Source organism: Sphingobium sp. RS1 (assembly GCF_056156825.1).
In genome coordinates this window covers 3,301,040-3,358,237 of sequence record NZ_JBLZXE010000002.1, presented here as the reverse complement: position 1 = coordinate 3,358,237, position 57,198 = coordinate 3,301,040, and the positions used below count along the sequence as shown (strand labels likewise).

Genomic DNA, 57,198 nt, shown 5'->3' with positions numbered 1-57,198 from the left:
CATTGCTGGCGCCATCTGCGCCTGCGCCGCACTCGCCTATGCCGAACTCTCCACCATGATGCCGGCGGCCGGCAGCGCCTACAGCTACTCCTATGTCGTGCTGGGCGAAGGGATCGCCTGGATCGTGGGCTGGTCGCTGATCCTGGAATATAGCCTTGTCGTATCGACCGTGGCGGTCGGCTGGTCGGGCTATGCCGCGCCGCTGCTGACGCCTTTGGGCTTCCCCGAATGGCTGACCAAAGGGCCGGAACTGGGCGGCGTGATGAACCTGCCGGCCATCTTCATCATCGCCGTGGTCGCGGGCCTGCTGATGTTCGGCACGCGCGAAAGCGCCCGGCTCAACACCATCCTCGTCCTCATCAAGATCGTGACGCTCAGCCTATTCGTCGCCTATGCCCTGCCCGCTTTCGACGCAGCGAACCTCGAACCCTTCATGCCCTTCGGCTTCGCCAAGCATATGGGTCCGGATGGCGTAGAACGCGGCGTGATGGCTGCCGCCGCGATCATTTTCTTCGCCTTTTACGGCTTCGACGCCATTTCGACGGCCGCAGAGGAAGCCAAGAACCCGGACCGCGACCTCGCCATCGGCATCGTCGGATCGCTGATCGTCTGCACACTCATCTACGTCCTCGTCGCCGCCGCCGCGATCGGCGCCCTGCCCTTCACCCGCTTTGCCGACTCACCCGAACCGCTGGCCCTCATCCTGCGCGAAATGGGTCAGGGCGGCATCGCCCGCATCGTCGCCATCGCCGCCGTGATCGCCCTGCCGACCGTGCTGCTCGGCTTTCTCTACGGCCAGAGCCGCATCTTCCTGGTCATGGCGCGCGATGGCTTCCTGCCGCAATCACTGGCCCGCATTTCAAAGCGCGGCACCCCCGCCCGCATCACGCTGGTCACGGCGGCGCTGGTGTCGATCATCGCCGGCGTCCTGCCGATCGATGAAATCGCCGCGCTGGCCAATGCCGGCACGCTGATCGCCTTCACCGCCGTTGGCCTCTGCCTCCTCGTCCTGCGCAAGCGCGCGCCCGACCTCAAGCGCCCCTTCCGCACCCCGGCCGCATGGGTCGTCGGTATCGGCGCCGTCGCAGGCTGCGCCTATCTGTTCCTCAGCCTGCCGATGAAGACCATCGTTGCGTGTGCAATCTGGAATGCGATTGGGTTGGGGGTGTACTTCTTCTATGGGCAGAGGCGGGCAACTTCAGGAACGATCGCATGACCCTTTCTGCTGCACTTCTGCTGGCCTCCACACTCTCCATGCCAGTACCGTCAAACTCACCAAGCTATTGGGTGACGCACAACGACTATCCCAAAGGCGCAAAGGACAGGCGAGAAGCCGGGACTGCAGATTTTCAGATCGTCATATCACCCAAGGGCCGCGTCAGCCAATGCAGCATCATCCAATCAACCGGATCAGCTGAGCTGGATCAGATGACCTGCAACCTCTTATACGCGCGCGCGACCTTCGAGCCTGCGACCGACGAAAATCACAATCCGACGAGTGGAACATATAGAGGCAGAATTAACTGGAACCTTCCCGGCCAAAAGCGGCACCCTTCACCACCAGCCGATCGTCCGCCTGACATCGAATTGGCGGTAACACGATTGCCCAAGGGCGCGCGCGAGGCACGAATAGGCATATTCGCAAGAATCGACCACCAAGGGCAGGTCGTCTATTGCGAACCGCTGGATGACAGCCTCGACGCGGTCAAACTGGCAACCGTCGCCTGCACCCAAGCAAAGATGCTGGTTCCTGCGCCGATCCGCGACACCGACGGCAATCCGATCCCCATGGTTCGAACCTTCGGCGTGCGATTCCAGGCCAGCAGTCAATAAGCTCAGACTCGCCTTTTCCCTCCACCCCCACTACATGCGCGGCCATGGGACGTTTTTCGAAGATGCATGGCCTGGGCAATGATTTCGTGGTGATCGACGCGCGCGATGGCGCGGTCGACATGACGGAGGCGCGCGCCCGCGCCATTGCCGACCGCCATGCCGGGATCGGCTGCGACCAGTTGATCCTGATCGGGCAGAGCGACGACGCCGATGTGTCGATGCAGATTTTCAATGCCGACGGCAGCGAAGTGGAAGCCTGCGGCAACGCCACCCGCTGCGTCCCCCTGTTCGTCGGTCGCGACGTACTGATCCGCACCAAGGCGGGCCTGCTCGATGCGAAGGGCGTCGATGGCGGCGCCAGCGTCGACATGGGCGCGCCCCGCTTCGACTGGGATGCAATCCCGCTCGCCTACCCCATGGACACGCTGGCCATGGGCGCCAGCTGGGAAGAGCTGCCCGCCCCCGCCGCCGTCAATGTCGGCAACCCGCATGTCATCTTCTTCGTGGATGATCTGGACGCCGTCGATTTCGATCGCCTCGGCCCGCTGATCGAGCATGATCCGCTGTTCCCGGCCCGCGTGAACGTCAATTTCGCGCAGGTCGTCGGCGACAATCATCTCCGCCTCGTCGTGTGGGAACGCGGCGCCGGCCTCACCCGCGCCTGCGGCACCGGCGCCTGTGCTACCGCCGTCGCCGCCATCCGTCGCAAGCTGATGGCCGGTCCCGTCACCGTCAGCCTGCCCGGCGGCGATCTCGTCATCGACTGGGCGCCCGGCGGCACCATCCAGATGACCGGCCCCGCCACCCATGTCTTCGATGGCGAGGCCGACTGGTCCCGTTTCTGACCGCCATGGCCGGTCCCGACATCATCACCATGGGCTGTCGCCTCAACATCGCGGAGAGCGAGGCGATCCGTGATATGGCGGCCGGGCAGGACGACCTGATCGTCGTAAACAGCTGCGCCGTGACCGCCGAAGCCGTGCGCCAGACCCGGCAGGCGATCCGCCGGGCAAAACGCGAACGCCCCGACGCCCGCATCCTCGTCACCGGCTGTGCCGCCCAGACCGAACCCCAGACCTTCGCCGCCATGGCCGAAGTCGACGGCGTGATCGGCAATCGGGAAAAGATGGAGGCGGCAACCTACGAACCTCCGTTCGCTTCGAGAGAAGTCGAGAAGCAGCTAGCGCATCCTGATCGTTTCTCGACTTCGCTCGAAACGAACGGCTCTTTTGCTCCGCACCCCGATATCCGCGTCTCCGACATCATGGCCGTGCGCGATACCGCGCCGCATATGGCGTCCGCTTTCGCCGACCATGCCCGCGCCTTCCTGGAGGTGCAGAATGGCTGCGACCATCGCTGCACCTTCTGCATCATCCCCTATGGCCGGGGAAACAGCCGTTCCGTCCCCGCCGGCGCGGTCGTGGACAAGGCGAAGCAGCTGGTCGATGCGGGCTATAAGGAAATCGTGCTGACCGGCGTGGACGTCACCAGCTACGGCCCCGACCTGCCCGGCAGCCCCTCCCTCGGCCTGCTGATCGAACGCATCCTGAAGGGCGTGCCCGACCTCCCCCGCCTGCGGCTCTCCTCCATCGACAGCGTGGAAATTGACGAGCGCCTGTTCGACCTGATCGCCCACGAACCGCGCATGATGCCCCACCTGCATCTGTCGCTACAGGCCGGCGACGACATGATCCTCAAGCGGATGAAGCGCCGCCACGGACGCGCCGATGCCATTGCCATCGTGCAACGCGTCAAGGCCGCCCGCCCCGACATCAGCATCGGCGCCGACATCATTGCCGGCTTCCCGACCGAAGACGACGCGATGTTCGAAAACAGCCTCGCCCTTATCGACGAATGCGACATCGTCCACGGCCATATCTTCCCTTACTCGCCCCGCACCGGCACGCCCGCAGCCCGGATGCCGCAGGTCGAACGCGCCACGATCAAGGCCCGCGCCGCCCGCCTGCGCGATGCCTGCGCCACCCGCCGCAGCGACTGGCTGCGCAGCCTGATCGGCACGGCGCAATCGGTGCTGGTCGAACGCAGCGGTCTGACCGGCCATGCCGAAAATTTCGCGCCGATCCGCTTCGCATCGGCACAGCCCCCTTCCTCCATCGTCCGCGCAACCATCACGGGCCTTGAGAATGGCGCTCTGATCGCGCAAGAGGCAGCATAATGACTGATACCGGCACCAGCTGGCGCGACCGCCTCTTCGGCGGACTGAAGCGCACGTCCGACAGGCTCGGCGACAATCTCACCGGCCTTTTCTCCAAGGCCGCGCTCGACGCTCAGACCCTCGACGAGATCGAGGAAGCGCTGATCGTCTCCGACCTTGGCCCCGCTATGGCCGCGCGCGTGCGCGATCGTCTGGCCGAAGGGCGCTATAACAAGGAACTGACCGAGGAATATCTGCGCGAGATCATCGCGGAGGAAATCGAGAAGACCCTCGCCCCGGTCGCCCGCCCGCTGGAGATCGAAGCCTTTCCGCGCCCACAGGTCATCCTGGTGATCGGCGTCAACGGCTCCGGCAAGACCACCACCATCGCCAAGCTCGCCAATAATTTCCTGGAACAGGATTATGGCGTGATGCTGGCGGCCGGTGACACCTTCCGTGCGGCGGCCATCGGCCAGTTGAAGGTCTGGGCCGAGCGCCTCGGCATCCCCATCGTCGCGGGCAAGGAAGGCGGCGATGCCGCCGGCATCGTGTTCGACGCGGTCAAGCAGGCGACGGAGACGGGCATCGACGTGCTGATCGTGGACACCGCGGGCCGTCTTCAGAACAAGACCGAACTGATGGACGAACTGGCCAAGGTGCGCCGGGTGTTGGGCCGATTGAACCCGGCCGCCCCGCACGACGTTGTGCTGGTGCTGGATGCCACCACGGGACAGAATGCGTTGAACCAGATCGAAGTCTTCAAGGAAACCGCGCAGGTCACGGGCCTCGTCATGACCAAGCTCGATGGCACGGCGCGCGGTGGCGTGCTGGTCGCGGCGGCCGAGAAGTTCCGCCTGCCCATCCATGCCATCGGCGTGGGTGAAAAGATCGAGGATCTGCGCCCCTTCGATCCGGGCGACATGGCCCGCGCCATTGCAGGGACGGCCTATGCCCGCTGACAGCAAGCCCGCCGCCAAGCCGGCGCATAACGGCACCCTCAGCCTCGCGCTCGATTTCGGGCCGCTGCTGGTCTTCTTCCTGACCTACAAGGGGGCGGGCTGGCTCTGGGGCGCCGGCAATCCGATCACGGCGATGACCTTTGGCACCGCCGCCTTCATGATCTCGATCGTGGTCGCCGTCATCGTCTCGAAGGTGAAACTGGGCCGCGTGTCGCCGATGCTCTGGCTGTCGGCGCTGCTGATCCTCTTTTTCGGCGGCCTCACCATCTATTTCCACGACCAGAGCTTCATCCAGTTGAAGCCGACCATCATCTACGCCTTCTTCGCGCTGATGCTGTTCGCCGGATTGCTGCGCGGCCAGCCTTTGCTCAAATATCTGTTACAGGCCGCCTATGACGGGCTGACGCATGAAGGCTGGCTGAAATTGTCCCGCAACTGGGCCTTCTTCTTCGTTGCCATGGCGGTCGCCAATGAAGCGATGCGCCGGACGATGACCTTCGACACCTGGCTGGCGGTCAAGGTCTGGGGCGTGACCATCGTGTCGGTCGTCTTCGCCGCTGCCAACATCCCGATGCTGATGCGCCACGGCCTGACGCTGGGCGATGGCTTGAACAGCGACGAGGTGGGCGAAACCACCCCGCCGCAGGGCTAGGACGCGGGGCTAAATCTTCCTGCGCCGCATTGCCTGTCTGGCAGCGTAGTCTCCTGTCCTACAGAGTCGATCTTCATTATCCTGCGATCGGCTCTTGCGATTGTAGACAAAAGCGCGCCGTAAAGGCTTCTCCGCGAACACTGCCGGCGGAACGCCTGTCAGGCCCGGGGCGGATCGCCCGCGAGAAGCTGGCCCCCGTGATGACGGAAGCGCTGAAAGGCTATGCCGCTCTGCATGGTCCGATCCTGTTCGACCCACCCGATACTGTCAAGAAACCGCTTTGCCCGCCCTTTACGGTCAGCTTTCGACACGATTTTCTGAGATCGTTTCGCAATAGGCACATATCTGTTTTCTTGGGCGTTGGGTGCGCATATGGGAAGGCGACGGAGGCGTCCACGCCCCGCCTGGACCATAGAATCAAACGGTCGCGCCAGCCCGTGCGGCCGTCCCATAACGAACCCGAGGAGTTCCGCGATGGCCTTTGTTCTGCCCGACCTGCCCTATGCCAAGGATGCCTTCGGCGACATCCTGTCGGTCGAAACCTTCGATTTCCACCATGGCAAGCATCACAATGCCTATGTCGTGAAGGCCAATGAACTGGTCGCCGCCGACGCCTCGTTGCAGGGCAAGTCGCTGGTGGAACTGATCAAGTCGTCCAAGGGCGGCCTGTTCAACCAGGTCGGCCAGATTTGGAACCACACTTTCTACTGGAACTCGCTGTCTCCGGTGAAGACCGCCCCGACCGGCGAACTGCTCGCCAAGATCGAGGAAGCCTTCGGTTCGGTCGACGCGCTGATCGAAAAGCTCAAGGCAGAGGCCGTCGGCCACTTCGCCAGCGGCTGGGCCGCGCTGATCCTGAAGGACGGCAAACTGGAAGTGACCAGCTATCATGACGCCGACACCCCGGTCGCGCATGAAGGCCATGCCCCGCTGCTCATCCTCGATGTGTGGGAACATGCTTACTATATCGACTATCGCAACCTGCGCCCGGCCTATGCCGAAAAGCTGCTGAAGGAAGCGATCAACTGGGACTTCGCCGCCCTGAACCTGGACGGCGAAGGCGCCAGCCGCGCCGACCAGCCGGCCTGATACAGGAAAGGGCCGGTCGCCATCGCGACCGGCCCTTGCTCCCTGCCCCGGCGCAGGGAAAAACGCGCGATCAGGCTGCGGCCAGTTGCGTGACGAACTGGTCCGCCGCCCGCTGCAATATCTGCGCCGTCTGCGACAGGCTCGACGCCGCACTGGACACCCGCCCCGACAGGCTCTCCGTGTCGCGCGCCACATCCGCCACATCGCCCATCTGCCGCGTCATGCTGGCGGCATCCTGCGCAGTCCCACGTGCGGATTCACCGATCGCACTGGTCGCATCGCGCTGATCAGCCACCGCCCGCTGGATTTCATCCGCCGCGCCCGCCAGTTGCGCCACCACGCCCGCGACTTCGGACAGAGCTTCGCGCGCCACACCCGCCCCTTCCCGAGCCGACCAAGCAAGCGCATGGATTTCACCGGTCGCGTTTGCTGCCTGCCCGGCCAGTTGCTTAACCTCTCCTGCCACCACTGCAAAGCCCCGGCCCACCTCCCCGGCACGCGCCGCCTCGATCGTGGCGTTCAGCGCGAGCAGGTTCGTCCGGGCTGCAATATCCGTGATCGAATTGGCGAAACTGGTGATGGATGTGGTGCGGCCTTCCAACTCATGCACGGCCTGATGCCCCGTGCCTGACACGCGCTGCGCCTCGCCGCCCAGCACCGCTTGCTGGTGCGACGCCGAAGCGATCGCCGCGATCGATTCCGACAGTTGTTCGATACGCTGCGCCAGCATGGCGGCATTGGCAGAGGATTGCTCGGCAATCGCCACCGTGTCCTTCGTCCCTGCGCTGGCCCGTCGCGCCAGTTGGTTGAGCTGACGCGCAGAATCGTCCAGTTCCTGCGCCGCGGCACCAACCGATCCGACGATTTCCGAAACCGACTGGCGGAAATCCTGCACCAGCGCCAGGGTCGCCGACCGCCGATCCGCTGCCATGCTGGCCTTTTCAGCCTCCTGCTGCGCACGCAATTGTGCCGCACGCGCATCTATCTCCCGGCTGGCGACCATGGCCGCTTCGGCCGCATCGCGCCCCTTTTCCGCTTCCTGCGCCAATTCGCCCGCCTGCACCACATGACCGTCCAAGGCCAACAGCATCGTCCGCAAACGGATCGTCAGATAACAGAGCACCGCCGCCTGCAACACCACCGCCACGGCATGCATTGCCACCCGGCCGACATTGGCCTGATCCGGAAACACCCATGCAGGCAGGGCCAGACTGAGGATGAGATGATGAATCGCCGTCAACGACGCCGCTAGCAGGATCGGTCGCCAGTCATAGAGCAGCGCCAGACCCGCGAGCGCCACGAAGAAGAACATATGGCCATCCATCTGCCATGCATGACCGGACAGGAGATAGAGCCCGATGGCCGGCTGCACCGCTGCCAGCGTGCCCATCGCCAACCGCACCTCCAGATCCCCGCGCTGGCGCATCACACCGATAGTGGGCAGCAGGTTGACGAGCGCGGACAGCAATAGCGCGCGTGCGCCATGCTGCACGCCCAGGAACAGGCCGCCCAGCCCGATCGCCACCGTCCACCACCAATTGACGCACAGCAAGATGCGTAGCCCCTGCAATCGCAACCGATCGAGGCTGGTCATGGCGCTCATCAGGCGGACGCTCCACAGCCGCCCATCTGCGCCGACAGGGCGATCACACCCTGACGCAGCAACGCAAGCACCAGTTGGTCCCGATCGCCTTCGACCAGAAGCGACCCCGGCCACGGCCCCTTGGCCACCAGCCGTGCCCCCCGGGCAACGGCAATCGGCGCGACAGTTGCTTCCGCTTCATGGGTCAAGGGTAACAGCAGCATCCGTCCGCTGGCAGGCGGAACGGCATAAAGGCCGAGCAGCCCGAAAAGAACCAAGGCGCATTGCGCAGTCAGGGGCAGACCCCGCCGAAAGGATGCAAATACAGGCATTGCCTCCGATTAGGCGGCATTGGTAAGAATAATATTAAGGATCTTTGGGGCCAACTATGCCCAGCGCCTCGGCCAGTTCGTCCAGATCGGCGCCCGACCGGACCAGCAGCCAGTCCCGGCTGGCGGCACCATCAACCACCGTCACCGCGTCCCTGGGGCATACGCCCAGACAATTGACTTCCACAATCCCTGCTGCGGCCTTGCGCCCCTTATTGAGGGACAAATGCTTGCGCAGCGCCTTGGCCAGCCGCTCGTTACCGCTCGGCCCGAAACCACCGTCCAGTTTTTTTGAACATTTGCGGCAGACTAGCACCACATTGGACCAGTTGGATCGAACCTGATCCTTCAATCCGCCGCGCCCCGCGGTTTCCACGTCCGCCGCTCCTCGGCCGCACGCAACACTTCATAGGCCGCCTGGATCGCCTGAAATCGGACCGCCGCATCGCTGTCGCCCGGCTTCACATCTGGATGATATTCCTTGGCGAGTCGACGCCAGCTCTTCTTCACAGCGTCGAACCCGGCGTCATCTTCCAGTTCTAGTGCCTTGAGCGCATGCAACTCGTCACGCGAGCGGCTGCCATCGCCCGGTCCGCCCCAGCCATGATAAGCGCTGGACTGATAGCCGCCGGCATCGCGCCGCTCGGCCTTTTCCCGCGACCCCCGTTCTTCATCGTCCAGGCCCTGAAAATAGTCCCAGTTACGGTTATACTCGCCGGCATGTTCGGGGCAGAAATACCAGCGCTCGGGGCTATTGGGCGACTTGGGCGCCGGGCAATCGCCCGGCTGGTCACAGCCATAACGGTCGCACATGCGCACGCGCTGCGCCTCACGCGCTGCCCCATAGGCACGCCAGCGGGGAAAGCCCCAGTCATTCGATCGGCTATTTCTTGCCATTGTCCCGAATTAGGGAAGGTGCGGGCGGAAAGCCAGCCCAGCCACCAATTTTGCGGCGTAAAATACCAGAGGGCCTATAAGCCGGGTTCTGTCCCCTCCTTGCGGAGATAGGCGACCATTCCTCTAGGGAACGGATTGCTCCGTTCCTCAAGCAACCAACCCGGGCGATCTCGGTCGAAACAGACCTAGCAGTCGAAACTGCGCGCCGCCCCTATTCGGTCTTGCTCCCGGTGGGGTTTACCGTGCCGCCTTGCGTTACCGCAGACGCGGTGCGCTCTTACCGCACCCTTTCAATTTCGCGTGGTCGAAACCCCAATGTCCTAAGACAAAACGCGACCTGCTTTCTGTTGCACTGTCCCTTGGATCACTCCAGCCGGCCGTTAGCCGGCACCGTCATTTCGTGGAGCCCGGACTTTCCTCGCCGTGGAAGTTACCCGCCACGCCGCGGCCGCCCGGCCCTCTGGCGGGACGGGCCTTAGACCGATTTTCCTGCCCCGTCATCCCGCTTATTCATCTCCGCGGGGTTTGGGCAGCAGCAGGGCAAGCAAAATGGCCCGACACTCGCCGCAGATCACGCCATCAATCAGTTCGGGCCGAAAGCGCCGCTGGAAAGCGACCACCGCCGCCTTGGGATCGGCAATGTCATAGCCGAACCGTTCCAACGCCAGCATGAAGCCACTGTCGGTCCAGTGCGGGTCCATCAGATTCTTGGTCGGGCGCGGCAATGCCAGCCGCAACCGCGCAAGTTGCCCCCAAGGAAAAAGCTCGCCCGGATCCTGCTTGCGAGCCGGCGCAATATCGCTGTGCCCCACGATGTTGCCGCGCGTGATCTTGTGTCGCTGGACGATTGCGTGAACCAGCGGGATCAGCGATCCCATCTGCGTTTCCGGGAAAGGGCGATAGCCCCACTCATGGCCGGGATTGACGATCTCGATCCCGATGCTGGCAGAGTTGACGTCATCCACGCCGCGCCAGTGCGACCGGCCCGCATGCCAAGCGCGCCTAGCCTCATCGACCATGCGGATGATCTGACCGTCCTCGGTCACGACATAATGGGCCGACACTTTCGATTCCGGATTGGAGAGCCAATTGATCGCACTCGCAGCGTCGGGCATGCCAGTATAATGCAGCACCAGCATCGTGATGGGCAGACTGCGGTCGTCGTAATTGGGCGACGGCGTGTCGATCATGGGCATGTCGGTCATCGGAAAAGGCCAGTCACTTGCAGCGGCTCGATCATCGCACCCTTCCGGCCTGCCCCTTTGGCGGCCTGCGCATGACCATGGCCGAGACAGGCGCAGCAATCAAGCAGGGTTAATGCGGATGCAGGCTCTTCAGCCGACGCGACGGACCGGCCTGCCGACGCAATCGGGCACCAGCGCCTTGGGCGCATAGCCACCACGAAAATCGGGATGCGGCAGAAAGTCGTCGCCCTGCCCAATCACCGTCTCCCCAGCACCCAGCAACAACACCGATCCGGCATGGCTATGCCGGGCCAGCAGGCGCAGCACTTCAACCCGGCGCTCTGGCGTGAAGTAAAGCAATACGTTGCGGCAAAGCAGGAGATCATATTCGCCCGATGGCGCGCGAGGATCGAACAGATTATCGCGTCGGAAATCGATCATCCGTCGCAGTTCGGGATTGGCCCGCCAATCCTCGCCATGCGGTTCGAACCATTTGATGAGGTCGCCCACCGCCAGCCCGCGCTGCACGTCCATCTGCGAAAAGATACCAGCCCGTGCCTGCTCGATCGCCGCAGTGGAAATATCGGTCGCCAATATCTCGATCCGCCATCCCTGCCAGCGCTCGACATCGTTACGCATCCGGATCGCCAGCGAATAGGCTTCCTGCCCGGTCGAACACCCCGCGCTCCATATGCGCAGCGTCCGATCCTCCTGCCGCTCCTGCTGGATTCGCGGCAGGATCTGGCGATGAATCATGTCGAAGATCTGGAGATCGCGAAAGAAGCTGCTTTCATTGTTGAGCAGCGCGTTGACCACGTCCTCGTCCAGCTTGGGATCACGCTTGCGCAGCAATTGCGCGGCCAGATCGTCGATCGTCTGCAAACCATGCGCGCGCAGGATCGGACGCAACGCGGTTTCCATCCGCCAGGCACGGCCTTCCGACAGCACCTGACCCGTGCGAGCTTCCAGCAGCCCGGACAGGATGCGCGCAGCGCCCTGAAAAGTGGGGGAACCTGCGGGAGACAATGGCATCAGGCGATGACCTTCCCACGGCGGGCCACGAAATTCATGATGGCCAGCGGTTCCATCACCGCGCAAGTCAGCCCCGCACCGGCAACCGATCCCGGCATGCCCCATACGACGCTGCTCGCCTCGTCCTGAGCCACGATCCAGCCGCCTGCCGCCACAATGTCACGGGCGCCCAGCGTGCCATCGCGCCCCATGCCGGTCAGGACGATGCCGGCCGCACCAGCGCCATAGACGTCAGCCATGCTGGCAAACATCGGGTCCACGCCCGGTAGGTTGCCGGCCGGCGTCCGCTCGGGATTGAGCAGGATCACCACCCGACCATGCAGGCTGCGACGCAACTGGATATTGGCATCACCCGGCGCGACATAGACCGTGTCAGGCATCAGCATGTCGCCGGTCTCCGCGACCTTCACCTTCAGGCTTGTCATGCGCGACAACTGCTGTGCGAAATAGACGGTGAAGCTGGCAGGCAGATGCTGGGTCAGCAGTACCGGCACTCCCAGAGGCGCCGCCAGCCCCTGAAACAGTTGGCCCAGTGCGTGAATCCCCCCGGTCGATGCGCCGATACCGATACAGGCGAGCGGTGCGCCGGTCGAATCCATGGCAATCGGCGCCGCCACACGCGGTAGTGGCGGCACTATCGGCCGATCACCAAACAGGCGGTTCAAGCGATCAATCAGCGCTTGCGGAAATTGCTCGCCGAAACTGCCGCTGCCTGGTTTCGACAATATGTCGCTGGCACCCAGCGCCAGAGCTTCAACCGCAGCGGCGCTGCCTTCCTCACATTTGCCGGACAGGATTGCGACCTTCACCGAAGGATTGGCGCGCAATATCTCCGGCAGCGCAGCCAGACCGCTTTGGCCTGGCAGTTCGATATCCAGCAAGATCAGATCGACCACATGATCGGCCAGATAGCCCAGCGCATGTTCGGCACTGTTCGTCTTGTAGACGACGCTATAGCCAGGATCGGCATTCAGAATGCGCTCGATCACCGTCCGCACGACGACCGAGTCGTCCACAACCAGCGTGCGCACGACAGGTCGTGCGTCCCCCTGGTTGGTCATTATCGGCATCATCGCGGTCATCACGGGGCTTTCTGTGCGGAAGGATCAAAGGAAAATCTGCGGCACTCCTGGATCAACGGACAGAAAGACCGCTAGATCACCCCGACGATCGCCAGCTTGCTTTCGAGCGTTTCGCGATCAAACGGCTTCATCACATATTCGTCCGCCCCTGCCTCGACGGCGGCCTTGATATGGCTGATGCCATTTTCGGTCGTGCAGAAGATGATCTTGGGCCGCGCCGCCATCTTCGCGCTGGACAGCGCCTGCAGGAATTCCATCCCGCTCATCACGGGCATGTTCCAGTCGAGCAACACCACATCGGGCGGCGAAACCTCGCATTGAGTTAGGGCATCCTGCCCGTCCACCGCCTCACTGACCGTCAGGTCGAGCGATTCGAGTATATGGCGGGCCACCTTGCGGATGACCTTCGAGTCGTCGACGACCAGGCAATTCTTCATGAAGCGTCCCTTAGATTTTTGCATCCCGTTGCGTCGGGCTTAACCAGCAAAGGCGAGGATTTGGTAAACAAGTGCGTATGTATCAGGCGGCTTGAGCTAGCGCCCCGCCCTCAATGAAGGCGGCGAGCGACACGAGCAGCCAAGGATGGCCCTCATGCTCGACCAGCGCGCGGGTATAGGGCGCCCAAGCCGGTTCGAGTTGGCCACGCAGCGGCAGCGCCCCTTCCGGAACGCGACAAATATCCGTTACGCCATCGACCATCAGGCCATAGCTATGGCCACTGATGTTCGCGATAATCGCCAGACCGCGTTGCTCGACCGGCGTGGCCCGGTCGCGAATCAACGCAGCCACATCGATGATGGTCAGCACCCGGCTGCGCAGGGCGGACAGGCCGGCGATATGCGCACCCATGCCGGGCACGGGCGACACGTCGGTCAGGCGGACGACAGCCTCCACCTCTCCGGTTTCGACCGCGATTCGCGTGCCCGCCAAAGTCGCGAAAAGATAGAGCTGATCCATGCGCCTCTTCCTTATCCCCGCCGACCGGCAATCGCCGCCATCAGCGCATCCTGATCATAACGATAGATGCTGCCATCCTGCGGTCCCGTCGGACGGGGTGAAGCGCGCAGATGGACGACGCGGCATCCCATGATTTCTGCAGCCTGCGCCGCATCCACCTCTGTACACAGCACGACATCCTCGGGATCGACCATGCTGTCGCCCGGCAGGCCCAGCAGCACTTCATGCCCCGCCTGTCGTAGCAGCGGCGCTAGTATCTCGCGCGTCCAGCCATCATCGCTGTCCGCCAGCAGACAGCGTCCACGGACCCTCTCGACCAGCGCTTCTGCGGGCAGCGCGGCAAACAGTGCGAAGGGGTTGATGACCTCCAAATGCTCGCCCTCGATCACCGCGACGCCACTCAACAGGCCGTGCATAGCCACCATGTCGGGCACGACCGGCATCTGGACGATATCCAGCACCGCCGCGACCGGATAGCAGGCTTCCCGCCGATCATCGCGGAGGCGCAACGCGGATACCTTGTCCCGGTCGAACTGCGACAGGCCATTGGCCACCGGTACCAGACGACCGTCCAGCCGCACGAATGCGCGGGCGCCCGACCGGCCGAACAAGTTCGCATCGATATCCTCGACCCGCTCGATCAACGACAGTTTCAGCAGCCGCCGCTCGCCCGACAACTCCTCGAACCGCAGCGCGGCGACCATTTCGACGCCGGTTTGTGCGTCCGACTCTTCTTCCAGCTGCCGCGCCGCCCGATCGTCGATGATATTGGGCAGCCGCGCCGCATTGGCCAGGCCCGCCGCATCCAGCAACAGCATCGGCTTGCCATTGTCGGGCAGCGTCATGCCGGCATAGACGCCGCTCGCCATTACCAGCGGCGAAGCGGGGCGGATCACCAGTTCTTCATGATTGTCGACCGCCGACACACCCATGGCAAAGGGGACGCCGGTCGCCGAACGCACCACCATGATGGCACGCGGTCCCTGCTGCGCCGGCTTTGTCATGCCCAGCACATCCTCAAGATCGACCATCGAATGACGCACGGCGCGGATCGTCGCGATCTTCGCACCGCCTACTTCGCTGACCTGCAACGTCTCATTATTGTCGTGCAATATCTCGACCACCGCCGCGCGCGGAATGGCGAAATGCTGGCCACCGGCGCGAACGATCAGACCGGGAATGATGGTCAGGGTCAATGGCACGCGCAGCGTGATGCACAGCCCCTGCCCCGGCTGATTTTCCAGCGCGATAACGCCGCCGATCCGCTCCACATTAGCGCGGACCACATCCATGCCGACACCGCGACCGGAAATGGCCGTCACCTTGCTAGCTGTCGACAAGCCGGCGTGGAAGATGAGATCCAGCCTATCCTGCTCGGACAGGCGCGCGGCGGCATCGGGCGTCAGGCGTCCGGCGGCGATCGCCTTGTCCACCAGCCGAGACGTATCGATACCAGCCCCATCGTCGGCGATGGCGATGACGATCTGGTTGCCCGACTGACGTGCCTCCAGCCGGAGTCGCCCGACTTCAGGCTTGCCGGCGGCACGCCGTTTTTCCGGCGTCTCGATGCCATGGTCGATGCTGTTGCGCACAATATGGGTGAGCGGGTCAACGACCATCTCCACCATTTCGCGGTCCATTTCGACGTCGCCGCCTTCAAGGCTGAGGTCGATCCGCTTACCCAGTTCCCGGCCCAGATCGCGCACCATGCGCGGGATCGCGGCGAACAGGCGGTCGACACGCTGCATCCGGGTCTTGGAAATCACATCGCGCATGTCGGCAACACAGGTCGACAGCCGCTCGAATACATTGTCCAGTTCGGGGTCGGCCGACCGCTCGCGCAGCTTGCGCGACAATTCGTTGCGCGCCAGCACCATGTCCGACACGCCGTTCATCAACTGATCAATCAGGCTGAGCGGCAGGCGAATGGTACGCGGCCCCGATTGCGCCCCGCCCGATCGCGCCACGGCGACGGGCGCGGCCTCGACCACGACCTGTTCAGGCTCGTCGTTCCGAGCGCTCAATGCACCGATCAGGAAATCGTCATTCTCGCTCGGCAGCGCAGCACCAATCGCCACCGCCTCGGTCAGTTCGCCGATCCTGTCCATGATGCCCAGCACGGCGCTGACGGTCGCGGGATCGGGACGGCGGTTGCCGGCGCGAATTTCCGACAGCACATCCTCGGCCGCATGGCTCAGCCGCTCGAAGCGCGGCAGGTTCAGGAAGCCGCAACTACCCTTTACCGTGTGGAAGAAGCGAAAGATCGCGTCCAGCCGGTCCCGGTCCGATGGGTCGGCCTCCCAGGCGACGACTTCGCCTGCAAGAGCCTCCAGCGTCTCCTGGGTCTCGGATATGAATTCCTGTAGTAGCTCGTCCATTCCCTCAAGGCCCCAAAGGCTGCGCGCATCGGCACCATTGCGGCGACGTAGTTAAAGGGCCGTTAAAGCTGCGTTGAACAGCGGAACGGCACAAAGAAAAAGGGCGCCGCGAAAAACCGCGACGCCCTGAAAGCCTGGCTATGGCGCCGGCGCTTACTGATGCTTCTCAACAGCGTCGCCGGCCTTTTCGCCTGCTTCGCGCGTCGCATCAGCCTTGTTTTCCAGCGCATCGGCAGCGTTTTCAGCCGCATTTTCAGCGTTGCCGGACAGGTTGTCGGCCATCGCTTCCATATTGTCGGCCTGATTGTCGAGCGCATCCGCCTGATTCTCGTATGCGTTCTCGACCTTGTTTTCCTTGGCGGAATCGCATGCGGACAGTGCGACAAGGCTGGCAAGGCCCAGAACTGCGACGAAAGTTTTCACGGCGTTATCTCCTGTTGCGCCCCCTCAGGGCATACGTCATTCGGCACCGGGTCGTGGCGGCATGCCGCCGCCTCAAACCCCGACGCCGATCAACCGGCCGTACGCCTGATGGTTCCCGTCTCAGGCTCGTTTCGTCGCATAAACGATTATTTTTTGAGCGAATCCCGGATTTCGCGCAGCAGCACGATGTCCTCCGGCGTGGGCGCAGGCGCGGCCGGTGCGGGTTCCGGCTTGGCGGTCAGCTTGTTCATCACCTTGACCAGCAGGAAGATGATGAAGGCCAGGATGATGAAGTTCACCAGCACGGTCAGGAACTGGCCCCAGCCGAACATGGCAACGCCGGCCGCCTTCAGGTCGGCATAGCTGGTGGGATTGCCCTTGAAGTCGGCAGGCAGGTCGCCCAGCCTCAGGAAATAGCCGGAAAAGTCCGCGCCGCCGAAGATGTAGCCGACGACCGGCATGATCAGGTCATCGGTCAGCGACTTGGTGATGGTGGCGAAGGCACCGCCGATGATGACACCGACCGCCAGATCCATCACATTGCCGCGATTGATGAACGTCTTGAATTCGGAAACCAGCCCCATGGTGTAAGCCCCTTATACCATTTGCGATGATGATTGACTGCATGGCCCGTTGCGCCGCCCGGGGCAACGTCCTATTTCAACAGCGAAACAAAGCCGAGGATGTTCCATGTCGCTGATGCGTCGTTTTTCCACAGTGCTTCTGCCGATCGTCGGCGCGCTCACCCTGTCCGCCTGCGGCATCAACAGCGTGCCGGCTGCGGAGGAAGAAGCGAAGGCCAAATGGGCCGATGTGCAGGCACAATATCAGCGCCGCGCCAATCTGGTCGGCAACCTCGTCGCCACGGTGAAGGCGGCGGGCAAGCAGGAACAGGACACGCTGGTCAAGGTGACCGAGGCCCGCGCCAAGGCGACCTCTGTTCAGGTCAATGCAGAAGACCTGTCCGACCCCGCCAAGGTCGCGCAGTTCCAGGCTGCGCAGGCGCAACTGAGCCAGGGGCTTGGCCGCTTGCTCGCCTCGGTCGAGGCCTATCCGGACCTCAAGACCAACGAGAATTACCTGAACTTGCAATCGCAGCTTGAGGGCACGGAAAACCGTATCGCCGTCGCGATCCGCGACTATAATGGCGCAGTACAGGCCTATAATATCCGCATCCGCACCTTCCCCGACGCGATCGGCGCGAAGATCATCCATGGCGCCAAGCCGATGACCCCGTTCCAGGCGACCACGCCGGGCGCGGAAGAAGCGCCAAAGGTCGACTTCGGCAACTGACGCGGTGCCCGTCGCCACCCTTACGCCGACGGGGCGCGCGCCTGCCCCGTTCGGCCTGAGCCTGTCTAGGGCCTGTTCTTTCCCGTCCGGAAAGCGCCGGCCCGACCGGTTGATCCTGTCCCTGCTGTTCTTGCTCCTCGCCATGCTTGCCCTGATGCCGTCGGCCTGGGCACAGACATTTCCGGCGTTCGATGACAAGGGCGTGGTCGATGCCGCAAACATCCTCGACCCGACGCAGGAGCAGGCGCTCAGTGCCAAGCTGATTGCGCAGAAGAAGGCCAGCGGACGATCGCTGGTGGTGGCGACCATCCCTGATCTCCAGGGCTATGACATATCCGATTATGGCTATCGGCTCGGTCGAGACTGGAAGATCGGCGACAAGGACAGTAGCGGCGCGCTGCTGATCATCGCGCCTGCCGAACGCAAGATCAGGATCGAGGTCGGCTATGGACTGGAAGGCGTGCTGACCGACGCTATTTCCTCCCAGATCATCCGCAATGTCATCAGCCCGCGGTTCAAGGCGGGGGATATGGCGGGCGGCATCGGTGCCGGCGTAGATGAAATCACCGCCCTGCTCGCCCTGCCCCCCGATGAAGCGAAACAACGCGCCGCGGCTGCAGAGGCGGCCGCCCGCAAACAAGATGATAACGGCGGCGGCATCATCGCTTTCTGGATCATCCTGTTCATCGTCTTCTTCGTCGCTCTTCCCCTCCTGTCACGCGCCAAGGGTGGTAAACGCTATCGGCGTGGCGGCGGCAGCGGGCCGATCATCATCTGGGGACCGGGCGCTGGCTCGGACTGGGGCGGCTCCGGCTGGGGATCGGGTGGCGGCAGTTCCAGTTGGGGCGGCGGCCACAGCGGTGGTGGTTTTTCTGGCGGTGGAAGTTTCGGCGGCGGCGGCGCATCGGGGGATTGGTGATGCAGCTTCATCTTTCGCAATCCGACCATGAGCTTGTCTCCAGCGCCGTGGCTGAGGCTGAAGCGCATACGTCCGGCGAGATCGTCACCATCGTCGCACGGCGATCCGACAGCTATCATGATGTCGGCCTCAGCTGGGCAGCAGCAGCGGTGTTCATCGCCCTTGCGCTGATGGCCGCCTTCCCGGCGCATCTGCGCACATTCCTGTCGATGCTGCTGCTTGACTGGGAGCATGAACTGGCCGACTGGAAGCTGCTGATGGGGCTGCTCGGCCTCCTCATCCTCAAATTTCTGGTCGTGCGCTATCTGCTCGCGATCATGCCGCTGCGCATGCTGGTGACGCCGCGCGCTACCAAGGCGCGCCGGGTCAGGCGCCGTGCCATCCTGCTGTTTCGCACCGCGGCGGAAGCGCGCACCCGCGGGCGCACCGGCGTTCTCATCTACCTCTCACTAGACGAGCATCGCGCCGAGATCGTGGCGGACCGCGCCATCAACGCGAAGGTCAAGCCGGAAGCCTGGGGCGAGGCGATGGCCGCGCTGATCGATGCGATCCGCGCTGGCCGCGCCGGCGAAGGGCTGGCAGAGGCCGTGCGGCAAGTCGGGCTGGTGCTGGCTGCCCACTTCCCGCGCGCCGACGACGATATCAACGAACTCCCCGACAGGCTGATCGAATTATGACTGACCCCGACCGGACCGCCCCTGAAGAAGTCATGTGGGCCGGCCGCTTCATCACCGCCAAGAGGCGGGGTAAATGGGAGTATGTCGGCCGCGCACGCGGCATCCATGCGGCCGTCATTCTGGCGATCGATGAGGCGGATGATGGTCGTCATGTCCTGCTGGTCGATCAATATCGCGTACCGCTCGGCCGTCGCTGCATCGAACTGCCAGCCGGCCTTGTGGGTGATGAGGAAGAGGGCGAGGATACCAGCCTCGCCGCCGCCCGCGAACTGGAAGAGGAAACCGGATATCGTCCCGATCATCTGGAATCGCTTGGCCAGTTCTACAGCTCGCCCGGCATGGTCTCGGAAAGCTTCACCCTGTTCCGTGCGCACGGACTGGTAAAAACCGGCGAAGGCGGCGGCGTCGCGGATGAAGACATCCATGTCCATCGCGTGCCGCTCGCCACGCTGCACGAACAGATGGCCGACTGGCGCGCGCAAGGCTATGCCATGGACGTCAAGCTGCTCCTGCTGCTGGGCGCAGGCATGGTGGCGTAACGGCTGGCAGTGGCAATGCGCGCTTGCCCCCTCAAAGGCGGCGCTGAGCGCGATTGACGAGTCCCCATCGTCCGGACTTGGGCGACAAGGTGACAAAAGCACCGCAAAATGCGTGCAAGATTGTCACCTTATGTCGCTTTTGCAGTGCCCGCGCGGTGCGTTGGCAGCGGCGCTTCTATCGACATGCTCATGAGTCGATCGCCGGACAATTGAGATCGATCCTGTAGGACGGGCCATTGCTCCGCCGCGCTGGGATCGTCTGGCAGCGAGTTGCCCGCAAATTTGTCCGTGTCCCCTGAGCAGCGTTTCATATCACCCGATACCAGGTAGCGACCCGATCCAGCGCCAGCGTCAGTACCAGCTTGCCGGCGCGGCTGGGCCAGCCCAAGGCTTTCTCTGCCGCGACCAGCCCCTCCCCCGCGCATGCGACCCGCCATAATATGTCGGCCAGCCCCGGCCCAGCCGCCTTGATCGCACCGTCGAACCGTTCCCGCGCCGCCAGTTGCATCAGCGTAGGATCGCCCTGCCGCCCCGCCATGCGCCCGGTACGTGGCGCCCCGTCCCAACGCATCGTGACGCGCGCGCCCAACCCCGCCTGCTCCCAATCGCGGCGCAACAGATCACCGGCTACATAATGCCGCTCGTTCAGATGCCCCCGCGCGTGCAGCCAGGCGATCGGCGATTCGCCAATATGCACCATGACCGCCTGTGTCCGGCCATCCGGCCCTTCGATCATCTGTTCGATATGGGTAGTGGCCATAGATATCTCCCTGCTGCCAGCGATCGTAGCGCAGGGACTTGCCATGCAGGATAGTTTGTAGGAAAGAGAAAACCAAATAGGTTCTTGAACAGGACATGGGATGATTACGCGCATTCGCGAGGTTCGCAAGGCGAAGGGGCTGACGCTGGAGCAGGTCGGCGCGCTGTGCGATCCACCTACCACGGCGCAGACGATCGGGCGACTGGAAACCGGCACGCGTACCGTATCGGTCAAATGGCTCAATCGCATCGCCCTCGCGCTCGGCGTGACGACGGCCGAACTGGTTGCTTTGCCGGGGCAGGCCGCCGTACCGATCGCGGCCCTGCTCGGGCCAGACGGCGCCCGCGCGCCCACGCGGCCACTGGCCTTCCCGCCGCCGATAGCATCGGACGGGATGGTCGGCATCCATGTCAATGCCAGCATCGGCGATTATCGCAATGGCGATGCCATCTGGTGCAAGCGCATAACGCCGGAAGAATTTGGCGGTACGCTCAATCGCGACCTCCTTCTGCCCCGCCCAGCCGGCCGCTTCCTGTTCGGGCGGCTCATCGGCCGCGAAGGCGACCGGCTGCAACTGCTGCCGCTGGGGTCCGGCGCACGCCAACTGGTACTGACCGATCCGCCATGGGCCGCTGTGGCGGTGCAACTCGTCCGACGCCTCTAGCCAAGCCCGCGCGGGGCTGCTTAACCATCCGCTAAAGACTATACAGCGAAAAGAGAGGCCATGGCGCTTAACGTCCTCATGCTATCGACCCTCTTTCCCGACATCAGCCGACCCAATTTCGGCGTGTTCGTGGAACGGCAGGCGCGCGAACTGGCCAGCCGCCCCGAAGCCGATGTCACCGTGCTTGCGCCGGTTGGCCTGCCGCCATGGCCACTGTCGTTGGCGGCACGCTATGCCCCGCTACGCGCGCTGCCACGCAAGGAACGCTGGCGCGAATTGACCGTCTATCGGCCGACCTTCCCTATCATCCCCAAATTCGGCGGGCCGACCAATGTCGGCGCCATGACCCGCGCGATCCTGCCACTGGTCCGGCGGCTGCATGCGGAAAAGCCGTTCGACGTGATCGACGCCAGTTTCTTCTTCCCCGATGGTCCGGTGGCCCAGCGACTGTCGAAGGCCCTTGGCATTCCCTATTCGGTCAAGGCGCGCGGCGCCGACATCCATTATTGGGGCACACAGCGCAGCACCCGCAAGATGGTATTACAGGCGGCCGAGAGCGCATCCGGCCTGCTCGCCGTGTCCGAAGCCATGCGCCGGTCGATGGGCCGCATGGGCATCGATATGGACAAGGTTAGGGTTCATTACACTGGCGTCGATCTCGACACGTTCGAGGCGGGCGACCGCGACGCGGCCAAGGCGGCGCTGGATTTCAGCGGCCCGGTATTGCTGTGCGTCGGCGCCCTCATCCCGCGCAAGGGGCAGGATCTGCTGGTCAAGGCGCTGCCGCAATTGCCCGATGTCACCCTGCTGCTGGCGGGGCAAGGCGCCTTTCGCCGCACTTTGGAAAATCTTGCGCAGGAACTAGGCGTCGAACGGCGCGTCGGCTTTCTCGGCTCAGTACCGCATCATAAGCTGCCCCGCATCTACACCGCCGCCGACGTCATGGTTTTACCCTCCGAATCGGAAGGGCTGGCCAATGCCTGGGTGGAATCGCTCGCCTGCGGCACCCCGATCGTCATCACCGACGTCGGCGGCGCGCGCGAACTGCTCGACCGTCCGGAAGCCGGCCGGATCGTGGCGCGCGAGCCTGATGCGATTGCGGAAGCGGTGCGGGCGATCCTCGACGCGCCACCCGCCCGATCGACCGTGCGGGAGGCGGCATTGCGTTTCACCTGGGCCGCCAATGGCGATACGCTGCTCGCCCATCTTCAGGCGATCGCCGGAAAATCCTGATCCAGCGGCCAGAGCAGGCGCGGACGCCCTTCGGCGGTGGGGAAATGCCCGCCATCGAACGGCACGTCACCCCAGCGCCACGGCGTCAACTCATCATAGGCTGGGTTGGAGATGGGCGCGTGGCGCTTGAGGTTGAGTAGCCGGCTCCCGTCGTTGCGATAGGCGGTCAGCCGCACATGCTCGCGATAGATGTCGGCCGGCCGCTCATAATGGAAAGCGTCTCCCCACCCCATATTTTGTGCGATCTTGGTAAAGATCCACCAATCCGGCCTCGCTTCACCCGGTAGCGACAGCAGCCTGCGCTGCCGGCTGATGAGCCGATCGCTCGCGGTCAACGTCCCGTCCTTTTCGATCCAGACCGGCGATGGAAACAACATGTCGAAATCTTCCACGCCCACCGGCGACGGCGTGTTGCAGATCGCAAATGGCACGGCGGCCCGCGCCGCGCGCAACCAGGGCGCCGCCTGCGCATCAGGACCGACACTCCACAGCGCCTTGATGCGTCCGTCCCGCATCGCTTCCAGCAGCGCTTCGCCTTCAAGGCCCGCCCCCTCGGCCAGTTGACGCGCGCCCCAGAAACGGCCGATGTCGGCACGGGCATCCGGCGTGAAGACACGATGCGCCGCCAGATTGTCGGCCAGACACCCGACCTCGCGCGCGCCCATGGCATTCGCACCGCCGGTCAGCAGAAAAGGGGTAGAGCCTGGCCGGGCGATACGCCCGGTCGCCACATGCAGATTGCAGGCAGCCGCCACCGTCCGATGACCGGCATGATCGCCGACCAGCGTCACCAGACCATCGGTCGCCGCGACCGCATCGTAAAAGGCCCGGATCGTCGCGGGCGGCAGGCCGGAAAGGCGCGCGATCGACCAGAGGTCATGTCCTTCCGCCATGGCCGCCCAGACCGATTCATCCGCGGTCCAATGAGGATCGAGTACCCCCGCATTGCGGCAATGGAGCAGCGCGCCGGTCAGCAACCGATCAAGACTGCCCGGAATGACGGACAGGCGCAGGTCTGCGTCGATCTCCGCACCATCCTCGCCTTCCGTCAGCAGTAGAAGGCGAAGCCCCTGCTCTTCCCGCGCCGCCTGGACTCTCTCCAGCAGCACAGGATGATCGCGCCCCGTCTGCGCACCAACTAGCAGCACCGCCTGCGCCTGATCGATATCCTCGATGGCGGCGGGCATGACATCTTCACCGAAGGCAGCCCGCTGAATCGCCGCCAGATTTGCCGTGCCCGCGCCATGCATATGGATATGGCCCGACCCCAAAAAGCCCTTCATCAGCTTGTTGGCGACATAATAATCTTCGGTCAGCAGCCCACCCGATACGTGAAGCGCGATACTGCCCGGTCCATGGCGCGCCATAATTCCGGCCAGCTTCCGAGCGGCATAGGCGATGGCGCGGTCCCAGCCGACTGGCCGTCTACCCACCAAAGGATGCAGCAACCGGCCATCAAGCGCAGAAAATTGCCCCAGCCCCCGACCATGGGCGCATAGCCGACCCACGTTGGCAGGGTGCACGCGATCACCCTCGATCAGGAGATTCCGATCGTCCCGAACGATAGCGCGGATGCCGCAGCCCACACTGCATTGGCCGCACTGACTGCGAATGATCGTCATCTCAACAGGGAACGCAGGAGAGGATGAAAAGCGCGATCATCCCGCTCGCCTAGCGGATCGCTCCACTGAACAAAAGCATGCGTGGATCAACGTCCTTCTGTTGCGCCTGACACGCGCAGGATGCAGATAAAGATGATGACCCGCCTGATCCTGCGCCTCGCCCTTTTTCTGTCCCTGCTTATAGCGTCCGCTGCCCAGGCTGCGCCGGACAATCGCGGCCCCCTCGTCCTTGCCGCAGCCAGCATGCAGGAGGCTATGACCGCAGCAGCCGACAGTTGGGCGGCACGCGGCCACCCCCGGCCGATACTGTCCTTCGCCGGTTCGTCCGCGCTGGCGCGTCAAATCAAGGCTGGCGCTCCCGCCGACCTGTTCCTGTCCGCCGACGAGGAATGGATGACAGATGTGGAGCAGGCAGGCCTGTTGGTAAGGGGGACAAGGGCCGACATGGCAGGCAATCGCCTCGTCCTCATCACGCCCGTCGCCAGGCCGGTCGCGCTGCGCATCGGCAGAGGCATGCCGATCGCCCGTGTCCTGGGTGATGCCCGGATCGCCATGGCCGATCCCGACAGCGTGCCGGCTGGCAAATATGGCAAGGCGGCCTTGACTGCGCTGGGCGTCTGGCCATCCGTCGCCGGCAAGGTCGCCCGCGCCGACAATGTCCGCGCGGCCCTGTCTTTCGTCGAACGCGGCGAAACCCCCCTGGGCATCGTCTACGCGACGGACGCACGCGCATCCAAGGCGGTCCGGGTGGTCGACACCTTCCCCGCCGGCAGCCATCTGCCGATCCGCTATCCGCTGGCGCGGCTCACGGCCAGTCGCCATCGCGACGCGGAAGCCTTCCGTCGATATCTGCTGTCGGGGGCGGGCAAGGCGATCCTCGCCCGCTACGGCTTCACCGCGCCTTAGGCTCAGGACTTATTAAATCGCTCGTAGTGATGGCGAAAGGTTGATTCAACGGGCCGTCGGCGAAAGTGCCCCTTCGCACCGGGCCGTTGAATGGTTGCCAAGGGTCGAGGATTGGCGTTCTCAGAAACGCTACAGCATCTGATCCGGCATCACTTTCATCCTCCCGGGCTGTACGCTAGACACGGCACATTGTCGCCAGCCCAATCAATTTCAGTCGTCGTGGGCACTCGCCTGCTTGCCTGCGCATCGGCGTTTTTGCCGTTCGGATTGTAGGTTATCCATGCCATGCTGTTGTCGAACAAGGCGATGCGGCCATTGTCGCGCTGCGCTTTGGCGGCATCGACTTCTTTCTGTTCGATCCTGGATCCACGGATCATGCGCAACGAACCGTCATATATGTCGAAGGCGCGATAATAGGTCCGACCGAACATCCGGTTGTTGATATCATCCTTGTGCGACCATTGCTCCGCCTTCGTCGCGGATGGCAGGCGGACCGTGGTGACGTAGCAGCTAAAATCCGGCTTGTTGTAAAATGGCAGTGCCTGATCCTGCTCTGTCGCGCGTATCCGCTTTTCTGGCGGGTTGAAGCCACCACCCGGCAGTGCCAGCGACCTTATTCCATCGCCATCATCATCCCAGTCGACCGCACCAGTACCGACGATGGTCAATATGCTGGCCTGCGCCTTCGCGTCATAGCGCCACTGAACATCTTCGATGGTCTGCCATGTGTCTCCAATAGCATTTTGACGAAACGCGCTAAGCAGTTGCGCGGGCGTTGCCGCAGAGAACTGCACTTCCTGCTGCAAGCCTTCGATCCCGCGCTTGATCGTCCTATTGGTAATGCGTGCAGGCTTGTCGAAGCCAGCGCGGGCATCGATTTCGAACAGTGTAATCTCATTTGGTCGAGAAGCAGGCGCCCAGCCAAGCTGCTCAAGACCGCTTCCCTGTACGGTCAGAGGAAGAACCCATTGATAGGGGATGACTGGCTCCTCTGTAGGCGAGACAACGGCAGGCATTGTGCCATCAAGCCAATAGCTCTTTCCATCGATGCGCGCCCGCACCAGCACGTGGTCGAACATGCGTGGGCTGGGCAGCCGCAGATCGAGGCCATCATCAGCGCCGCTGTTGTTGACCAGAACCGCCTCGGCTTCGACGCCCAACTCACGCAACAATGCCAGCAGCAGAGCAGTCTTGGCCTTGCAATCGCCGTAGCGACGCTGCCATGTCTCGTCGGCTCCTGCCGGCGTCAGATTTCCGCCATTGAGCCCGACATAAATGTAGCGGACATCCTGCTGCACCATTTTCAGGGCAGCGGCAGCGCGGTCGAGCGGTTTCGCATGTGCCGCAGCGATCCGGGCGGCCTCCTGCCCGAGCGGGGAGTTGGCGCTCAGACTGGACGCATTGGTAAATAATGGCGCGAAAAGGCGCGACATGCCCTGCCAGTCGCTGAAACTGCTATATTCAACGACCCGCTGCCATTGATAGCGAGGGGGCGCATCTTTTGGAGGCGTCAGGACGCCGGGATTATCGAACCGATAATCGATTGCATTCGCGCCCTGCTCCGCCACCGTCGTCATGTCACTGGTCATCTTGACCGTAGGCTTGTTTCTTTCTTCCCAACTCAACCGAAGATGATATCGGCCAGGCGCCGGATCGGGGGCTAGGAGAAGCAGGCCGGCATCATCCTTCCCCAAGGTGGGATCGCTGACGCGGAGTGTTGCCCCGAACTCGATTTCGTCACCCACCCTCAGATCGGGCACACGCAAAACGGCCGTCAGATTGCCGTCCAACCTCGCCGCTTCCAACTGGTCTTCTCGACGCAATATCTCGAACGAAGCCGTCTTCAATATGTCGATGACCTGGCCTTCGCGATGAATCTTTATCGTGTGGACGACAGGTGAGCCAGCCGCCGGGTTCCATGCCAACGACAGGTTGCCAAGCTGAAGCGCGTTGGGATGCAGTATCTTGATGCGATAGCCGTTATAGAGCAGTTGCCCCTTGTCATCGAGATGAACCTCCGTGTCCTGACGGCGGATGAAGACCGCACCCGCAGCATCGGTGGGAACAGGCATGGGCTCCGACTGGACAGCCCATTTGGGCACAGGCCCGGTTTGGATTTTGCTGCCAGCTGCATAAGCGGTGGATCCGGCAAGCAGGCTCGCCAGGCAAACAGAAATCTTGAAACGCACAACACCCCCCGAGAATCGCACCATAATGTCTGCAGCTTTTGAATAAGCAAGCGTTTGATGTAGCGTTGAATATCGCGCACTTCTCCGGGTGCCCCGCAGAGAAAGGACGATTCAGTTTCGAGCGCTCACCATCGACCGCTTCAACTCGAAGCGCGCGAGATATTTTCGCAAGCGATCTGCATCGTTCGAGCTGCTCCGACGGGCGGGCGATGCACTGAACAGCATCCGTCCTGCCTCAGAGAGTGACCGGCTGGCCCGGCATATCCGGATCGTTTCGGCAAGCTGGACACGGTCGAACAGGTCGAGTTCGTCGATGCGGTCCGCATCGCGGCCTCTTTAGCAGGTGCCAGCAAGGTGCCCGCCTCCTTTCGCTCTTGGAGGTCCGCCGCACGTCGCCGCGCATCATCGAGCCCGACCACCGGGAACTTGCCGATCGTAATCGTCACCGGCTTCGGTGTCCGCAATTGGACGACCCACGTTTTACTGCACGCTGACACTTTTAGGACAAGGGCATTGGCCTTCGAATCCAGCAGCCGGTCCGGTTTCCCGTCTTCGCCGCTATATCTGTAGGCCAGAAGAGCTTTATGATTCCATACTTGCGGCATTGTATTCCCATCATTCGCTGATGGGAGCCCGCTTACGAAACGCCATGAGCGGCTTTCATTATTCACGTGCATCGCGTGCGGCCGTTGCCTCGGATTTCTCCAAGTAGCCGCCATGGTATGCCAGAATGTATGCCACGCTCAAAGTTTCTCGCCATCGGCTCCGTAGAGCGGCGGGAAGCTATTGATTTTCTTTGATTTTCTGGTGCCGCTTACGTGACTCGAACACGTGACCCCATCATTACGAATGATGTGCTCTACCAACTGAGCTAAAGCGGCGTCGGGGCGGGCAGATAACAGCGGTTGGGCGATTGGACAAGCGGGCATTTTACTCCATCATGCCCTTTTTTCACCCCACGCCATTCTTACACCGCCACGGCCGGTTACCCGGCCCTGTTTACGCCAAATTTACCATCCCGTGCGAGTGTCGAGTCCCGGATGAATTTTTTCAGCGCAAGGTAGGACGATCGAATGGACACTCTGCGGGGGCATGACGCCGCCAATGACGAGGACGATTTCGACTATGCCGGCGACGCACAGATCGAAGCGCCGCCCGCCGCCATCTCCGATGAACGGCGCATGCAGGTGCGCGCCTATAATTATTGGGCGTCGCTGCTGGGCGACCGCGCCCTGCCCTCTATCGAGGACCTAGTTCCCGACCAGCTGGAGGATTTCGGCCCGCACGCCGTGTTGCTCGACTTCAGCGTCGGCCTGGAAAATCCCGCCATCGTCTATCTCGGCACCGCCCTTCGCGCCGAATGCGAGATAGAGGGGACGATCGACTATATCAACGACGTGCCGGCCCGATCGCTGCTGTCGCGTCTGACCGACCATTATCTCCAGATCATCGCCAATGCCGCGCCGATCGGCTTCGAAGCCGAGTTCATCAACCAGCGCGGCGCTGAGATCATGTATCGCGGCATATTGATGCCCTTCTCTTCCGACGACGAGACGATCGATTTCGTGTTCGGCGTCATCAACTGGAAGGAACTGGCCAGCCGCAGTCTGTCCGACGCGCTGGAACTGGAGGTGGACGAAGCGATGCGCAGCGCCCCCGCCGCGCGCGACGCCGCGCCAATCTGGGCGGACGGACCCGCCGCCGACCAGCAGAGCAACAGCCTCGCCTTCGGTATCGATGAAGATGAAGAGGAGGAGGACGCGCTCGACCTCGCCGGCATGGAATGCCCGACCGAGGATGCGCCGCTCGCCGACTGGCTGGCCATTGCCCGCGATGGCGCCGCCCGTGTGCGGATCAGCGAAGCGCGCAGCCACGCCGCCCTCTATCGCGCTGTCAGCCTGTCCTATGATTTCGCGCAGGTCGCGCGCGTCCGCCCGGACGATTATGCCGAATTGCTGCACGATTATGGCATCAAGGCACAGGCCCGAAGCCCGATGACCGCCGTCATCAAGCTGGTCTTCGGCGCCACTTACGACAAGACGCGCATCACCGAATATGCGACCGCGCTGGACCATGCGATGAATGCGGGCCTGAGCGTCGGATCGCTGTCGGCCTATCTGTCCGACTATGTCGGCGGCCTCAAGGCGCTGGTTCGCGACGAACGGGCGCAGCGCCGGTCGCAGGCGCCAGCCAAGCCGGATCGCCGTCAGGTCGCACGCGATGCAGTGAAGATGGCAGCTGCGCTCGATCCCATCGCGGTTGCTACCGACGCGGATGGCCTAGCGGTGGTCATTGCCCGGCGCGAGGCTGATGGAACGCTGGCGATCGTCGCTGCCCTGCCCGGTGACAGTGATCTGAACCAGCGAGTGATTAACGCCGCTGCACGCTGACAGGCCCGTCCGCTTCGACTTCCACGGCAGGTCCGGCCGTGATCCGCCGCACAGACGCCAGAAAATAGGTCCGGACCCCGCGCATCGATGCTCGACATGCTGCGCGGGCTGGACGATAGTCGCCTCTATTCGACGGCCCCGCACCTTGCGCGCGGGCCATGCTGCGCTGCACATATTATTTCAAGAATCAGAAATTTTATTTCTCGCCAAGGGTTGAGCCGCCCCTTGGCCGGGCGCATATAGGCGCTCCTAAAGCCGAGGAGTCGCATGGCGGCGATCCAGCGCCTCCTCCGTTATGAACCAGGCGGGACGAACCCGCGGCAAGAGGTGTGCGAATGACGGCGCTGGCGGAAGCGAAAAACAAGGAAGTCGACAAGAATATTCGCGAGGCGCTGGAGGGCGCACTCAGCCGGGGTGCTCTGCCCGGTGAAAGCGAAGGGTTTGACGAGGCCGCGCTGGCTGGCGCCGCCGCTTTCCTGGGCCGCACCGCCAATGGCCGCAAGCCCGGCCATGAAGCGATCGCGATGGAAACGCTGGGCGAAGGCGCCAATGGCCGCTTCATGCGACTGGCCGTCATCAATGACGACATGCCCTTCCTGGTCGATTCGATCGCCAATGCGCTGGCGGCGGCCGACATCACCATCCATCGCCTGTTCCATCCGGTCCTGTTCGTGACGCGCGATGGAGACGGCGCGCTGTCCGGCGTGTTCGAAGAGGATGCGTCCGGTGCCCGCCGCGAGTCCATGATCTATATCGAAACCGACCGTGCCGATTCCAAGGCGCGCCGGGCGCTGGAAAAGGCGTTGCAGGAAACGCTGGCCGACGTCCGCGCCGCCGTTGCCGACTGGCCCAAAATGCAGTCGGCCATGGCCGCCGATGCCGACGCTGTGCCGGACGAGGAAGGCGCCGCCCTGCTGCGCTGGTTCCTCGCCCGCCATTTCACCCAGACCGGCCACGAAATCGTCAGCCGCGACGGCAGCAGCAGCGCCCCGCTCGGCATCTGCACCCGGCATGACAAGCCGCTGATCGCGCCCGCCTCGCTGGAGGCCGCCTTCACTTGGTTCGAGGAAGGCAAGCGCACGCCGCTCATCATCAAATCCAGCCGCATTTCGCGCGTGCATCGTCTTGTATTGCTCGACCTCATCATCATCCCTGTGCGGGAGGGCAAGACGGTCAAGGCCCTGTCGATCCACGCCGGCATGTGGACCAGTTCCGGCCTGTCGGCGACGCCGGACAAGGTGCCGTTGCTGCGATCGGCGCTGTCCACGCTGATGGACAAATTCGGCTTCGATCCGCTGGGCCATGCCGGTAAGACTCTGGCCCATGCGCTGACCGCGCTGCCGCACGACATCACCATCGGCTTCGATCGCGAGACGCTGGAGCGGCTGGCACTGACCTTCATGTCGCTGACCGATCGGCCGCGTCCCAAGCTGGCGCTCGCCACCAGCGCGCTGGCGCGTCACCTCTATGCCTTCGTCTGGCTGCCGCGGGACGAACTGTCCACCGCCCGCCGCGTCAGCATTCAGGACATGCTGGCGCTCAAGAGCCATGGCACCGTACTCAGCTGGTCGATCGCATTGGAAGAAGGCGGCCTGGCACTGCTGCGCATTACGCTAGACCTGCGCGATGGGGGCATCGTGCCCGATGATGTCGCGCTCGACCGCATGCTCAAGCAGATGGTGCGCGGCTGGATCCCGGCGGTCGAGGAGGCCTTGGCCGTTACTGAGGAGCCGGGCCGTGCGGCTGCGATGGCGCAGCGCTATGGCGGTGGCTTTCCGCTCGCCTATCGCAATGGGGCCGGCCCGGAAGAGGCCGCGATCGACATCCGCCTGATCCACGGCCTGTCGGGGGACGGCGACAAGTCGATTCGCATCTATCGCAACCCCGAAGACAGCGCCGAACGGCTGCGGCTGAAACTCTACAGCCATGTCACCGTTGCCCTGTCCGAAGTCGTCCCCGCCTTTGAGAATTTCGGTTTCCGCGTGATCGAAGAAATGACCACCGCCATCAGCGGCAGCGCCACCGAAGGCGGTACGCTGGGCCACGTCCAGCGCTTCGTGCTGGAACTGCCGGCCGGCGACGATGCGCAGGCGGTCGTGGACCGGGCCGAGGTCGTGACCGAAGCGATCGCGCAAGTGCTGGAAGGCGTGGCCGAGAATGACCGGCTGAACGAACTGATCGTCACCGCCGGTCTTGCGCCGCGCTCGGTCGTGCTGTTCCGCGCGCTCTATCGCTATCTGCGGCAGGCCGGCGTCGCCTATGGCATGGCGACCTTTGCCGATACGCTGCGCAAGGCGCAGGGCATCGCGACCAACCTCATCACCTTGTTCGACGCGCTGCATAACCCTGCCGCGCAGGACGGCGCGGACGACCGTATCGCGCAGGCACAGGCCGATATCGACGCTGGGCTGGAGCGCGTGACCGCGATTGACGAGGATCGTATCCTGCGCCTGCTGCGCGCCGTCATCACCGCAACGTTGCGCACCAATTTCTATGCCCCCGCCGCGCAGGAGGCGATTGCCTTCAAGCTGGACAGCGCGCTGGTGCCGGGCCTGCCGGCGCCGCTGCCATGGCGGGAAATCTGGGTGTACAGCCCCCGCGTCGAGGGCATCCACCTGCGCGCCGGGCCGGTTGCGCGTGGCGGCCTGCGCTGGTCCGACCGCCGCGACGATTTCCGCACCGAAATATTGGGCCTGATGAAGGCGCAGCGCGTGAAGAACGCCGTTATCGTGCCGACCGGCGCGAAGGGCGGCTTCTATCCCAAGCAACTGCCCAATCCGCAGGCCGATCGCGACGCATGGCTGGCCGAAGGCACCGAAAGCTATCGCATCTTCATCCGGTCCTTGCTGTCGATCACCGACAATATCGTGAAGAACAAGGTGAAGCATCCGGCCGACGTCGTCGTGCATGACGGAGACGATCCCTATTTCGTCGTCGCCGCCGACAAGGGTACAGCCACCTTCTCCGACGTTGCCAATGCCATCGCGCTGGAACGCGGCTTCTGGCTGGGCGATGCCTTCGCCAGCGGCGGCTCCAACGGCTACGACCACAAGGCGATGGGCATCACCGCGCGCGGCGCATGGATTTCGGTCCAGCGCCACTTCGCCGAAATGGGCGTCGACGTGCAGAGTGAGCCGATCAGCGTCGTGGGTTGCGGTGACATGTCGGGCGACGTGTTCGGCAACGGCATGCTGCTGTCGAAGGCGATCAAGCTGGTCGCCGCCTTCGACCATCGCCATATTTTCTTCGATCCCGCGCCCGATCCTGCCAAGAGCTGGGAAGAGCGCAACCGGATGTTCGCCCTGCCCCGTTCCAGTTGGGAGGATTATGACAAGGCGCTCATTTCCAAGGGCGGCGGCGTCTTCTCGCGCGCCCTGAAGCGCATCCCGCTGACCCCGGAAATGCAGGCGATCCTGGACGTGACGGACAAGGAAATGGAGCCAGCCGCGCTCATCTCCGCGATCCTGAAGGCCCCGGCTGACCTGCTCTGGTTCGGCGGCATCGGCACCTATGTGAAGGCCGCCGCGCAAAGCCATGGCGATGTCGGCGATCCGGCCAATGATCGTCTGCGCGTCAATGCCGAGCAGCTGCGCGTCAAGGTGATCGGCGAAGGCGCGAACTTGGGTACGACGCAAGCGGGCCGTATCGCCTTCTCGCTGCATGGCGGGCGCATCAACACCGACTTCATCGACAACAGCGCCGGCGTCGACTGCTCGGATAATGAGGTCAACATCAAGATCGCGCTGAACAAGGAAATGGCGGAAGGCCGCCTGCCCTTCGACAAGCGCAACACGCTGCTAGAAAGCATGACGGATGCGGTCGGCGAAATCGTGCTGGAGGATAACCGGCTTCAAGCGCTGGGCCTGTCCATCGCCGAAGCCGGCGGCGCCGCAGACCTTGCCTCCTATGTCCGCCTGATCGAGACGTTTGAGGAAACCGGACGCCTCGACCGGCAGGTGGAGGGGCTGGCCGCCAACGACCAGCTGCTGCGCCGTGGACAGGATGGTCAGGGCCTCACCCGTCCCGAACTGGCCGTCTTGCTCTCGACCGCCAAGCTCGCCTTGCAGGATGCGATCGAACATGGCGACCTCGCCACCGACGACAGCATGACTGCCGAACTGATGGCCGCCTTCCCGGAAGCCATGCAGAAGAAGGAAGCGGACGCGATCGCCGGCCATGCGCTCAAGAAAGAGATCATCGCCACCAAGGTCGCCAACCGCATCGTCAACCGCCTGGGCCTCATCCATCCGTTCGAACTGGCTGAAGAAGAAGGCTGCTCGCTCGCCGACCTGGCCAGCGCTTTCCTGATCGCCGAGCGCCTCTATGATATCCGCACGCTCTGGGCGGATATCGACGCGGCGGACATGTCGGAAGGTGCGCGGCTTGCGCTGTTCAGCGATATTGCCAGCGGCATGCGCGCCCAGATCGCCGATATCCTGCGCGCCCTGCCCGCCGGTACGCTCCCGGCGCAGGGGCATGAGAAGCTGGCCGCCGGCGTGGGCCTGCTGGCCAATCAGGTCGACGATCTGCTGACCAGCGAGGCGCAACGCCGCACTGCTGCCGTCACCGACCGTCTGCTCGGCCTGGGGGCGCCGGAGACGCTGGCCGTGCGCACGGCAGGGCTGTTCAAGCTGGACGGCGCGGTCGGCATTGCCTCGCTCGCCGCCCGCATGGGGGTGGAGGAAGTCGCGCTGACCCGCGCCTTCACCCATCTGGGCGAAGCGGTCGGCATCGACTGGGTCCAGTCCGCCGCCGCGCGGATGGAACCGACCGACCCGTGGGAACGGCTGCTGATTTCCGGCGTCGCCCGCGACATGCAGCAGGTCCGCCTCGACTTCCTCGCCCAGGGGAAGGGCAAGGATGTCGCCACGCATGTCGAAAACTGGTTGCAGGCCAAGGGCGCCCGCGTCCGTCAGTTCCGCACGCTGGTCCAGCGTGCCAAGGCGGCTGCGACGCCCAATGTCGCGATGCTGGCGGAGATTGCAGGACAGGCACGCGGACTGCTGGGCCGCTGATCCACTCCACAACGTAAAAAGGGGCGCCATCCCATACGGATGGCGCCCCTTTTTTGTTCACTCCGAAAACCGTTCGCTTCGAGCGACGTCGAGAAGCGGCTACAACAGCGCTTACTGTTTCTCGACCATATTCGAAACGAACGGATGAAGTGTTTTACGACTGCGGCGGCGTATCAGTCGCCGGCTTATCTTCGACATCGTCGCCATAGGGATCGGGCACCACCAGCTTGGGCGCGTCCTTCTTGCCCGGCGTGCGGATATCCTCCCCATAGATGGGCACGAATTTCTCGTCGGACACCCGGCCGTGCAGCGCCTCGATCTCCGCCTTGCGCTGGCGTAGATACATGGTCTTGTAGACGGTATAGGGGTCGTCTTCATTGCGGATCGCCTGGATCGTCTCGTCGAACGCGGCGCGCTCGCCCAACTGGTTCAGGATCGTCGCGGGAATGACATAGGTGGGCTTGTTGAAGGGCTTGCCCACGGCAAAGGGCAGGATCATCTTGTCCACCGTATCGCCGACGATATCGCGCAGCGTGGTCGGCCCGACGATGGGCAGATACATATACGGCCCCGGTCCGATGCCATAATAGCCCAGCGTGTTGGCGAGGCCATTGTTGCGATGGGGCAGGTTGAATGGCTTGCGCTTGGCAACGTCGAACAGGCCGACAAAGCCGAGCGTCGAATTGACGCCGAAGCGTCCCGCCGTCTCGAACGCCTTGCCCGGCTTGAACTGGAGCAGATAGGCGGCCGCGACGACCGGCTCCTGCAAGTTTGAGAAGAAGTTGCGCAGCCCCTTGCGCACTGGGCGTGGCAGGCCCTTGTTATAGGCCTTGGCGACCGGCTCCAGCACGGCCTTGTCGACCGACTGCACAGCCTCGAAACTCTTGGCGTTCAACTGCTCCAGCGGGTCGCCCTTGGGCGCGCCCTTGTCGCCGGTGACGACGATATCCTGCGCGGCATCATCCTGCGGCGCTGCGGGCGGCGTGGTAGCGGGCGCCGGAACCTGCGGCGTGGGCGGCGTGGACGGCGTTGCATCCTGCATCGCCACGACCTCTGCGGCAGCGACCAATTGCGGCGCGGCGCTCTGCGCCTGCGCACCCATCATCATCATTCCCGCAGCAACGGCCGGCACCAGCATATTATATTCCTAGCAGCGGCCCCGCGCTCTCCCCGCACAGCCCTTCATGATCCATGACGTCCCGGACATATTTAATCCGTGTTACATCAGGCATACAGCGCGGCTAGAGGTGGTGGCCCGGATCGTCAATAGCAAGGCCGGGCCGTCGATCCGCATGGCGGGGCCGCTCGTCGCAGCCGCTTACATTTTGATACAAAAATCCATGCGCGACTCGTTTGCAACTGCGAGTCGTTCTCGTTATGCGATGACCTCATCTTTCGCAGGACAAGTCTCCTTTCCAATGCACGGAACCGCCCGCATCCAGAAGCCGAAAAATAAGAGCGCCAAGGCCTTCTGGATGAAGCAGCTCCATACCTGGCACTGGGTCAGTTCAGCAATCAGCCTGATCGGCCTGCTGCTTTTCGCCTTCACCGGCATCACGCTCAATCACGCTGCTGATGTGGAGGGATCGCCCCGGACGATCGAGAAAAGTGCGACCCTGCCCGCCGATCTGCTGAAACAAGTGGCGGCCGACGACGCCCCCGATGCCAAGAGGCCCCTGCCCGCTCCGGTCGCCAACTGGCTGGACAAGGCGGTGGGACAGACAGGCGCGGGTGAAGCCGAATGGTCTGCCGACGAAATCTACCTTGCCCTGCCCCGTCCCGGCGGCGACGGCTGGGTGTCGATCGACCGGCATGACGGCACCGTCACCAGCGAAAGCACCAGCCGCGGCGCAATCAGCTATCTCAATGACCTGCACAAGGGCCGCAACGCCGGCGGGGTATGGAAATGGTTCATCGATATCTTCTCGATCGCCTGCTTCATCTTTGCGCTGACCGGCCTCGTCCTGCTGCAAATCCACGCCAAGAAGCGGCCGACCACATGGCCGCTGGTCGCCGCCGGCCTCGCCATTCCGGCGATCCTCGCCATCATCTTCATCCATTAACGGGGGACCATAATGCAGATCAGTCATCGCCTGTTGCTGACCGGTACGGCGGCGCTTGGCGCGGCAGGCACGGCCGCGGTGCCCGCCACCGCGCAGACGCTGAACCTCAACGTCAATATCCCGCGCCTGTCGGTCGCCGAATATCATCGCCCCTATGTCGCCATCTGGATCGAGAAGCAGGGCGCGACGCCGCGCAGCCTGTCGGTCTGGTATGATTATGACATGAAGAATGGCGAAGGCACCAAATGGCTGCGCGATGTGCGCCAGTGGTGGCGCGCCTCCGGTCGAACGCTGACCTTCCCCGCCGATGGCGTGACCGGCGCGACCCGCGCGCCCGGCGACCAGAAGATCGCCTTCACCGCCGGCAAGGGACCGCTCGGCGCGCTTGGCCCGGGCAATTACACACTGATTGTTGAAGCGGCGCGCGAAGTCGGCGGCCGTGAAGTGCTCCGCCTCCCCTTCGCCTGGCCGCCCAAGCCCGGCACCGTGGTCAAGGCGCAGGGCAGCAGCGAACTGGGTGCCATCACCCTCACTTTCGGCAAATAAGGGGACGTTTTTCCATGAAGGCCAAATATCTGATCGCCGGCGCACTCGCCGCCCTGATGCTGCCCGCTTCGGCGCAGGCGCATCGCCAGTGGATGCTGCCATCCTCCACCACCCTGTCCGGCAATGACAGCTGGGTGACGGTCGACGCCGCCATTTCCAACGACGTCTTCTATTTCGAACATTTCCCAATGGGCACGGACAATATCGCCGTGACCGAACCGGACGGCACCAGCGGCAAGATCGAGAATGCCGCCAAGGGTCGCTACCGCTCGACCTTCGACGTCCACCTGACCAAGCCCGGCACCTATCGCATCGCCAATGTCTCGACCGGCGTGATGGGCAGCTACATGCTGAACGGCAAGCAGGAACGGCTGCCGCGCGGCACGACCAAGGACAAGCTGGCCAGCGTCATTCCCGCTGGTGCGACCGATGTGCAGACGGCCGAAATGTCGAACCGCAACGAAATTTTCGTGACGCTGGGCGCGCCCACCACGACCATCTTCAAGCCGACCGGCGTAGGCCTGGAGATGGTGCCCGTCACCCACCCCAATGACCTCGTCTCGGGCGAAGCGGCGACCTTCCAGTTCCTGCTGGACGGCAAACCCGCCGCCGACCTGAAGGTCACGGTCATTCCCGGCGGCATCCGCTATCGCGATGCGCTGGGCCAGATGGACCTGACCACGGGCAAGGATGGCAAGGTCGCGATCACCTGGCCGCAGCCGGGCATGTACTGGCTGAACGCCAGCATCGGTGGCGGTCGTGAAGGCGGCCCCGGCGGTCCGGGTGGTGAAGGTGGCGCTGGCGGCCCCGGTGCCGGCGCTCCGCCCGCGCCGCGCCCGCAGGCGCCCGCAGGCCCGCCGCCGCGCCGCGCCGCCTATGTCAGCACGTTGGAAGTGCTGGCCCCCTGACCCAGCCCGCCCATCATGGCGTGCGTATTGCGATAGCGCCCGACCTGTCGCCCGAGAGCTTTCTCGGGCGACAGCGTCAGGGCGCTATCGTCGCTTATGGCGGTCCGACCATGGGCACCAGCTGGTCGGCGCAGATCGTCGATCCACCCGCCGGTTGCGACGCCGCGATCGAGGCGGTGCTGGCCCGCATCATCGACCAGATGAGCAATTGGGAAGCGGATAGCGCGATCAGCCGCTTCAACCGCATGCCGGTCGGTGAATGGATGCCCCTGCCGCCGGAGATGCTGACGGTGCTGCGCGCGGGGCTGGACATGGCCCGCCTGTCCGACGGCGCCTTCGATCCGGCGATCGGCCGGCTGGTCGATCATTGGGGCTTCGGCCCGAACAGCGCCGCATCCGCTTATGCCATCGCCCGCCCCTGGACCCGGATCGAAGTGGAACGCGGCCATGCCCGCCGGCTGGCCGATGTGGCGCTCGACCTCTCCGGGATCGCCAAGGGTTTTGCCGTCGATGTTGTCGCGGAAGCGTTGCGCGAGATGGGCATAGGCAATTTTCTGGTCGAGATCGGCGGCGAACTGCGCGGCGACGGCATCAAGCCCGACCTCCAGCCCTGGTGGGTCGATGTGGAGCCGCCCACCGACCTGCCCGTCCCGACGCTGCGCATCGCGCTGTGCGACATGGCCGTCGCCACATCCGGCGACTATCGCCGCTTCCGCATGCAGGACGGCGCGCGCCTGTCCCACAGCATAAATCCCCTGACCGGCCAGCCGATCGCGGAGGGCGTCGCCTCCGTCACGGTCCTGCACGAACAGGCGATGCTGGCCGACGCCTGGGCCACGGCGATCACCGTGATGGGGCCAAACCGCGGCATGCACCTCGCCACCCGCCACGGCCTTGCCGCCCGGCTGGTGATGCGCACCGCCTGCGGCGCGCAGGAATATATGACGCCCGCCCTTGCCGCGATGCTGGCGTGAGTGCGGATATCGCGCGCTTAACTTCGCACATTTCCCGCTGATTTCGACATTTTGATACGTGAGTTGGAAATTATATGTCGAGGACTAGGCCGCCCTAAGAGCCCTCCCAGCCCTGATGCGCTGTTAGCGTAAAACGCGCGTGTAGGACAGCAATGGGTGGTTTGCAGATGGTCGGGTTCCGGCGAACAGGCGCGAATAGCTGCCGTAGCTTGGCGTTTGCAAATCTGAAAGAGGTTCGGAATACGAACTAGGAAATGACAGGCAAAGGGTATCGAGACGAACTTGAAAGAGCACTTGCTCGATCCGATGCTGATGAGATGTGCCGACAAATTGACGCTTGCGCCGATTATTTCGCGCAGGGTGCTGGCGAGTGGCCTGACGAATGGGCTGATGACTTTGGCGAGATCATTACCTGCCATCACGATGATCCTGAGAAGGCGCTAGCTTACGTGATTATTGGCGCCTCGCGCGCCGATAATCCTCGATTCCTCGGGCAACTGGGATGCGGTCCATTGGAGGATGTGCTTCGAAACCCGGCACCTGATTTGCTTGATCGCATTGTCGCTGAGGCACGCAAATCTGCGCGATTCCGTTGGCTGCTTAGTAACCCTTATAGAGTCGCAATTGCACCAAGAGCGTGGGAAGCAATTGAGAAATTTCGCATCACTGGTCCCCACGAGGAGCCACCTGACGATCAACTGCCGCCCCGAAATTGAACGTCTGCAATCGGGAATTCAAAGCAAGACCAACGAATGAGGGAAAGTGGTCGTCAGCCGCCAGCCTGTCAGGCGTCCGCCCAGCGGCGCAGCAGATTGTGATAGACGCCGGTCAGGCGGATCACTTCGTCATGATCCTGGCCCATGGCGGCGGCAACGCCCTGTACGCTGCGGTCGAGGTCGAACAGCATCTGCCGCGCGCCATCGTCGCGAACCATCGATTGCAGCCAGAAGAAGCTGGCCACCCGCCGCCCGCGCGTCACCGGCTCCACCCGATGCAGCGACGAAGATGGATAAAGCACCGCATGGCCCGCAGGCAGCTTTACCTGCTGCACGCCGAAATTCGTCTCGATCGTCAGTTCGCCGCCATCATAGGCATCGGGTGCCTCCAGAAAGACGGTGATGGAGAGGTCAGAGCGAACGCGAAAACCCGTCCCGGCCTGAATGCGCACGGCATTGTCGACATGCACGCCGAAATTCTGGCCGCCGGCATAGCTGTTGAACAGGGGCGGAAAAATCTTGAGCGGCAGGGCAGCGGCGATGAACAAAGGCGATCGGCCCAGCGCATCCAGCACCATCTGCCCGGCGCGCCTGGCCGCTTCGCTGTCCTCCGGCAATTGCAGGTTGCGCTTGGCGAGCGCGGACTGATGGCCGGAGGTGATGTTGCCATCGACCCAGTCGGCGGCATCGATGAGGGCACGGATGGCGGCGACGCTTTCAGCGTCGATCAGGTCGGGTATGGCAATCAGCATGGAAAAAGCGTGTCCGTCAGGCGGCGTCAGTGCGCAGGATGAAGGGGATTTCGACCACGCCCTTGACCCGCACCGGCTGACCGCTGCGCAGGATCGGCTTCCAGCGCCAGCCCTTCACGGCGTCGCGGGCGGCATTGTCGAGCCGGGCGGAGCCGCTGCTCTGCGCCACATTGATGCTTTCGACCGCGCCGTCCAGACCGACGACGAGGCTCAGCACGACCGTGCCCTGTTCCTTCTTGCGGCGGCTTTCGATGGGATAGCGCGGGGGCTTGCCTGCGACCATCTGCGCTCCAAGATCGCCGCCCTGCACGATGCTGGGCGGGGCCGGCGGCGCGGCGGGCGCCGGCGGACCCGGCACCGCGACGGCGACCGGCGCAGGCGTGGGCACGGGGCTAGGGTCCGGCGTGGTCTGCACCATATGGACGGGCGGCACCGGCGTTTGCACGATCGGCGGCGGGGCCACGACTTCGGGTTTGGACGGCGGCGGCGGCGGCGCTTCGGCAGCGGGCGGCGGTGGCGGCGGGGTCAGGTTGACCACCGTCAGCTTGGCTTCCTCCACGCGCTGGATATGCTGGCGCACCTGAATGAGCGCACCGATCGCCAGCGCATGAACGGCCACAATGGCAATGATGGCAGTCAGATTGGGGCGGGATCTGGCGCCATAACGGCTGGCAGGCGAGATATGGGAAGAAAGGCGCGACGAAGGCGCAACGGGCACAGGCTGGATCAGCTGTTCCGAAACGGCATCATAATCGTCGGCCGGCAGACTCGCGGCTTGCAGCATGGAAGCGCCTCCCTCCCCGCGCCCTTAGCGCGAAGACTAATGCGAATCAATTGCGCCCTGGAAACAGAATGGAAATTTAGGATGGGCGGCGACCCGAGGAGTATATGTCGCCGCCCTGCCTTCACCCCCGGCCGGGACGGGCCGGGGACATTGCGATCAGAACTGATAGTTCAGGCTGAACACGGCCGAACGGGTCGGTGCGGGTTGCGCCCAGCTGCCCCCGACCGCGTTGCGCACGGTCGTCACATATTTCTCGTCGGTGAAATTCTGGACGTTGAGCTGCGCCTTCAGGTTCGACGTGATCGGGTAATTCACCATCAGGCGATGGATGGTGTAGCTCGGCACATGATAGGCGACATAGGTGCCGGCCGTCAGCTGCGCCAGGGTCGGCTGGTTCAGCAGGAACTTGCCCTGATAGGTCAGGCCGTAACCCAGCTCCAGACCGAAATCGAAGCGGTAGGTGGTAAACAGGCTGCCCGAATGTTTGGGCGTGTTGGTGAGTGCATAGCCCGCCGTCGGATCAAGGAAGGCGGCGCTGTTGGCGCAAGTGCCCGCCGCCGGATCGGTCGCCCCCGGATTGTCGAGGCAATAGTCGGACACGCCCTGTTTGATCTTCGACTTCAGATACATGTAGTTGGCGGAAATCGTCCAGTTGCTTGTGATGTTACCCGACGCACCGAAGGAAATGCCCTCCACCCGCTGATGCCCGTCGGTCGCCTGATCGGGCAGCAGCGGATCACCCGAAACCACCTTGATCTGGTTGCGATCGTTGCGGAAGGCCGCGAGCGTCAGCAGCAACTTCTTGTCGAACAGGTCCGCCTTGGCACCGACCTCGTAATTCTTCGTGGTTTCCGGCTTCACGTTGCAGGTGCCGCTGCCTCCGGCGGCATTGTCCACCGTGCAACTGCCATCGACCGAAGCCTTGGACGGCAGCTTGCTGTTGCCGAACGCGACATAGAGGCTGGTATCCGGCGTCGGCTTCACCACCGCGCCGACACGGTAGGAGAAGAGATTGTCGTCGGTGCGCGGCAGGGTCGTTGCCGTGTTCAATTGCCCCAGCGTCGGCGATCCGGCCGTCGTGACGTAAGAGAAGCTGCGGCTCAGCCCCTTCACATTTTCATAGCGCAGGCCGCCGTTGATTTCGAAGAAATCGCTGAACTTGAGCGTATCGAACAGATAGGCGGCATAGCTGGTCTGCTCGCCCAGCGCGCGGGCAGACCGGATGAAGTTGATCGGGCCGCTATATTCATTGTTGCCATAGCTGTAGCCGGCCGGCCCCTGCACCACTTCGCCGGGGTTGGAGATGCTGACCAGCGGGAAGAGCGGGGTCGAACCATCCGCGTTGCGGGGCAGCGTGCCCTGCTCCTGCCGATATTGCTCCCACATGGCCGACGCGCCGATGACCAGCGTATGACCGACACCCGCCGTGTCGAAATCGGCGCTCAGGTCCACCTGGTTATAGGCGGTCGTGTTGTTGATGAAACGCTGCACGCCGCGACCGCCGGTGGGCAGATAATAGCCGGCGGGCACGGTAAAGGCAGCGCCATTGACGGTGGTGGTGCAGGCGGCGGCAACGCCGTCCAGGAAGGGCGCCTGCGGCTGGAGGCCGGTCGAGGACAGGCAGAAGGTGCCGTTGGGCTGGCTGGTGATCGTGTTCTGGCGGATATGTTCGTAGCGGGTCAGGTTGCGGATCTTCACCGCATCGCTGAACTGATGGCTGAAGATCGCCTGAAGCGAGCGGGTCTTGCTGTTCTGCTGATCCAGATTGGCAAAGCCATAATAGCCCGACCGGTCGAATTCATCCAGGAAGCCGCCCAGATTGGCATAATAGCGAAGGCCATATTGCGGCATGGCGTCGTCGTGCAGATATTCGCCCTGCACGGTCAGGCTGGTGGGGCTGTCGATGCCGATGGTGATCGCAGGGGCAAAACCGTAGCGCTCATAATATTCGACATCGCGGCCGGGCACGTCATTCTTGTGATAGACAGCGTTCAGGCGGACGGCGATCAGGTCATTGACGCGCTTGTTGGCGTCGATCGTAGCGCGGTAATATTGATCGGTGCCGATGCCGGCGTTCAGGATGGTCTGATCGTCGGCCAGCGGACGCTTGGTGACCAGATTGATCGTGCCGGCGACAGAACCGCCGCCGTTCATGACCGAGTTGGCGCCGTTGGTGACCTCGACCTGCTCGATATTATAGACTTCGTTGCGGTTGAGGAACGCGCCCGAACGCACGCCGTCGATCGTTACGTCATTCTTGGCATCCTGCCCGCGCAGGATGATGCGGTCGCCATAGCCAAAGCCACCCTCACCCGCGCCGAAGGTGATGCCGGGAACGGTCGAAAGCACGTCGCGCAGGGTCAGCAGGTTCTGTTGCTGGATGGTTTCCTTGCCGATGACGGTGATGGTCTGCGGCGTGTCGAGCAGCGGGCGGGTATATTTGGGCGACTCCGCCTTCTCGACCTTGACCGTGGGTTCATCGATTGCCGTGTCGGTGACGGTCATGCCGCCGAGACGCGCGCCTTGTTCCCCCTCCTGCGCACCGGCGCTGGCGACAAAGGCCATGGCGCCGACGCAGCCCAGCGCCAGAAAGGATGTCATATTCCCGGACTTCGACATGATAGCAGATCCCCTTTTGTAATTGGGGCAGGCTGCTATTGAGAGTCCTTCGCAGAGTCAACATTATTGCGACTGATTATTACCAGCATTGCAAGATTGTTGCAGAAACAGCCAGCAGCGGATGGCGCTGGCCAGATTGGGGGGATGCGGCGCCGCGAGCCGCTCCACATCGATGCGGGCGACCAGGGCGTTGACGGGCAATTGTTGACGGGCAGCATGGGCGCGCAGGGCGTCCCAGAAAATCGGTTCCAGACTGATGGCGGTCTGGTGCCCCGCGATGGTCACGCTGCGCTTGACCGGCGGGGAGAAGGGCGACCCTTCCGGCCCATAGGGGCCTTGGTCAGGGTCGCCCGCGTCCATCAATACATATGCTGGCCACCGTTGATCGACAGCGTGCTGCCGGTCACGAAGCCACCATCCTCACTGCACAGGAACGCCACGCCACGCGCGATTTCATGCGCCTGGCCCAGACGGCCGACGGGAATCTTCGCCACGATCTTTTCCAGCACCGCCGGCGGCACAGCGGCCACCATGTCGGTGTCGATATAGCCCGGCGCGATCGCATTGACGGTGATGCCGGACTTGGCGCCTTCCTGCGCCAGCGCCTTGGTAAAGCCATGGATGCCCGATTTGGCAGCGGCATAATTGACCTGACCATATTGGCCGGCCTGCCCGTTGATCGAACCGATATTGACGATCCGACCCCAGCCGCGTTCGCGCATGCCGCCGAATGTCGCCTTGGCCATGTTGAAGCAACCGCCCAGGTTGATGCGCATCACTTCGTTCCAGTCGTCGAAGCTCATCTTCGCCAGCACGCCGTCGCGGGTGATGCCGGCATTGTTGACGACGATATCGACCGGGCCGAGCGCCTGCGTCACCTGTGCCACGCCGTCGAGGCAGGCCTGATGATCGCCCACGTCCCATTTGAAGGTGGCAATGCCGGTCTTTTCAGTGAAGGCCTTCGCCTTTTCTTCATTGCCGGCATAGTTGGCGGCAACGGTATAACCCAGTTCCTTCAGCGCCAGACTGATCGCCTCGCCGATACCCCGTGTTCCGCCCGTCACGATCGCCACTCTCGACATAAAAGCGTCCTCTTCCAAACAGGGTCAGTCCATCCAACCCGAAAGCTCGCGGCTCATCAGCCTCTGATACAGAGTGATAGCTTCCGCCGACGCATTTAGACAGGGCAAATAGGCAAAATTTTCGCCGCCCTGGCTCAAAAAAACCTCTTTCGCCCGCAAGGCGATTTCCTCTAGGGTTTCAAGGCAATCCGCCGAAAAACCGGGCGTTACAACAGCAATATTCCGGACACCTTCCTTTACCAATTTGGCAAGTGTCGCTTCGGTTTCCGGTTCGAGCCATTTGGCCCGGCCAAAGCGCGACTGGAAGCTCATATGGACCGGCAGGCGGAGCGCTTCACGCAGCAGGCGGACGGTCTTCACAGACTGGCAATGATAGGGATCGCCCAGATGCAATGTGCGCTCCGGCATGCCATGGAAGCTAGCGAGCAGGGCGTCCGGTACGAAGTCGAGCGCAGCGACATGTGCGTCGATCGACGCCTTCAATGCGGCGATATAGGCCGGGTCATCATGATAAGGCGGCAGGGTGCGTACCGCCGGTTGCCAGCGCATCGCCGCCAGCGCGGCGAAAGCGGCATCATTGGCGGTCGCCGTGGTCGCGCCGCTATATTGCGGATAGAGCGGCGCGAGCAGGATGCGGTCGCAGCCTTGGCGCTTCATGGCGGCCAGCCGCTCCGCAATGGCCGGATTGCCGTAGCGCATCGCCCAGTCGACCAGCACATGCGGCATCGCCTGTTGCAGGGCCTGCGCGGTGACGCGGGTATGGACGGCGAGCGGCGAGCCTTCAGGCGTCCAAACCTGTTGATAGGCATGGGCGGATTTCTTCGGCCGGGTGGTCAGGATCACGCCATGCAGGATCGGTTGCCAGACCAGCCTGGGAATTTCCACCACGCGTGGGTCGGACAGGAATTCCGCCAGATAGCGACGCACCGATTTGGCATCGGGCGCATCCGGCGTGCCGAGGTTGATGAGCAGCACGCCCACCCTGGGGGCAGGAATAGCGGGATGATCGGCGGGCGGGGTCATGCGGTTCCTACCAGAGGCAGGCTGCGCAGACGCTGGCCTGTCCAGGTGTAGAGGGCGTTGGCGATGGCAGGCGCGACCAGCGGCGCGGCGAGATCGGTCACGCCGGCGGGGTCGGCGGTGCTGCGCATCAGTTCCACCGTCACCTCGCCAATATCGGCGAGGCGCGGCAGATTCATGCGGTCGAGGATGGCGCGGGTTGGCATCCCCTTCTCATAGGGGACGGCGGCGCCCATCGCATAGGCGAGGCCGTGGATCAGGCCGCTTTCGATCTGCTGCCGGGCGATGTCGGGATTGACCTGATCGCCGGCATCGACCGCCGCGACGATGCGATTGACGCTGAGCGCGTCGCCATTCATCGCCGCCTCCACCATCACGGCGGCATAGGCGCCGTTCATCATATGGGCGGCAATCCCCTGCCCGCTACCCGGAATGCCGCCCTGCCAGCCGCCCATCGACGCGGCAGTGGAGAGGCAATGGGCAAGGCGCGGATTGCCGCCGAGCATCTGGATACGGAAGGACATGGCCTCCATCCCGGCCAGATGCGCCAGTTCATCGACGAAACTTTCCGTGAAGAAAGCGCCATGAAGCCGCGCATTGCCGCGCGTGAAGCCGAGCGGCAGGCCGACATCGGTCGGGAAATGATCGACCGCCCAGTTGGGAATGGCGTAAGGCGGCACCATGCCGGCCACCGCCAGCCGGGTCGCCTTGTCCGCGGCATCGGCTGCTGCCTCATGCGGCAATTTCCCGTCCGCGATCCGCGACCATGTCTGGGTCATGGCACAGGGCGCGGCGACCTTGGCCGACCAGCCCTCGATCGCACCGCCACGGCCCAGCTTGGCGGCCATGCGGGCATGGGCGGGCGCGCTGGGGCGATCCTGGATCACATCCTCCAGCCGCGACCAGAGCAATTGCACCGGCCGCTTCATCTCCTGCGCCAGCAATGCCGCCTGTACCCCGACGTCCCAATCCATCGCGCGGCCGAAGGAGCCGCCGGCATGCAGCGGATAGAGCGCCACCGCCCGTTCGGACAGGCCCAGCGCATCGGCGATCGCCGCGCGGGCAAGGCCCGGCGCCTGCGTCGCCATCCACACTTCCGCGCCATCGTCCGTCACCCGCGCGGTCGCGCAGGGCGGTTCGATCGCCAGATGCAGGCCGGCATCGACCTGATATTCGCTGGCCAATATGGTCGCGCCCTCGAATACCGGGCCAAGATCGCCCTGTGCATAGAGGCGGCGACCGGCCTCGCTCTCAAAGGCGGTTTCCAGTGCATCATCGATGCTGCTGCTGCTGATCGGCGGTCCGCGCAGGGCGAAGACCGGGTCGGCCAGATCGAGCGCCTTGTTGGCGGCCCACCAGTTGCTCGCCACCGCCGCGACCCAGCGCTCATGCCGGACCAGACGGAGGAACCCCGTGACGCCGCCGGCGGATTTTTCGTCCACGCCGGCCAGCAGCGCATCGCCGATCGGCCCCTGCCGGATCGAGGCATAGACCATGTCGGGCAAGCGGATGTCGGCGGCATAATTATGGCTGCCGTCAATCTTGGACGGGGTGTCGAGGCGCGGCAGATCCTGCCCCGACAGGCGCGCGTCCTGCCCCTGCCGATAGGGCAATATGTCGGGCAGGTCGAAGCGGGCCGCATCAGCCACGATCTCGCCGATCTTCATGCGATGGGCCGCGCCATCGGTGATGATGCCGTCCACGATGTCGCAGCTTTCCCAGGGGATGTTCCAGCGCGCCGCCGCCGCCTTGCACAGCAGAACCCGCGCCGCCGCACCGGCATCGCGATAGGCATCGCGGAACATGGGGACGGAAGTACCACCACCGGTCAGCATCAGCGCGCCGCGCGTCGCATATTGGTTGAGCGCCCAGTCGCCCGCCCCGCCCATCAGCCGTGACCAGTCGCTCGCCAGCCATTCGCGCGCCAGCAGCGTATTGGCGTAAAGCGGGCTGACCGGCGCGCTCTGCACCGCGACCGTGCGCCAGTCCGCGCCCAGTTCGTCGGCCAATATCTGCGGCAGGACGGTGGTGATCCCCTGCCCCATTTCGGTCTGCGGCACGACGACGATGATCTGGCCCGAAGCGTCGATCTTCAGGAAGGCGTTGAGGATGGTTTCGTTCGCACCGGCATTGAGATTGGGTTCATAACTGCGCGGCCAGACACCCCAGGCGATCAGCAGCCCCGCCGCCGCGCCGCCGCCCACCAAAAGGGTGCGGCGGTTGATGCCTGTCTTTGTGCCGGATTGCTTCCGCGGTGCGCGCGCCATGCCTGCCTGATAGAGGCGGGACGTCGGGATGCCTAGCGTTATTCGGCGGTGATCGGCGCGATACCGAAGCGGGGGATGTCGATCGCCGGGCACCGGTCCATCACGACCTGCAATCCGGCCGCCTCGGCGCGGGCGGCAGCGGCTTCATCGATGACGCCGAGTTGCATCCACACAGCCTTGGCGCCCATCGCGATGGCATCGTCCACAGCCTCGCCCGCCGCCTCGCTGCGGCGGAAGATGTCGACCAGATCGATGGGCACGCCGATGTCGGGCAGGCGGCCCCAGACAAATTCGCCATGGACATGTTCGCCCGCAATCTGCGGATTGACCGGCAGCACGCGATAGCCATGGTCCTGAAGAAATTTCATCACGCCATAGCTGGGCCGATCGGGTCGGTCGGAAATGCCGACCAGCGCGATGGTGCGGGTGCGGCCGAGCAAGGCGGCGATATCCTGTGGAGCAGTGAGCGGCATGGCAATCTCCTTCCGTCCCGACATGGGGAGGGCGCGGCGGCATGCAAGACGTTCCCTTCGCGAGATTGCCAGGTTAGGCTGCACCATGTTCGCGATCCGCCCCGACGACCTGACCGATCCGCAAACCCGTGCGCTGCTGGCGTTGCACCTGTCCGGCATGCATGACCATTCGCCGCCCGATGCCGTCTTCGCGCTGGACCTGTCCGGCCTGCAAGCGCCGGATATCCGGCTATGGTCGGCCTGGGTCGGCGATGCGATTGCGGGCGTGGGGGCATTGCGACTGCTCGATGCCGACCGGGGCGAGATCAAGTCGATGCGGACCCATCCCGACTATCTGCGACAGGGCGTGGGCACGGCGTTGCTGCACCATGTCATCGACGCCGCACGGGCAGATGGCCTCAAACATCTGAGCCTGGAGACGGGGCGCGGCACGGCCTTTGGTCCGGCCCTGGCACTTTACCGGCGCCATGGCTTTGTCGATGGCGGTCCGTTCGGTGCCTATCGGGTCAATGGCTTCAGCCAGTTCCTGCATCTGCGCCTTTAATCAGGCGACCTTCAGCCAGTCCGCCACCTTCTGTGCGATGGCGCGGAACGCGTCGGCATGGATGCCCTCGCCCGCCGCCGGCGGATCGCCCGCGTCGGACTGGCGGCGAATCTCGATCGCCAGTGGAATGCGGCCAAGGAACGGCATGGACAGGTCGCCCGCCGCGCTTTCCGCGCCGCCCTGGCCGAAGGGATCGGAAATCTCGCCGCAATGGGGGCAGGCATAGCCGGCCATATTCTCGACCAGCCCGACCATCGGCACGCCGGCCTGATGGAACAGGCTCACCGCGCGGGTCGCGTCGATCAGCGCCAGATCCTGCGGCGTAGACACGATCACTGCGCCGGCAGGCTTGTGCTTCTGCACCATCGACAACTGAATGTCGCCGGTGCCCGGCGGCATGTCGACCACCAGCAGTTCGGCGTCACCCCATTCGGCATCGATCAGTTGCGACAGCGCATTGCCCGCCATCGGCCCGCGCCAGGCCAGCGCCTTGCCCGGTTCCACCAGATGCGCCATCGACAGCATCGGGATACCGATCGGGCCGGTGACGGGCACCAGCTTCTTGTCACGGGCGACCGGCTTCTGGTCCTCGCTCGCCATCAGCTTGGCCTGCGACGGGCCATAGATATCGGCATCGACCAGCCCGACCCTGATCCCGAGACGGTGCAGCGCGACGGCCAGATTGGCCGACAGGGTCGATTTGCCCACCCCGCCCTTTCCCGATGCGACGGCCAGGATGCGCAGCGGTTTGCGCTCTTCCGTCGGCTTGCGTTCAGCCGTCATGGCGATGCGCACGTCGGTCACGCCCGTGACGGTGAGGCCGCCCTCCCTGATCGCGGCGGCCAGCCCGTCACGTTGTTCGGGCGACAGGCCGCCCACGTCCAAGGCCAGGGTCATCACCCCTTCCTTGATGCGCGGCGCACTGGCGCGGCCATCGGTGAGGGCGGTCAGACGGGCGGTGAAATCGGCAAGATCGGTCATGGCGATGCCCTGTAGGAAATAATCGCGGCCATTTGCACTGTTTTTCGGAGAAGAGCCTTCCTATAGAAGACAACATGAGAAGAATATTCGGGTGGATGCCCGCGATCGCAGCGATGGTCCAAGGCCCCTGGGGCGGCAAGAATGACGGCCCCGACGGGGACGGGCAGAAGGGCGGCGATGGCGGCCCGCGCAACCCGTGGACCCAGCCGGGCAAGCCATCGGGCGGGCAGAAAGGCCCTTCCGCGATCGAGGAATTGCTGCGCCGTGGCCGCGAAAGCTTCGGTCCGGGCGGCGGCAATGGCGGTGGCGGCTTTGGCGGCCTGCCCCCGCGCGCGGCTGGCCGGGCATTGTGGCCCATCGCGATCGGCCTGGTGGTCATCCTGTGGCTGGTGCTGACCAGTTTCCACCGGGTCGGCCCGCAGGAACGCGGCGTGGTGACGTTCCTCGGCAAATATAGCCGGACGCTGACGCCGGGCATCAGCCTGACGCTGCCCGCCCCGTTCGAAGCGGTGACGACGGTCGATGTCGAGGAAATCCGCACCATCGATATTGGATCGACCAGCGCCGAGAAGGAAAATCTGGTGCTGACCGGCGACCAGAATATCATCGACCTTGCCTATTCGGTGCGCTGGAACATTCGCAACCCGGAACTCTATCTGTTCCAGCTGTCGGAACCCGATGCCAGCGTGCGCGAAGTCGCCGAGAGCGCCATGCGCGCCGTGCTGGCCAGCGTCAGCCTGGACGATGCGCTGGGCGCGGGCCGTACCGCGATCGAGCAGCAGGTCGAATTGCGCATGCAGGAGATATTGGACGGCTACAAGTCGGGCATCCGTATCCAGGGCGTCGCGATCAAGCAGGCGGACCCGCCAACGGCGGTGAACGATGCGTTCAAGGCCGTGTCCGCCGCGCAGCAGACCGCCCAGACCTACCTCAACGAAGCGCGCGCCGCCGCCCAGCAGGTGACGGCAAAGGCGCAGGGCGAAGCCGCGGCCTTCGACAAAGTCTATGAACAATATAAGCTGGCGCCCGACGTGACCCGCCGCCGCATGTATTATGAAACCATGGAGGGCGTGCTGTCGAACGTCGACAAGACCATCGTCGAGGGCAATAATGTGACGCCCTATCTGCCATTGCCCGAACTCAAGAAGCGGGCGCAGGCAACCCCGGCGCAGGATGCCGCCACCAGCACGGGAGGCCAGTAATGCCCGGAGTCGTGCGTCACCCCGTCGCGCTTGCGCTGACCCTGCTGGCGCTGCTGATCCTGGTCGGCAGCACCATCGCAATCGTGCCCGAAACCAAGCAGGGCGTCATCGTCCGCTTCGGCGATCCCAAGGAACTCATCAACCGCTATCAGCCCAATGAAAGCTTCGGCCAGACCGGTGCGGGCATCATCTGGCGCTGGCCGTTCGTCGACCAGATCGTCTGGATCGACAAGCGCGTGCTGTCGGTCGAGATGGAGCGGCAGCAGGTCTTGTCCACCGACCAGTTGCGGCTTCAGGTCGACGCCTTTGCGCGCTATCGCATCGTTGACCCGCTGCGCATGTATATTGCCGCAGGCAGCGAGGATCGCGTGTCCGACGCGCTGCGTCCGATCCTGGGCTCTGCGCTGCGCAACGAACTGGGCAAGCGGCCCTTTGCCGCGCTGCTCAGCCCGGAGCGAGGCCAAGTAATGCAGAATATCGAAGCGGGCCTTGACCGCGTTGCGCGCCAATATGGCGCCGAAATCGTCGACGTGCGGATCAAGCGCGCCGACCTGCCCGACGGCACCCCGCTGGACAGCGCCTTCACCCGCATGCGCACCGCGCGCGAGCAGGAAGCACTGACCATCCGCGCGCAGGGGGCCAAGCAGGCCCAGATCATTCGCGCCGAGGCCGACGCGAACGCTGCCCGCATCTATGCCGAAAGCTTTGGCAAGGACCCGTCCTTCTACGATTTCTATCGCGGAATGCAGAGCTATCGCTACACTTTCTCGCCCGATCGGCCGGGCCAGACCAGCATCATCCTGTCGCCGGACAATGAGTTCCTGCGGCAATTTCAGGGACGACGTTAAACTTTCGTCATGATCCATGGCGGATCATTACGGAACCAGCGTCATTCAATGAGGGTTAAGGCAAGGCGGAGCATCTGAGGGCTTCCTAAAGTCCCGCCTTCCTTATTCCCGAAGTTTTGAAGAGGACCGTCACGAGTGCGTTACGCTTATGCCATTACCGGCGCCCTGCTGCTCGGCGGCACCGCCATCGCGGTCACCACCAGTTCCAATGTCGGCGCGCAGACCGCGCAGAATGAAGGCCTGACGGCCGCGGCGCCCGCGGGCGCGCCCGCCAGCCTCGCCGACATGGTCGAGAAGCTGCAACCGGCCGTCGTCAATATCTCGACCAAGCAGCGGGTGAAGGTACAGAATCCCTTCGCCGGCACCCCGTTCGGCGACCTGTTCGGCCAGGGTCAGGGCGGCCAGCCCCAGACCCGCCAGGCGCAGTCGCTGGGTTCGGGCTTCCTGATATCGGCGGACGGCTATATCGTCACCAACAACCATGTGGTGTCGGCCGGCGCGGAAGGCGCAAGCGTCGATTCGATCACGGTCACCATGACCGACAAGCAGGAATTCCCGGCGAAGCTGATCGGCCGCGACCCCGCGACCGACCTGGCCGTGCTCAAGATCGAATCCCCCAAGCCGCTGCCCTTCGTGAAGTTCGGCGACAGCACCAAGGCGCGCGTGGGCGATTGGGTCGTTGCGATCGGCAACCCCTTCGCGCTGTCGGGTACGGTGACGGCCGGCATCATTTCCGCCCTGCACCGCAATACCGGCGGCACGTCGGGCTATGACAAGTTCATCCAGACCGACGCGTCGATCAACCAGGGCAATAGTGGCGGCCCGATGTTCGACATGCGTGGCAATGTGATCGGCATCAACAGCCAGATCCTTTCGCCCTCGGGCGGCAATGTCGGCATCGGCTTCGCCATTCCGTCGGAACAGGCCGCGCCGATCGTCGATACGCTGCGCAAGGGCCAGAGCATCAAGCGCGGCTATCTGGGCGTGCAAATCAGCCCGCTGGGCGAAGATCTGGCCGACTCGCTGGGCCTCGCCAAGAATCGCGGCGAATTCGTCCAGGGCGTCGAGCCGGGCAAGGGCGCGGAAAAGGCCGGGATCAAGGCGGGCGACGTGATCGTCAGCGTCGCCGGCCAGGAAGTGACCGCCGACCAGAATCTGTCCTCGATTGTTGCGGGTCAGGGGATCGGTGCGAAGGTGCCGATCGTGCTGATCCGTAATGGCCAGCGCCAGACCGTGACCGCCATCGTCGGCGAACGCCCGTCCGAAGACGAACTGAACAATTTCGCTCAGCCTCAGGGCGATGAGGACTTCAGCCAGCAGGACAGCAATCCGGGTCAGGCGACGCAGCAGGCGCTGGGTATTTCAGCTATCCCGCTGACGCCCGGCATCATTCGCCAGCTTGGCATTGCCGCCGATACCAAGGGCGTGGTCATCACCGCCGTCGACGGGTCGACCGACGCCGGCGCCAAGGGCCTGCGTCGTGGCGACGTCATCATCAGTGCCAACAACCGCCCGGTTACAAGCCAGGCCGAACTGGATGCGCAGGCCAAGGCCGTGGCGGCCCAGGGCCGCAACGCCATCCTGTTGCAGGTGCTGCGTCGCGGCCAGCCGGCGATCTTCCTGCCGGTACGCCTGCGCGACAAGTAAGTAACATGATGCCTCTCGCCTTGTGGCGAAGGCAGATGTGCGGTTAATTCCGTCATCCCCGCGAAAGCAGGGACCCATCTCTCGACCTCCCACCGGAGGATAGCGTGGGAGATGGGTTCCCGCTTCCGCGGGAATGACGGTTTTTTTGTTGGAAAAGGATCGGGAATGAGCGACGGCATTTTCATCGGCCTTGGCGCACCGGACAAGGATGGCGGCATTCCCCAGACGCTGAACCTGCGCCGCGCGAACCGGCACGGGCTGATCGCCGGGGCGACCGGCACCGGCAAGACGGTGACGTTGCAGGGCATTGCCGAAAGCTTTTCCGCACTGGGCGTCCCGGTGTTCCTGGCTGATGTGAAAGGCGACCTGGCCGGCATATCCATGGCCGGTTCCCCCACCGCCAAAAATGCCGACAAGCTGGTCGCGCGCGCGGCGGAAGTCGGCATCGCCGACTATAGCTATGCCGACAATCCGGCGATCTTCTGGGATCTCTACGGGCAGCAGGGCCATCCGATCCGCACCACCGTCAGCGAAATGGGGCCGTTGCTGCTCGCGCGCCTGATGGGCCTCAACGAGACGCAGGAAGGCGTGCTGTCGATCGCCTTCAAATATGCCGATGAGGAAGGGCTGCTGCTGCTTGACCTCGGCGATTTGCAGGCGATGCTGGCCTATTGCGCGGAAAATGCGGATGCGCTCTCGGCCCGCTACGGCAATGTGACCAAGGCCAGCGTCGGCGCGATCCAGCGGCAGTTGCTGCAACTGGAATCGCAGGGCGGCGACCATTTCTTTGGTGAGCCGGCGCTCGACATCCATGACATGTTGCAGGTGGACGACCAGGGTCGCGGCTATGTGAATGTGCTGGCCGCCGACAAGTTGATGCAGTCGCCCAAACTCTACGCAACCTTCCTGCTGTGGCTGCTGAGCGAACTGTTCGAGACGCTGCCGGAAGTGGGTGACCCGGACAAGCCCAAGCTCGTCTTCTTCTTCGATGAAGCCCATCTGCTGTTCGAGGATGCGCCCAAGGCGCTGACCGACAAGATCGAGCAGGTCGTGCGCCTGATCCGGTCGAAGGGCGTGGGCGTCTATTTCGTGACGCAGAACCCGATCGATATCCCCGAGGATGTCGCCGGCCAGCTCGGCAATCGGGTGCAGCATGCGCTGCGCGCCTTCACCCCGCGCGACCAGAAGGCGATCAAGGCGGCGGCGGACACCTTCCGCATCAATCCCGACCTGAATGTCGAGACGGCGATTACCGAATTGAAGGTCGGCGAGGCACTGGTGTCGCTGTTGCAGGAGGATGGATCGCCCGGCATCGTCCAGCGCACGCTGATCGCCCCACCCCGCTCCCGCCTGGGCCCGGTCGAGCCGAAGGAGCGGGCGATCATTCAGTCGATATCGCCGGTCGCAGGCAAATATGACACTGCCGTCAATCGGGAGTCTGCGGAGGAGATATTGGCGGCGCGTGGGGAAGCTGCCGCGGCCGCCGCGCAAGCCTCCAAGGCGCAGGCCGAAGCCGACAAGGCCGCCGCCGCGCAGGCCAAGGTGGAAGCCAAGCAGCGCGAAGCCGAATTGAAGGAACAGGCCCGGCGCGAGGCGGCGGAAGCCCGCGAAGCGGCCAAGCCCAGCGCCTTCGACAAGGCGATCCAGTCCGCCACCCGCGCCGCCGGCTCCTCGGTCGGGCGGCAGGTCGCCAATGAACTGGGCCGCGCGGTGTTCGGCGGATCGAGCCGCAAATCATCCTCCGGTGGCATTGCCGGCAAGCTGGTGCGCGGCATATTGGGCAGCCTGTTCAAATAGGCTATTGTCGGGGCGCAACAGGGAGAGGATCGACATGAAAGCGACAGCGAGTTGGACAGTTGCAGCGATGATGCTGCTCATCACGCCTGTCCATGCGCAACATGTCCATGCGATCATCGTTGGCGACAGCATCGCCGACCGGCAGGCGCAGCGGGACGCGCGGCAAACGCCCTATGCCGCGCCGGGCTATGGCCCGATCGACACCGCCGCCGCCGCGCGCGATGCCTGTGCGGAAAAGGCGCTCTATCAGGCAGGACCGGCGTTCAAGCTCATCGGCCCGGCGCGGGCCAGCACGATGTCTACCGGCTGGGAAGTCGAAGGTGTGCTGGGTTCGAGCGAAGGCGACATTCCCTTCGTCTGCTCGGTCCGCAACGGATCGGTCAGCGGCGTGCTGCTGCGGCAATAATCAGGCGCGGTAGCGCAAGGCATCCACCAGCAGGGCGAAGGCAGGGGACTGCTGGCGCCGGCTGGGATAATAGAGATGATAGCCGGTGAAGGGTGGGCACCAGTCGACCAATATCCGCACCAGCCGGCCCGCCGCCACGTCGGCCGCGACATAATCGTCGGGCAGATAGGCGATGCCGGCCCCGTCCAGCGCCGCCTGCCGGGCAAGGGCGATATCATTGACGATCAACGGGCCTTCGACCCGCACGGCGAATTCTCGCCCGTCCCGCTCGAACTCCCAGGCGTATAGCCCGCCATAGGTCGGGAAGCGCAGGTTGATGCAACGATGCGTCGACAATTGCTGTGGTGTTCCCGGCGCCGGACGGGCCGCGAAATAGGCTGGCGACGCAACCGCCGACATCGACCAGTCCGGCCCGATCCTGACGGCGATCATGTCCTGTTCCAGCGTCTCGCCCAGACGCACCCCGGCATCGAACCGTTCGGCGACGATGTCGATCAGCCCGGTATTGACGTTCAGTTCGACCTGAATGTCGGGATAGTCGGGCAGCAAGCGATGGAGCGCGGGCCATAATATCGTCTGCGCCGCGTGGATGCCGGTGGTGAGGCGGATCATGCCCGCAGGCTTGTCCCGCAAGGCGCCGAGGGCCGACAGTTCTGCCTCGATCCCGTCGAACAGCGGGCCGATGGCGTTCAGCAGGCGCTCCCCCGCAGCGGTCGGGGCAACGCTGCGGGTGGTGCGGGTGAGCAGGCGGACGCCCAGCCGCTCCTCCAGCCCGCGCATCGCATGGCTGAGCGCAGAGGGCGACAGGCC

At 63.9% G+C, this 57,198-nt stretch carries 54 protein-coding genes, 1 tRNA gene and 1 other RNA gene (2 of these 56 only partly in view); 27 read left to right on the top strand and 29 right to left on the bottom strand.

Features of this window, described 5'->3' with window-relative positions; all coding sequences use genetic code 11:
* The 7 genes from ACNHGR_RS18185 to ACNHGR_RS18155 form a co-directional block, all read left to right on the top strand.
* A protein-coding gene (locus ACNHGR_RS18185) for an amino acid permease (RefSeq protein ID WP_475287877.1) crosses the window boundary here: on the top strand, positions 1-1,216 show its 3' portion. It extends 188 nt beyond the left edge of the window; 1,216 of the gene's 1,404 nt are visible here — the last part of the coding sequence; its start codon lies off the left edge, out of view; its stop codon occupies positions 1,214-1,216.
* Positions 1,213-1,833: an energy transducer TonB gene (locus ACNHGR_RS18180; protein WP_475287876.1), complete on the top strand. Its 621-nt coding sequence runs from the start codon at positions 1,213-1,215 to the stop codon at positions 1,831-1,833. The genes ACNHGR_RS18185 and ACNHGR_RS18180 overlap by 4 nt, the downstream gene beginning before the upstream one ends.
* A 44-nt stretch (positions 1,834-1,877) precedes the next feature.
* Complete coding sequence (gene dapF, locus ACNHGR_RS18175) at positions 1,878-2,678, top strand: diaminopimelate epimerase (RefSeq protein ID WP_475287874.1); 801 nt, start codon at positions 1,878-1,880, stop codon at positions 2,676-2,678.
* Between the two features lie 5 nt (positions 2,679-2,683).
* Complete coding sequence (mtaB, locus tag ACNHGR_RS18170) at positions 2,684-4,009, top strand: tRNA (N(6)-L-threonylcarbamoyladenosine(37)-C(2))-methylthiotransferase MtaB (RefSeq protein WP_475287873.1); 1,326 nt, start codon at positions 2,684-2,686, stop codon at positions 4,007-4,009.
* Positions 4,009-4,947, top strand: coding sequence for a signal recognition particle-docking protein FtsY (gene ftsY / locus ACNHGR_RS18165; protein ID WP_475287871.1), 939 nt, complete (start codon positions 4,009-4,011; stop codon positions 4,945-4,947). The genes mtaB and ftsY overlap by 1 nt, the downstream gene beginning before the upstream one ends.
* A complete protein-coding gene (ispZ, locus tag ACNHGR_RS18160) occupies positions 4,937-5,599 on the top strand; it encodes a septation protein IspZ (RefSeq protein WP_475287869.1) in 663 nt (220 codons plus the stop codon). Before ftsY ends, ispZ begins: the two co-directional genes overlap by 11 nt.
* A gap of 474 nt (positions 5,600-6,073) precedes the next feature.
* Complete coding sequence (locus ACNHGR_RS18155) at positions 6,074-6,688, top strand: superoxide dismutase (RefSeq protein ID WP_184270171.1); 615 nt, start codon at positions 6,074-6,076, stop codon at positions 6,686-6,688.
* A 70-nt stretch (positions 6,689-6,758) separates the two neighbouring features.
* On the opposite strand, the gene ACNHGR_RS18150 is transcribed toward ACNHGR_RS18155, so the two are convergent.
* The 13 genes from ACNHGR_RS18150 to mscL all read right to left on the bottom strand — a co-directional run bounded on the left by ACNHGR_RS18150 (position 6,759) and on the right by mscL (position 17,136).
* Positions 6,759-8,291, bottom strand: coding sequence for a methyl-accepting chemotaxis protein (locus ACNHGR_RS18150; RefSeq protein WP_475287866.1), 1,533 nt, complete (start codon positions 8,289-8,291; stop codon positions 6,759-6,761).
* On the bottom strand, positions 8,291-8,548 hold the full coding sequence (locus tag ACNHGR_RS18145; protein WP_475287865.1) for a hypothetical protein: 258 nt from the start codon (positions 8,546-8,548) through the stop codon (positions 8,291-8,293). Before ACNHGR_RS18145 ends, ACNHGR_RS18150 begins: the two co-directional genes overlap by 1 nt.
* A gap of 88 nt (positions 8,549-8,636) precedes the next feature.
* The gene (locus tag ACNHGR_RS18140) at positions 8,637-8,975 is read right to left on the bottom strand and encodes a (2Fe-2S) ferredoxin domain-containing protein (protein WP_475287863.1); all 339 of its coding nucleotides are present in this window, start codon (positions 8,973-8,975) and stop codon (positions 8,637-8,639) included.
* The gene (locus tag ACNHGR_RS18135; RefSeq protein ID WP_475287862.1) at positions 8,948-9,496 is read right to left on the bottom strand and encodes a J domain-containing protein; all 549 of its coding nucleotides are present in this window, start codon (positions 9,494-9,496) and stop codon (positions 8,948-8,950) included. Before ACNHGR_RS18135 ends, ACNHGR_RS18140 begins: the two co-directional genes overlap by 28 nt.
* 61 nt (positions 9,497-9,557) lie before the next feature.
* Positions 9,558-9,960: RNase P RNA component class A (gene rnpB / locus ACNHGR_RS18130), an RNA gene on the bottom strand.
* A gap of 42 nt (positions 9,961-10,002) precedes the next feature.
* Positions 10,003-10,701 carry an N-acetylmuramoyl-L-alanine amidase gene (locus tag ACNHGR_RS18125; protein ID WP_184270156.1) on the bottom strand — a complete coding sequence of 233 codons (699 nt, stop codon included), beginning with the start codon at positions 10,699-10,701 and terminating at the stop codon, positions 10,003-10,005.
* Positions 10,702-10,830: 129 nt separating this feature from the next.
* The gene (locus tag ACNHGR_RS18120) at positions 10,831-11,712 is read right to left on the bottom strand and encodes a CheR family methyltransferase (RefSeq protein WP_475287860.1); all 882 of its coding nucleotides are present in this window, start codon (positions 11,710-11,712) and stop codon (positions 10,831-10,833) included.
* Positions 11,712-12,794 (bottom strand): chemotaxis protein CheB, encoded by a 1,083-nt coding sequence (locus ACNHGR_RS18115; protein WP_475287859.1) that lies wholly within the window; start codon positions 12,792-12,794, stop codon positions 11,712-11,714. The genes ACNHGR_RS18120 and ACNHGR_RS18115 overlap by 1 nt, the downstream gene beginning before the upstream one ends.
* A gap of 71 nt (positions 12,795-12,865) precedes the next feature.
* Positions 12,866-13,231, bottom strand: a complete 366-nt coding sequence (locus tag ACNHGR_RS18110) for a response regulator (protein WP_475287858.1) — start codon at positions 13,229-13,231, stop codon at positions 12,866-12,868.
* Positions 13,232-13,313: 82 nt separating this feature from the next.
* Positions 13,314-13,751 (bottom strand): chemotaxis protein CheW, encoded by a 438-nt coding sequence (locus ACNHGR_RS18105; protein ID WP_475287856.1) that lies wholly within the window; start codon positions 13,749-13,751, stop codon positions 13,314-13,316.
* Positions 13,752-13,762: 11 nt separating this feature from the next.
* Positions 13,763-16,129, bottom strand: coding sequence for a chemotaxis protein CheA (locus ACNHGR_RS18100; protein WP_475287854.1), 2,367 nt, complete (start codon positions 16,127-16,129; stop codon positions 13,763-13,765).
* Between the two features lie 153 nt (positions 16,130-16,282).
* The gene (locus ACNHGR_RS18095) at positions 16,283-16,552 is read right to left on the bottom strand and encodes a hypothetical protein (RefSeq protein WP_311269029.1); all 270 of its coding nucleotides are present in this window, start codon (positions 16,550-16,552) and stop codon (positions 16,283-16,285) included.
* A 146-nt stretch (positions 16,553-16,698) separates the two neighbouring features.
* Entirely contained in the window at positions 16,699-17,136 is a 438-nt protein-coding gene (gene mscL / locus ACNHGR_RS18090) for a large conductance mechanosensitive channel protein MscL (protein ID WP_184270139.1), read from the bottom strand.
* Between the two features lie 106 nt (positions 17,137-17,242).
* Between mscL and ACNHGR_RS18085 the strand changes: the two genes are divergently transcribed.
* The 4 genes from ACNHGR_RS18085 (at position 17,243) to ACNHGR_RS18070 (ending at position 19,980) form a co-directional block, all read left to right on the top strand.
* Positions 17,243-17,845 (top strand): LemA family protein, encoded by a 603-nt coding sequence (locus tag ACNHGR_RS18085; RefSeq protein ID WP_475287853.1) that lies wholly within the window; start codon positions 17,243-17,245, stop codon positions 17,843-17,845.
* Positions 17,846-17,957: 112 nt separating this feature from the next.
* Complete coding sequence (locus ACNHGR_RS18080; protein WP_475288471.1) at positions 17,958-18,764, top strand: TPM domain-containing protein; 807 nt, start codon at positions 17,958-17,960, stop codon at positions 18,762-18,764.
* Positions 18,764-19,441, top strand: a complete 678-nt coding sequence (locus ACNHGR_RS18075; RefSeq protein ID WP_475287851.1) for a TPM domain-containing protein — start codon at positions 18,764-18,766, stop codon at positions 19,439-19,441. Before ACNHGR_RS18080 ends, ACNHGR_RS18075 begins: the two co-directional genes overlap by 1 nt.
* Positions 19,438-19,980, top strand: a complete 543-nt coding sequence (locus tag ACNHGR_RS18070; RefSeq protein ID WP_184270130.1) for an NUDIX hydrolase — start codon at positions 19,438-19,440, stop codon at positions 19,978-19,980. Before ACNHGR_RS18075 ends, ACNHGR_RS18070 begins: the two co-directional genes overlap by 4 nt.
* Before the next feature lie 307 nt (positions 19,981-20,287).
* Here ACNHGR_RS18070 and ACNHGR_RS18065 read toward each other — a convergent pair whose 3' ends face one another.
* Positions 20,288-20,740, bottom strand: a complete 453-nt coding sequence (locus tag ACNHGR_RS18065) for a DUF6456 domain-containing protein (RefSeq protein WP_184270127.1) — start codon at positions 20,738-20,740, stop codon at positions 20,288-20,290.
* Positions 20,741-20,840: 100 nt separating this feature from the next.
* Between ACNHGR_RS18065 and ACNHGR_RS18060 the strand changes: the two genes are divergently transcribed.
* Both ACNHGR_RS18060 and ACNHGR_RS18055 read left to right on the top strand, forming a co-directional pair.
* Entirely contained in the window at positions 20,841-21,404 is a 564-nt protein-coding gene (locus ACNHGR_RS18060; RefSeq protein WP_475287849.1) for a helix-turn-helix domain-containing protein, read from the top strand.
* 60 nt (positions 21,405-21,464) lie between these two features.
* A complete protein-coding gene (locus tag ACNHGR_RS18055) occupies positions 21,465-22,637 on the top strand; it encodes a glycosyltransferase (RefSeq protein WP_475287847.1) in 1,173 nt (390 codons plus the stop codon).
* On the opposite strand, the gene ACNHGR_RS18050 is transcribed toward ACNHGR_RS18055, so the two are convergent.
* Complete coding sequence (locus ACNHGR_RS18050) at positions 22,613-24,259, bottom strand: molybdopterin oxidoreductase family protein (protein ID WP_475287846.1); 1,647 nt, start codon at positions 24,257-24,259, stop codon at positions 22,613-22,615. The genes ACNHGR_RS18055 and ACNHGR_RS18050 overlap by 25 nt on opposite strands.
* 135 nt (positions 24,260-24,394) lie before the next feature.
* Between ACNHGR_RS18050 and modA the strand changes: the two genes are divergently transcribed.
* Positions 24,395-25,165, top strand: coding sequence for a molybdate ABC transporter substrate-binding protein (modA, locus tag ACNHGR_RS18045; RefSeq protein ID WP_475288470.1), 771 nt, complete (start codon positions 24,395-24,397; stop codon positions 25,163-25,165).
* Between the two features lie 155 nt (positions 25,166-25,320).
* Here modA and ACNHGR_RS18040 read toward each other — a convergent pair whose 3' ends face one another.
* From ACNHGR_RS18040 to ACNHGR_RS18030, 3 genes are all read right to left on the bottom strand, one after another.
* Complete coding sequence (locus ACNHGR_RS18040; protein WP_475287845.1) at positions 25,321-27,354, bottom strand: DUF3857 domain-containing protein; 2,034 nt, start codon at positions 27,352-27,354, stop codon at positions 25,321-25,323.
* Positions 27,355-27,494: 140 nt separating this feature from the next.
* A complete protein-coding gene (locus ACNHGR_RS18035) occupies positions 27,495-27,959 on the bottom strand; it encodes an Arm DNA-binding domain-containing protein (RefSeq protein ID WP_475287844.1) in 465 nt (154 codons plus the stop codon).
* A gap of 200 nt (positions 27,960-28,159) precedes the next feature.
* Positions 28,160-28,235 (bottom strand) — tRNA-Thr (locus tag ACNHGR_RS18030).
* Between the two features lie 192 nt (positions 28,236-28,427).
* On the opposite strand from ACNHGR_RS18030, the gene ACNHGR_RS18025 reads away from it, so the two are divergent.
* Complete coding sequence (locus tag ACNHGR_RS18025) at positions 28,428-29,744, top strand: PAS domain-containing protein (protein WP_475287843.1); 1,317 nt, start codon at positions 28,428-28,430, stop codon at positions 29,742-29,744.
* A gap of 335 nt (positions 29,745-30,079) precedes the next feature.
* Positions 30,080-34,759 (top strand): NAD-glutamate dehydrogenase, encoded by a 4,680-nt coding sequence (locus tag ACNHGR_RS18020; protein WP_475287841.1) that lies wholly within the window; start codon positions 30,080-30,082, stop codon positions 34,757-34,759.
* Between the two features lie 154 nt (positions 34,760-34,913).
* Here ACNHGR_RS18020 and ACNHGR_RS18015 read toward each other — a convergent pair whose 3' ends face one another.
* Positions 34,914-35,897 (bottom strand): MlaA family lipoprotein, encoded by a 984-nt coding sequence (locus tag ACNHGR_RS18015; RefSeq protein ID WP_475287839.1) that lies wholly within the window; start codon positions 35,895-35,897, stop codon positions 34,914-34,916.
* A gap of 280 nt (positions 35,898-36,177) precedes the next feature.
* Between ACNHGR_RS18015 and ACNHGR_RS18010 the strand changes: the two genes are divergently transcribed.
* The 5 genes from ACNHGR_RS18010 (at position 36,178) to ACNHGR_RS17990 (ending at position 39,966) form a co-directional block, all read left to right on the top strand.
* Positions 36,178-36,822, top strand: coding sequence for a PepSY-associated TM helix domain-containing protein (locus ACNHGR_RS18010; RefSeq protein ID WP_475287838.1), 645 nt, complete (start codon positions 36,178-36,180; stop codon positions 36,820-36,822).
* Between the two features lie 12 nt (positions 36,823-36,834).
* Entirely contained in the window at positions 36,835-37,368 is a 534-nt protein-coding gene (locus ACNHGR_RS18005) for a DUF2271 domain-containing protein (protein ID WP_475287836.1), read from the top strand.
* Between the two features lie 14 nt (positions 37,369-37,382).
* Entirely contained in the window at positions 37,383-38,276 is an 894-nt protein-coding gene (locus ACNHGR_RS18000) for a DUF4198 domain-containing protein (protein ID WP_475287834.1), read from the top strand.
* Positions 38,277-38,386: 110 nt separating this feature from the next.
* On the top strand, positions 38,387-39,250 hold the full coding sequence (locus ACNHGR_RS17995; RefSeq protein ID WP_475288469.1) for an FAD:protein FMN transferase: 864 nt from the start codon (positions 38,387-38,389) through the stop codon (positions 39,248-39,250).
* 254 nt (positions 39,251-39,504) lie between these two features.
* Complete coding sequence (locus tag ACNHGR_RS17990) at positions 39,505-39,966, top strand: DUF6869 domain-containing protein (protein ID WP_475287832.1); 462 nt, start codon at positions 39,505-39,507, stop codon at positions 39,964-39,966.
* Between the two features lie 68 nt (positions 39,967-40,034).
* On the opposite strand, the gene ACNHGR_RS17985 is transcribed toward ACNHGR_RS17990, so the two are convergent.
* From ACNHGR_RS17985 to ACNHGR_RS17950, 8 genes are all read right to left on the bottom strand, one after another.
* Positions 40,035-40,718 (bottom strand): Fe2+-dependent dioxygenase, encoded by a 684-nt coding sequence (locus tag ACNHGR_RS17985; RefSeq protein WP_475287831.1) that lies wholly within the window; start codon positions 40,716-40,718, stop codon positions 40,035-40,037.
* 16 nt (positions 40,719-40,734) lie between these two features.
* The gene (locus tag ACNHGR_RS17980; protein ID WP_475287830.1) at positions 40,735-41,502 is read right to left on the bottom strand and encodes an energy transducer TonB; all 768 of its coding nucleotides are present in this window, start codon (positions 41,500-41,502) and stop codon (positions 40,735-40,737) included.
* Positions 41,503-41,658: 156 nt separating this feature from the next.
* Positions 41,659-44,121, bottom strand: coding sequence for a TonB-dependent receptor (locus ACNHGR_RS17975; RefSeq protein ID WP_475287828.1), 2,463 nt, complete (start codon positions 44,119-44,121; stop codon positions 41,659-41,661).
* Between the two features lie 63 nt (positions 44,122-44,184).
* A complete protein-coding gene (locus ACNHGR_RS17970; protein ID WP_184270043.1) occupies positions 44,185-44,481 on the bottom strand; it encodes a ribbon-helix-helix domain-containing protein in 297 nt (98 codons plus the stop codon).
* A complete protein-coding gene (gene phbB, locus ACNHGR_RS17965; RefSeq protein ID WP_184270041.1) occupies positions 44,481-45,203 on the bottom strand; it encodes an acetoacetyl-CoA reductase in 723 nt (240 codons plus the stop codon). The genes ACNHGR_RS17970 and phbB overlap by 1 nt, the downstream gene beginning before the upstream one ends.
* 24 nt (positions 45,204-45,227) lie before the next feature.
* On the bottom strand, positions 45,228-46,226 hold the full coding sequence (hemH, locus tag ACNHGR_RS17960) for a ferrochelatase (RefSeq protein WP_475287827.1): 999 nt from the start codon (positions 46,224-46,226) through the stop codon (positions 45,228-45,230).
* Complete coding sequence (locus ACNHGR_RS17955; protein WP_475287825.1) at positions 46,223-48,490, bottom strand: xanthine dehydrogenase family protein molybdopterin-binding subunit; 2,268 nt, start codon at positions 48,488-48,490, stop codon at positions 46,223-46,225. Before ACNHGR_RS17955 ends, hemH begins: the two co-directional genes overlap by 4 nt.
* Positions 48,491-48,528: 38 nt before the next feature.
* Positions 48,529-48,963: a CoA-binding protein gene (locus ACNHGR_RS17950; protein ID WP_475287823.1), complete on the bottom strand. Its 435-nt coding sequence runs from the start codon at positions 48,961-48,963 to the stop codon at positions 48,529-48,531.
* On the opposite strand from ACNHGR_RS17950, the gene ACNHGR_RS17945 reads away from it, so the two are divergent.
* Positions 48,893-49,507 (top strand): GNAT family N-acetyltransferase, encoded by a 615-nt coding sequence (locus tag ACNHGR_RS17945; protein ID WP_475287821.1) that lies wholly within the window; start codon positions 48,893-48,895, stop codon positions 49,505-49,507. The two genes, ACNHGR_RS17950 and ACNHGR_RS17945, sit on opposite strands and share 71 nt — an antisense overlap.
* Here ACNHGR_RS17945 and ACNHGR_RS17940 read toward each other — a convergent pair whose 3' ends face one another.
* The gene (locus ACNHGR_RS17940) at positions 49,508-50,488 is read right to left on the bottom strand and encodes an Mrp/NBP35 family ATP-binding protein (protein ID WP_475287820.1); all 981 of its coding nucleotides are present in this window, start codon (positions 50,486-50,488) and stop codon (positions 49,508-49,510) included.
* Between the two features lie 74 nt (positions 50,489-50,562).
* On the opposite strand from ACNHGR_RS17940, the gene hflK reads away from it, so the two are divergent.
* The 5 genes from hflK to ACNHGR_RS17915 all read left to right on the top strand — a co-directional run bounded on the left by hflK (position 50,563) and on the right by ACNHGR_RS17915 (position 56,388).
* Positions 50,563-51,690 carry an FtsH protease activity modulator HflK gene (gene hflK / locus ACNHGR_RS17935; protein WP_184270031.1) on the top strand — a complete coding sequence of 376 codons (1,128 nt, stop codon included), beginning with the start codon at positions 50,563-50,565 and terminating at the stop codon, positions 51,688-51,690.
* Positions 51,690-52,538 (top strand): protease modulator HflC, encoded by an 849-nt coding sequence (gene hflC / locus ACNHGR_RS17930; RefSeq protein WP_475287819.1) that lies wholly within the window; start codon positions 51,690-51,692, stop codon positions 52,536-52,538. Before hflK ends, hflC begins: the two co-directional genes overlap by 1 nt.
* A 135-nt stretch (positions 52,539-52,673) precedes the next feature.
* On the top strand, positions 52,674-54,185 hold the full coding sequence (locus ACNHGR_RS17925) for a Do family serine endopeptidase (protein ID WP_184270027.1): 1,512 nt from the start codon (positions 52,674-52,676) through the stop codon (positions 54,183-54,185).
* Between the two features lie 165 nt (positions 54,186-54,350).
* Complete coding sequence (locus ACNHGR_RS17920; protein WP_475287817.1) at positions 54,351-55,982, top strand: helicase HerA-like domain-containing protein; 1,632 nt, start codon at positions 54,351-54,353, stop codon at positions 55,980-55,982.
* 34 nt (positions 55,983-56,016) lie between these two features.
* Positions 56,017-56,388 (top strand): hypothetical protein, encoded by a 372-nt coding sequence (locus ACNHGR_RS17915; RefSeq protein WP_475287816.1) that lies wholly within the window; start codon positions 56,017-56,019, stop codon positions 56,386-56,388.
* Here ACNHGR_RS17915 and ACNHGR_RS17910 read toward each other — a convergent pair whose 3' ends face one another.
* Positions 56,389-57,198 carry the 3' portion of a LysR family transcriptional regulator gene (locus ACNHGR_RS17910; RefSeq protein WP_475287815.1) on the bottom strand. The gene runs 84 nt beyond the window's last position, so only the last 810 of its 894 coding nucleotides appear in the window; the start codon falls outside the window, past its right edge; it ends in the stop codon at positions 56,389-56,391.

Coding starts and splice junctions, on each gene's coding strand:
- ACNHGR_RS17920 (WP_475287817.1), top strand. CDS start 54,351: ATGAGCGACGGCATTTTCATCGGCCTTGGCGCACCGGACAAGGATGGC.
- ACNHGR_RS18000 (WP_475287834.1), top strand. CDS start 37,383: ATGAAGGCCAAATATCTGATCGCCGGCGCACTCGCCGCCCTGATGCTG.
- ACNHGR_RS18050 (WP_475287846.1), bottom strand. CDS start 24,259: ATGACGATCATTCGCAGTCAGTGCGGCCAATGCAGTGTGGGCTGCGGC.
- ACNHGR_RS18100 (WP_475287854.1), bottom strand. CDS start 16,129: ATGGACGAGCTACTACAGGAATTCATATCCGAGACCCAGGAGACGCTG.
- ACNHGR_RS18070 (WP_184270130.1), top strand. CDS start 19,438: ATGACTGACCCCGACCGGACCGCCCCTGAAGAAGTCATGTGGGCCGGC.
- ACNHGR_RS18105 (WP_475287856.1), bottom strand. CDS start 13,751: ATGGATCAGCTCTATCTTTTCGCGACTTTGGCGGGCACGCGAATCGCG.
- ACNHGR_RS18135 (WP_475287862.1), bottom strand. CDS start 9,496: ATGGCAAGAAATAGCCGATCGAATGACTGGGGCTTTCCCCGCTGGCGT.
- mtaB (WP_475287873.1), top strand. CDS start 2,684: ATGGCCGGTCCCGACATCATCACCATGGGCTGTCGCCTCAACATCGCG.
- modA (WP_475288470.1), top strand. CDS start 24,395: ATGACCCGCCTGATCCTGCGCCTCGCCCTTTTTCTGTCCCTGCTTATA.
- ACNHGR_RS17915 (WP_475287816.1), top strand. CDS start 56,017: ATGAAAGCGACAGCGAGTTGGACAGTTGCAGCGATGATGCTGCTCATC.
- ACNHGR_RS18020 (WP_475287841.1), top strand. CDS start 30,080: ATGACGGCGCTGGCGGAAGCGAAAAACAAGGAAGTCGACAAGAATATT.
- hflC (WP_475287819.1), top strand. CDS start 51,690: ATGCCCGGAGTCGTGCGTCACCCCGTCGCGCTTGCGCTGACCCTGCTG.
- ACNHGR_RS17990 (WP_475287832.1), top strand. CDS start 39,505: ATGACAGGCAAAGGGTATCGAGACGAACTTGAAAGAGCACTTGCTCGA.
- hflK (WP_184270031.1), top strand. CDS start 50,563: ATGAGAAGAATATTCGGGTGGATGCCCGCGATCGCAGCGATGGTCCAA.
- ACNHGR_RS18075 (WP_475287851.1), top strand. CDS start 18,764: ATGCAGCTTCATCTTTCGCAATCCGACCATGAGCTTGTCTCCAGCGCC.
- ACNHGR_RS17950 (WP_475287823.1), bottom strand. CDS start 48,963: ATGCCGCTCACTGCTCCACAGGATATCGCCGCCTTGCTCGGCCGCACC.
- ACNHGR_RS17945 (WP_475287821.1), top strand. CDS start 48,893: ATGCCGACCAGCGCGATGGTGCGGGTGCGGCCGAGCAAGGCGGCGATA.
- ACNHGR_RS18150 (WP_475287866.1), bottom strand. CDS start 8,291: ATGAGCGCCATGACCAGCCTCGATCGGTTGCGATTGCAGGGGCTACGC.
- mscL (WP_184270139.1), bottom strand. CDS start 17,136: ATGGGGCTGGTTTCCGAATTCAAGACGTTCATCAATCGCGGCAATGTG.
- ACNHGR_RS17940 (WP_475287820.1), bottom strand. CDS start 50,488: ATGACCGATCTTGCCGATTTCACCGCCCGTCTGACCGCCCTCACCGAT.
- ACNHGR_RS18060 (WP_475287849.1), top strand. CDS start 20,841: ATGATTACGCGCATTCGCGAGGTTCGCAAGGCGAAGGGGCTGACGCTG.
- ACNHGR_RS18005 (WP_475287836.1), top strand. CDS start 36,835: ATGCAGATCAGTCATCGCCTGTTGCTGACCGGTACGGCGGCGCTTGGC.
- ispZ (WP_475287869.1), top strand. CDS start 4,937: ATGCCCGCTGACAGCAAGCCCGCCGCCAAGCCGGCGCATAACGGCACC.
- ACNHGR_RS18180 (WP_475287876.1), top strand. CDS start 1,213: ATGACCCTTTCTGCTGCACTTCTGCTGGCCTCCACACTCTCCATGCCA.
- ACNHGR_RS17995 (WP_475288469.1), top strand. CDS start 38,387: ATGGGCACCAGCTGGTCGGCGCAGATCGTCGATCCACCCGCCGGTTGC.
- ACNHGR_RS18125 (WP_184270156.1), bottom strand. CDS start 10,701: ATGACCGACATGCCCATGATCGACACGCCGTCGCCCAATTACGACGAC.
- ACNHGR_RS18085 (WP_475287853.1), top strand. CDS start 17,243: ATGTCGCTGATGCGTCGTTTTTCCACAGTGCTTCTGCCGATCGTCGGC.
- phbB (WP_184270041.1), bottom strand. CDS start 45,203: ATGTCGAGAGTGGCGATCGTGACGGGCGGAACACGGGGTATCGGCGAG.
- ACNHGR_RS18155 (WP_184270171.1), top strand. CDS start 6,074: ATGGCCTTTGTTCTGCCCGACCTGCCCTATGCCAAGGATGCCTTCGGC.
- ACNHGR_RS18120 (WP_475287860.1), bottom strand. CDS start 11,712: ATGCCATTGTCTCCCGCAGGTTCCCCCACTTTTCAGGGCGCTGCGCGC.
- hemH (WP_475287827.1), bottom strand. CDS start 46,226: ATGACCCCGCCCGCCGATCATCCCGCTATTCCTGCCCCCAGGGTGGGC.
- dapF (WP_475287874.1), top strand. CDS start 1,878: ATGGGACGTTTTTCGAAGATGCATGGCCTGGGCAATGATTTCGTGGTG.
- ACNHGR_RS17985 (WP_475287831.1), bottom strand. CDS start 40,718: ATGCTGATTGCCATACCCGACCTGATCGACGCTGAAAGCGTCGCCGCC.
- ACNHGR_RS17955 (WP_475287825.1), bottom strand. CDS start 48,490: ATGGCGCGCGCACCGCGGAAGCAATCCGGCACAAAGACAGGCATCAAC.
- ACNHGR_RS18015 (WP_475287839.1), bottom strand. CDS start 35,897: ATGCTGGTGCCGGCCGTTGCTGCGGGAATGATGATGATGGGTGCGCAG.
- ACNHGR_RS17980 (WP_475287830.1), bottom strand. CDS start 41,502: ATGCTGCAAGCCGCGAGTCTGCCGGCCGACGATTATGATGCCGTTTCG.
- ACNHGR_RS18065 (WP_184270127.1), bottom strand. CDS start 20,740: ATGGCCACTACCCATATCGAACAGATGATCGAAGGGCCGGATGGCCGG.
- ACNHGR_RS18010 (WP_475287838.1), top strand. CDS start 36,178: ATGCACGGAACCGCCCGCATCCAGAAGCCGAAAAATAAGAGCGCCAAG.
- ACNHGR_RS17970 (WP_184270043.1), bottom strand. CDS start 44,481: ATGGACGCGGGCGACCCTGACCAAGGCCCCTATGGGCCGGAAGGGTCG.
- ACNHGR_RS18115 (WP_475287859.1), bottom strand. CDS start 12,794: ATGACCGCGATGATGCCGATAATGACCAACCAGGGGGACGCACGACCT.
- ACNHGR_RS18110 (WP_475287858.1), bottom strand. CDS start 13,231: ATGAAGAATTGCCTGGTCGTCGACGACTCGAAGGTCATCCGCAAGGTG.
- ACNHGR_RS18055 (WP_475287847.1), top strand. CDS start 21,465: ATGGCGCTTAACGTCCTCATGCTATCGACCCTCTTTCCCGACATCAGC.
- ACNHGR_RS17975 (WP_475287828.1), bottom strand. CDS start 44,121: ATGTCGAAGTCCGGGAATATGACATCCTTTCTGGCGCTGGGCTGCGTC.
- ftsY (WP_475287871.1), top strand. CDS start 4,009: ATGACTGATACCGGCACCAGCTGGCGCGACCGCCTCTTCGGCGGACTG.
- ACNHGR_RS18035 (WP_475287844.1), bottom strand. CDS start 27,959: ATGCCGCAAGTATGGAATCATAAAGCTCTTCTGGCCTACAGATATAGC.
- ACNHGR_RS18025 (WP_475287843.1), top strand. CDS start 28,428: ATGGACACTCTGCGGGGGCATGACGCCGCCAATGACGAGGACGATTTC.